Origin of the sequence: Halomonas sp. LES1 (genome assembly GCF_031846005.1) — a bacterium.
GTDB lineage: Bacteria > Pseudomonadota > Gammaproteobacteria > Pseudomonadales > Halomonadaceae > Halomonas.
Map to the genome: position 1 here is coordinate 227,960 of NZ_JAVRGC010000004.1, position 55,576 is coordinate 283,535.

A 55,576-nucleotide genomic window follows, 5' to 3' on the forward strand; every position below is an offset into this window, starting at 1 on the left:
GCCCGAGCCCAGCTCTCCAAGGAACGCCCCAGGCGCATCAGGCCGTAGACCAGCACCGGCGCCAGCAGTATCAGGCCGACACCCCAGTCGCGGTTATTGATCAGCCACACCAGCGGCAGCACCAGCGCCACGGCGACCAGACACCAGGCCGCCACGGCGAGGATCAGTCGGGTTCGAGAGGTCATGGGCGCATCTCCTCGGCGATGGTTCGGATGACAGCGGCTCAGGTGGCGATGATCTGGCGATAGATGCTCGGCAACGCCAGGGCGAGGTGCTCGGGACGCTGTACGATGGCGTAGCCACCGCGACCGAACAGATGAGGGATATACTGCCCCGCCTCGCGATCGATGGTCACCCCGAACACCTTCACCTCCTGGCGCCGCGCCTCGAGCACCGCCTTGCGGGTATCCTCGATACCGTAGCGGCCCTCATAGTAGTCGTTATCGTTGGGCTTGCCGTCGGTCAGCATCAGCAGCAGGCGATGACGGTTGGGACGCTCGCTCAGCTGCCTGGAGAGGTGACGAATCGCCGGTCCCATGCGCGTGTAGCTACCCGGCTTCAGCGCCGAGATACGCCGCGTCACCCGCTCCCCCATGGGCTCGTCGAACGACTTTAGCGTATTGACCCACACCTTGTGGCGACGCTGGGAGGTGAAGCTGTGGATCGAGTAGTCGTCGCCGCAGCCCGCCAGACCGTGCCCCAGCACCAGCAGGGCCTCCTTGGCCACATCGAGCACGCGGCGATCCTGCAGCCACGCCTCGGTGGAGAGCGACACATCCACCAGGATCGAGACCGCCAGGTCCCGAGCCTGGGTGCGGCTGGCCAGATAGAGGCGGTCACTCGCCTCGCCGGTGGCGGCCAGGTCGCAGCGCGAACGAATCACCGCGTCCATGTCGAGCTCGCTGCCATCCAGCTGACCGCGCAGGATCTCGCGCCGCGGGCGCAGCGCCTCGAATTCGCGCCGCACGCGACGGATACGCCGACGGGTCGCCTCATCCGGTTCCCAGTTCTCCCCCTCCTCGCTCTGCACATCGCTGAGCACCAGGCAGTGATCGGGCAGATAGGCCTGCTTGCGGTGGTTCCACTCCGGGTAGGGGTGCTTGCCCTTGAGGCGGCCACCGGCGGCCTCCTCAGGCGCCAGGTCGAGGTCGAGCTTGAGGCGGGAGGCGGCCTTCTTGCGATTGGCGCTGAGCACGATCTCGTCCATCTGGTCCGCCGCCTGCCTCGCCTCCTCCTCCTCGTCCTCCACATGACGATTGAGGTTCACCATCTCGGCCCAGGAGAGCATCTTCTCCATATTGTTGAGCATCAGTGGATCATCTCGATCGGCCTGCTCCTGCTCGCGGCGATCGGCCTGGCGCTTGCCATGGTCGTCGTCGGCCGAGGCGGCGGCATCGGGCAGCTCCTCGTCATCCGCCCTCTCCTCGCGGGCGCCGCTGCTGGTCCCAAGGGTTACCGCCTGACCCCAGAGCGGCACCGGCAGCGGCGGACGATAGCCGCGGGGGGCACGAAACTCCTCGAGGGGGAAGTCATCCTCACGGATGGCGCGCTGCATGGCCACCGCCCAGGCGTCCTCGGGGTCAAGCGCCCCCAGCTCGGCACAGAGTGCGGCCTCCAGGGCCCGCTCCATGGCGGGCAGGCGCTTGCGCTGGGGACGGATGGCGAGCAGCTCGCCACACAGCCGCATATAGCGCTCGGTCAGCCCGGGGAAGCGCGCCAGGGCGGCCCGGGTGGTACGGCGCGCCTCGCGCAGCCGCGTCAGGTCGGCCTGCAGGGGATCCTCGGGAAGACTCCGCGGCCGCGCCTCGGCCAGATAGGCGGTCAGCCATAGATAGAGGTCGCGGTTGAGGGCGGCCTCGGGAAACAGCGCCAGGCGCGGTGGCAGCAGCAGATGCTCCTCATCGCGGCGGGCCTGGTCGAGGGACTCCTCGTCGAGACCCAGGCGCTGGCGCAGGCTCAGCCGGTGGGCCGAGGCGCGCCGGGCGATGGCGGCCACCTCGATGCCCTGCTCTCCTCCGCCGGCACGAAAGAAGACGCCGAGCATGGGGCGCAGGCTCTCGAGGCTGATCGCCGCCTCGGGATGGTCGGGGTAGCTCGCCGCCCCGGAAGCCCAGCGGTGCCAGTAGCGGCCGACGGTCTCCTCGACCTCAAGAAAGTCCAGCATCCATAGCCTCCTGATATACGTGTCGAGCCGGTGTGACGCAGCACGGATGGACCGCCGGGGCTTTCCCCGGTGGCAGGCCCTACGAGGAGGCGCTGTGAACCCGTCCCTGGGCGCTACATTTGCCATCCCTGGCAAATGACCTCCTCTTCGACCTGCCCCCGGCGCCCCTGTCCGGCGAGCCGTATCTGCCAGATTCCTCGGCACCCTATCGGTATCGTCTCAGCCGAAGGTCGCCCGAATGGCTTCCATCAACCCTTCCTGGACGTCCGCGTCGTCGGTAAGCGGCTCCACCAGGGTGGCGCGGGCGGCGTCTCGGATCGGCATGCCGGCCTGGATCAGGGTCGCGCAGTAGACCAGCAGGCGAGTGGAGATGCCCTCCTCCAGATCCTGGCCCTTCATGGCCCGCAGGCTGGCCGCCAGATTGACCAGTGCCGCACAGCGATCCGGTTCCAGGCCGCTCTCGCGGGCCACGATGTCGCGCTCGACCTTCGGCGGGGGGAAGTCGAAGGTCATCGCCACGAAGCGCTGGCGGGTGCTGGGCTTGAGTGACTTGAGGATATGCTGGTAACCGGGGTTGTAGGAGACCACCAGCATGAAGTCGTCCGGCGCCTCGAGCAGCTCGCCGGTACGCTCCAGCGGCAGCAGTCGGCGGTCGTCGGTCAGCGGGTGCAGCACCACGGTGACATCCTTACGCGCCTCGACCACTTCGTCGAGGTAGCAGATGCCGCCCTCGCGCACGGCGCGGGTGAGAGGCCCATCGACCCAGCGTGTCTCGCCGCCCTGCAGCAGGTAGCGTCCGGTAAGGTCGGCGGCGGTAAGGTCGTCGTGACAGGAGACGGTGAACAGCGGCTTGCCCAGTCTGGCAGCCATATGACTGACGAAGCGGGTCTTCCCGCAGCCGGTGGGGCCCTTGAGCAGCAGCGGCAGGCGCTGGGCATAGGCGTGCTCGAACATCGCACACTCGTTGCCCACGCTGTCGTAGTAGGGAATCTCCCGGTCGGCGGGCTGCGCCGCCGCGGTGGAGAGGGTCATGGCATAACTCCATCAGGGACAGTCATCAAAAACCATCAGCAAAGACAATCAGCAAAGACAATCGAAGGGGGCCCCTTGCGGGGCCCTCGGGTGATCAGGCGCGACCCGGGCCTGCGGTCAACTGGGTGCCACCAGCGGGGACCTGCTCACGGACAGGGCCGAAGAAGGCATAGAGCAGCAGGCAGGCACCGATGGCCACGGCGATGCCGGCGCCCAGCCGCATGCCATAGAACAGCACCAGCTGGTCCTGCACCTCCATGAAGTTCATGCCCAGCACACGCTGCAGGTGGGTCTGGACGACGCCTGCAAAGGTCAGCGTGAAGGTCATGAAGGCCATGGCGCCGGTCATGATCCAGAAGCCCCACATGTTGATCACCTGGTTGTAGGGCTGCACGCGGCGCAGCTGGGGCATGGCGAAGCTGATGATGCCCAGCAACAGCATCACATAGGCCCCGTAGAAGGCCAGGTGGCCGTGGGCCGCGGTGACCTGGGTGCCGTGGCTGTAGTAGTTGACCCAGTGCAGGGTGTGCATGAAGCCCCATACGCCGGCGCCGAAGAAGGCCATGGTCGGGCAGCCGAGTGCCCACAGCATGGCGGCCTTGTTGGGATGGTTACGGCTACCCTTCCAGAACATGGTGAAGGCGAACACCACCATGGCGAAGAAGGGGAGCACCTCCAGGGTGGAAAAGATGCTGCCGATGGGCTGCCAGTAGCTCGGCGCACCGATCCAGTAGTAGTGGTGACCGGTGCCCAGCAGGCCCGAGAACAGCGCCAGGCCGACGATGACGTAGAGCCACTTCTCGATCACCTCGCGGTCGACGCCGGTCATCTTGATCAACAGGTAGCCGAGCAGGGAGGCCATGATCAGCTCCCAGACGCCCTCGACCCAGAGGTGCACCACCCACCACCAGTAGAGCTTGTCCACGGCGAGGTTGCTGGGGTTATAGAAGGCGAACAGCCAGAACACCGCGGCCAGCCACAGGCCCAGCATCAGCACCATGTTGATGGCGGTTCTGCGCCCCTTGGCGAGCGTCATGCTGGTGTTGAACAGGAACATCAGGAAGGAGATGGTGATCAGCACCTTGACCCAGAACGGCTGCTCCAGGAACTCGCGCCCCTCGTGGATCCCGAACTGGTAGCCGACCAGTGCCGCGGCACCGGCGAAGGCGAAGATCGCCAGCTGGATATAGGCGATGGTGGGGCTATGGATCTCGCGCTCCGCCTCTTCCGGCATCAAATAGTAGGTGGAGCCCATGAAGCCAAGCAGCAGCCACACGATCAGCAGGTTGGTATGGCTCACCCGCATGATATTGAAGGGCATGGCCTCGGCCATGAAGTTCGGCCAGACATAGACGGCGGCGGCCAGCAGCCCGAAGACGATCTGCAGGGCAAAGAGCGCCATGGCCACCATGAAGAATGGCAGTGCCACCTTCTGGGTTTCATATTTCATCGGTGTCGTTCTCCTTGATTCATCCGCGTTGCGGCGGTCCGGCGGTCAGACGACCCCGCGGTCAGGTGGCTTACCCGGCGGGATGTGGTGGCCAGTCCTGGTCGTCGATGCTGTCGGTCCACTCGAGGAAGTCGATCAGCGCGCTCATCTCCTCGTCGCTGAAGTCATAGGCCGGCATCTGGCGGCGGCCCTGGGTGCCCAGGGGCTGGGCACGAATCCACGCGGCCAGGCCGGCACGCGCCGCCTCGGGGTTCTGGTGGCCGCCGTAGCGCTCCCAGACGTTGCCCAGCTCCGGTGCGAAGTAGGCGCCCTCGCCCATGATGCTGTGGCAGTTGACACACATGTTCCTTTCCCAGATGTGCTTGCCTTCCACGACCGACTCGGTGAGCCCCTCCTTGTCGGTGGACTTGGTGACCATGTACCAGTGGCTGTGCGCCGTCAGGGCGGCAAACAGCAGAAAGAAGAACAGCGACCCGCCATAGAAGATATTGCGAGCCGCCGACTTGGTGAGACCGTCGGCCATGAGCCTTTCCCCCTTGCTCGTCTGGCAGGCGCGTCGCTGATCTGCGATTGGCGCCTGGCGATTTATTAACATGCATTATCGATACATGTTAAGACTAGCAGACGAGAAGGGCGTCAGACTTTGACGCCGGTCAATTAGTGCGGGAAGGAAGGGGCGACAGGGGTGAGAAATCTGTCGCCCGAGGATGGTGCTCAGCGCTCGTCGGTGATGTCCTCGATCCAGGTGAGGGCGGCGACACCACGCGGCAGCCCCAGGGTGGGGATAGACAGCATGGCCACCTGCTTGAGGGCTTCGCTGGTCTCGCCCTCCTCCAGGGCGCGGCGGGCATGGGAGTGCACGGCACCCTCGGAGCGCGCACCCACGGCCAGGGCCAGCTTTACCAGCCGACGCGTGCGGGCATCCAGCGGGCCGCTCTCGGCGCAGGCCTTGCCCAGCTCGGCGTAGGCGTCCCACACCTAGGGATACTGCTCGGCCACCTGGCCGGCACCGGAAGGTAGATCCTGTTTCGACATGCCATTTTCCTTGCTGCGGAGGAGTGTCACATCAGTATAGGCCTATCGACTCGCCCCACGTCACGGCGGATCGATGTCATGTGGCTCTCGAGTCAGGCCAGCCAGGAGAGCGCGCTATGACGGATGGCCGCCCCCAGCATATAGAGGAAGACGAGCACCGCGGCCACGGCGGCCATGTCGCGCGTCGCCGGGCTCCGCCCACGCTTGATCGCCACGGTTCCCAGGCCGATATAGGCCAGCAGGGCGATCAGCTTGGCGGCGAGCCAGGGGTGCTGATGGGGCCACAGGGAGAGCATCACCATCAGCACCACACCCAGCGTCAACAGCAGGGTGTCGATGATATGGGGGGCGATCCTGACCCAGCGCGCCTGCAGCAGCGACGCCTCGCGCACCGACCAGACGGCACGCAGCATGAAGAAGAGAATGCTCAGGGTGGCGGCGGTGATATGCAGATGCTTGATCACCAGGTAGTTCTCCATCACGAGGGGTTCCTTGTCTCGGGTTAGCCATCCTTGCCATCGGCACGCGGCGACAGCAGCGGGCCCGTATAGTGGAACAGGAAGACCCCGTAGGCCAGGCACCAGAAGATGATTCCCAGGTTATAGGTCCAGTGGGTGATCTGCGGGAACAGTACCAGTACCGGTGAACGCAGCAGTGCGGCGGCCACCAGCAGCCCCAGGGCCACACCGATGCCGGGCAGCGTACGGACGGGGCGCGCGGTATGGCCCAGCGAGACGCGTGCCATCATCGAGAGCATCATGGTGCCCATGCCACCGATGGTCAGGGCATGCAGCGCGGCATCGGCGCGGCTGTCGGCGAGCAGCGCCAGGGCCCACATGGCGAGGCCCAGCGGAATGCAGGCGTAACTCAGATGCAGTCCCCACAGCAGCGGCTCGCGCCAGCTGTGCAGGCCGCCCCAGCGCGACATGCGCACGGCATTGGCCAGTGCCGCAAGCCCCATCAGCCCTGCCAACAGCCACGCCGGTAGCGCCACCCCCAGGGCAACAAGCAGCTGGCTCACCACCACCGCCATCACGCTGCCCAGGCTCAGGGTCTCGAGGGCCGGAATCGGTGGCTTGCGCGTGAGGCCCAGCCGGTTGGCGGTGAACATGGCGATCACCCGACCGCCCACCACCACCATCAGCAGCGTGATCAGCAATACCGCCAGGTGCGCGGCGGGGCGGATCAGCTCCGCCTTGCCGCTCAAGACACCCAGGTGCATCAGCAGGTTGGCCAGGGTCAGAAGCCCCAGGGCCGGCAGGAAGATCAGGTTTCGCCAGCGCCGGGCGCGAATCACCAGACTCGCCATCACCGCCGCCACCAGCGGCAGGAAGGCGAGATCGACCGCCGCCACCAGCCAGCCCGGCAGCGCCATGGGAAAGGCCATCAGCACCCGCGCCAGCAACCAGAGTCCGACCAGGCCCAGCAGCGGGCCGCCCCGCAGGCTGGGCAGTCCGGTCCAGTTCTGCACCGCGGTGAGCAGGAAGCCCGCCACCACGGCGGTGGCGAAGCCGAACAGCATCTCGTGCTGGTGCCAGAACATCAGCCCCCCTTGGGGGCGCAGCAGGATATCGCCGTGCCAGAAGGCGAACCACACCACCAGGGAGAGGATGCTGAACAGCGCGGCGAGCAGGAAGAAGGGCCGAAAGGCCAGGCGCGCCACGGGTAGATGCGTCGGCGAGATGGCGGTCTGGCTGGTGCGGGAGGAGGACATGTCAGGATACCCCGTCAGGAGGCTTGGATGGGATCATTGTGCGCCGACGGGCGCATGACTTCCATGACAGGCATCAAAAATACTTCTTATTAGAAAGGCCGTTCCGCCGCCGGAGCGAAGCAACCGGAGTTGACTAGCTGCTCGACGAGGGGGCGCTGTAAACCCATTTCTGGCGCTACCCCGGCCCCCTCTTCGGTCTGCCCCGGCGCCTCTCGCTATCTGCTTTATGAGGGCTAAGGGAGAAGATAGTGAGGGATCAGCGACGCACGTGCAGCGGCACCTCGGAGTAGCCGCCGGCAGGATAGAGCGCGCGTACCGCGGGGCGACCCGGCAGCGGGGCGATGTCGACCGTGGCGTCGAGCAGCGCATCCATGAAGTCCTCGAGCTCCATGCGCGCCAGCGGCGCTCCGGGACAGACATGGATTCCCGCCCCGTAGAGCAGGTTGTCTGCAGGATCGCGATCCAGGCGGACCTCGTCGGGAGCCTCGAATACCGCCTCGTCGCGATTGGCCGAGCCCCACAGGATCGTCAGGCGTTCGCCGGCCTCGAGGCGACGGCCGCCGACCTCCACCGCACGGGTGGCGATGCGCCGATTGGACATCAACGGCGCATCGAGGCGCAGGATCTCGTCGATGGCCGTCGAGAGCTGGTGGCGATCGGCACGCAGCCGCCCCTGCAGCTCGGGGTCGGCGGCCAGGTAGCGCATCAGGATACCGATGCTCGCCGAGATGGTGCCGAGCTCCCCCACCGTCCAGTTGCGCAGGATGCTGACGATCTCCTCGTCGGTCAGCACACGGCCCTCGACGGTCTCGTTCATGATGCGGGTGGTGACATCATCCGGGGCATCATCGCCGGCCGTGCGACGGCTGGCCAGCTGCTCGCGGATCACCCCGTCGAACTCACAGGCCAGCTCCCCCAGCGCCTCACGATCCTGGGCCAGGGTGGCGGCCTGCTGGCGCTTCACCCAGGCCCGCAGCGGCTCGTGCAGCGTGGTCGGCCAGCCCATGAAGGCACACTGGATCTCCAGAGCGAAGTCCTGCCCCATCTCGGCCATCGCCTCCACCTCTCCGTCGGCGGGAAGCCGGGCCACCACCCCCTCGGCGATGGCACGGCACTGCGGGGCAAACTCGGCCATGGCCTCGGGCCCGAAATAGGGCTCGATGATGCGCCGAAAGTGCGTGTGTTCGGGCGGGTCCATGGCATTGGGCACCGAGAGGTGACGGCTGGCCGCATTGCTGAAGGTGTCGTGATCCTCGAGAACGCGCATCACGTCTGCATGGCGAAACAAGGACCACTGCAGGTAGTCGCTGAAGGCCACCGGGCAGCGGCCGCGCATCCTGTCATAGGCGGCAATCTGGTCGTCGAGGACATCCTCGGCGCGGGGGTCCCAGTCCTGCTGGCGTGTATCGCTCATGTCATCTCCTCGAATCGGGTGAGAAACGCAGCAAGGAGACCAAAAGACGGCCCGGTGCGCATTGATTCAGGTCAGCTTGCCCCTTCGCCACTCAGGTCAGCTCGGGCCATCCGGGAAGGTGGAACTCCTCATGCAGGTGACGCAGTTCCGGCTGGTGCAGCTCGGCAATCCGCCGGGCCAGCTCGGCGCCACGGTCCAGCAGGTGCACCTCGATACGCCGGCGGTCGCCACGACTCGTGCGGCGCTCCACCAGGCCCAGCTGTTCGCAGCGATCGACCAGCGCCACCGTGCCGTGGTGCTTGGCCTGGAGCCGCTCCGCCAGCTCGCCGATAGACGCCCACTCCCGCCTCTCGAACCCCAGCAGATGAAGCAGCAGCTGGTACTGCAGCGGCGTCAGGCCGTGCTCGCGACAGATATCCTCGCTCTGACGCAGAAAGCAGCGTAGCTGGTAGCGAAAGTGAGAAAGGCGCTGAAAGTCCTGCTTGGTAAGGGCGTCATCGCTCATAAGGGGCATCCAGCATGGGCATGGTCAACGTCTCAGCCGCTTGACAGCAGGAAGGTTGCTGCCTAAACGTTAAGCAATAATATCATATAATGATATTTTTCCACCGCCGAGGATACCGCAATGAACCCGCTGACCGTGATTCGACTGCCCTTTACCCACCAGGCGGGCTGGAAGTCGCTGCAGGGCCGCAAGCCGTCGATTCCTGCCCTGGGCTGGTGCCTGGTGCTGCCCATGTCGCTACTGCCGCCGGTGCTGCTCTACTACGCCGGTACCCACTACGGGGATGACTTCGTCATGGGCTTCGCCGACAGGGAGTGGCGCTTTATCACCACCATCCTGTTCCTGGCCGAGCTATTGACCTTCTTCGTGATGGGCTGGCTGATCCACGCCGTCGTCAATGGCACCCGTGAACTCTCGATCGACTATCACGACGCCTACCTGCTGGCGGCCCTCGCACCACTGCCGCTGTGGTCATCGGCGATCGTGCTGCTGATCCCCAGCCTGCTGCTCAATGCCCTGGCGGTGCTGGTGGCCCTGGGCATCTCCTGCAGCCTCGTCTATCACGGGCTTCAGGCGCTGTGCGAACGCCGCGACAACGACATCAACACCATGTCGGCCACCTACACCATCATGGCCGCCGGTGTGCTGGCCTGGGGACTGCTGATGGCCATCGTCTGGGCCTACTGAGCCAGGAGCGTTTGAGCCAGAAGCCTTGCCGCGGCGTAGTGTCACGGGGTGGTGTCGAGGATAATAAAGATGTATTTTGTACGCATCTTAAACACATCCCCCGCCACGGAGCCCCTCGATGCTGACCCAGGAGCAGGAACACCTGATCGCCGCCACCGCCCCGGTGGTCGCCGAACACCTCGACGCCATCACCCAACGCTTCTACCCGCTGCTGTTCCAGCGCTACCCACAAGTGAAGCCGCTGTTCAACCAGGCTCATCAGGCCGATGGCGGCCAGCCACGGGCGCTGGCGGCCGCCGTGCTCGCCTATGTGCAGCTGCGCCATGATCGTGAAAAGGTACGCGAGACCCTGGCCATCGTCGTCGGCAAGCACGTCTCCCTGGATATCCGACCCGAGCACTACCCGCTGGTCGGCGAATGCCTGATGGCCGCCATCGGTGAGGTGCTGGGCGATGCCGTGACGCCGGAGGTCGCGGCCGCCTGGCAGGGCGTCTACGAGGAGCTGGCCGGCCTGCTTATCGAGCTGGAGGAGTATCGCTATCGCGAGTTCGAACGGTGCCCCGGCGGCTGGCGCGGGCCGCGTGAGTTCCGCATCGCCGCCGTTCGCCAGGAGAGTGCGGTGATCCGCTCCTTCGTGCTCGAGCCGGTGGACGCTGGCCCCGTCGCCGACCATGTGCCAGGCCAGTACATCGGCGTACGCCTGACCCTCGACGGTGAGCCGGTCTATCGACACTACAGCCTGTCGGCCCTGCCCAACGGCCAGAGCTACCGGATCTCGGTCAAGCGCGAGCCAAAGGGCCGAGCCAGCCGCCATCTGCATGACGCCATGGGGGTGGGTGATACCCTGGCGCTGCTGCCACCGGCCGGCGACCTGACCCTGGCCGAGGGTGACGAGCCTCTTCTTCTGGCCAGCGGTGGGGTCGGCCAGACGCCGCTGCTGCCCATGGCACACCATGCCCTGCGCCAGGGACGACGCGTGGTCTATCTGCATGCCGCCCTGGATGCCGAGCACCATGCCTTCCGTGACGAGGTCGCAGCCCTGGCCGCGAAGCACCCCGAGCGGCTACACGCCATCAGCATCCACGAGTCCGGCAGTGCCGCCGACCATAGCGGGCGAATCGATCGCGACCTGCTGGCAAGCTACCTGCCGAAAGGCGGCCGCTGCTACTTCGTCGGCCCCCAGGGCTTCATGACCGCCGTGGACAGGGCGCTGGCCGAGCTGGGAGTGCCCGATGAGCGCCGCCATTACGAGCACTTCGGCCCCTCGCAGCCCCTCGGCGTCGCCTGAAGCCGCTCACACCTAGATACGCATAACAGCTATACGCATAGCAGCGCCGCCCCGGCCAGGGCGGCGTCGCTGTTATGCTGTTCAAGCGCTGTGTTATAGAAGGGATTGTAGTAATGGGAGTTGTACCAGCAGTGTCGCCAGCAGCAGGCCAACGACGGAGCGGATTCCTGAGCGTCGTGCGTGATGGAAAATAGGCATGCTGGCATCTCAAAAGATAGTAATTGATTACTACCTTCGGCGGTCACCTGTCGTCTCTGCCAGGCCTCGTTATCACATCTCTGACCACGATCAATTTATGCGGGAAAGTCACTGAATATCATGAACCATGCCTTACTCAATCACTCTAACTTATTGTAATAAAATGGATAACATGGGAAAACAGGGCTAGATTCAGGCACGACTCGTCGGAGAATCAGGATGCCACAGACTCGCTCGCCCCACCTCGGGCCCGCCACCCGGGCCATCCATGGCCAGCAACAGCGTGATGCCTTCGGCAGTCCGCATATGCCGATCTACGACACCACCACCTTCGCCTATCCCGACACCGCCGCGCTGCTGGAGGTAACCGAGGGACACCACCGCGGCCCTCTCTACTCCCGCTATGGCCTCAATCCCACTCTCTTTGCCCTGGAGGAGACACTGGCCTCGCTGGAGGGAGCCGAGGCGGCCTGGGCCTTCTCATCCGGCATGGCCGCCATCAGCACCCTGTTCCTGAGTCATGGTCGGCGCGGCATTGTCTGCCTGGGCGAGGTGTATGGCGGTACCCTGGGCCTGCTCGAGCAGCAGCTTCCCGAACTGGGCATCGAGACGCACTTCATGCCGGAAGGGCATGACCCCGATACGCTGGAGCGTCTGCTGGCGTCGGGTGCGGGGCTGGTCTACCTGGAAACACCGACCAATCCGACGCTGCAGCTGATCGATATCGCGGCGGTGGCCGAGCAGGCCCACCGCCACGGCGCCCTGGTGGCGGTGGATGCCACCTTCGCTACCCCCATCAATCAGCAGTCGCTGGCGCTGGGCGCCGATATCGTGGTACACAGCGCCACCAAGTACCTAGGCGGGCACAGCGACCTGACCGCCGGTGCCGTCATGGGGCCGGCCAGGCTGCTCGAGCCGATGTGGCGATGGCGTCAGAACCTGGGCAGCGCCCTTTCCCCCCAGATAGCCTCGCTGCTGTCGAGAAGCCTGCGTACCCTGCCGCTGCGCATGCAGCGACATGAGGCTTCCGCCCAGGCCATCGCGGAGGCACTGCTGGATCATCCCGCCATCGACCGGGTGCTCTATCCCGGCCTGCACTCACACCCCGGGCATTCGTTGGCAAGGCGTCAGATGCGTGGCTTCGGTGGCATGCTCACCCTGGAGATTGCCGGCGGGCGCGCTGCCGCCACCGCCGTGGCCGACCGGCTGGCACTCTTCGCCCTGGCCCCAAGCCTCGGGGGTGCCGAGAGCCTGGTGACCCAGCTCTGCACCACCTCCCATGCGGATCTCTCGGCCGAGGAGCGCACACGTCGCGGCATCAGCGACGGCATGCTGCGCCTCTCTGTCGGCCTGGAAGATGTCGAGGACCTGCTTGCCGACCTGCTCCAGGCGCTGGGCCCGGAGCCGGGGAGCTGATGCCGACCCTGCTCAGGCGCAGTGCCATGCGGCTCGATCGCGCCGCGGCCGGGCTCTTTCCGGGATACTTCGCCATCACGATGGCGACTGGCGACATCCTGCATCGGTCGCCCGTCATTCCATCCTGCCCACTTGTCGATACAGAAGCGCGAGAGCGTCATCGAGTCCCGCCGGCCTGCGCTCGCGCGGATGGAGCAGATAGACAGGATAGGAGAACTCCGGCATGCCAGGGACTCGCTCGAGTACTCCCTGGTCGAGGTAGGATTGAACGACGCCTAGCCGAAAGTAGCCCATCCCCGAATGGCTGAGGAGATAGTGCAGGGCCAGCGGCCCCAGGTTCACCTCGATTACCGGGCTGGCAAACTGGGGCAGCGCCGCATCATGCTCACGGCGGAAAAGCTCTCCCCAATCCACATAAAGATAGGGGCTGGTGGCATCGGCTCCCGGCGTGCGCACCATCACCAGCCTTTCCTCTTGCAGGAGCTCGACCTGCATGCTGGGCCAGTAATCCACCTGATGCACCAGGGCCGCATCCAGCATGCCCTGGGTCAACTTCTCCTGAAGCTCGTGACGGGCACCGACCTCGATGCGTACCGCCAGTTGAGGCTGTGACTCCCGGAGGGCATTTAGCCAACCTGTCAGCAGAGGGTCCCACAGGCTGGTCTCCCCTCCCAGCGAGAGCACTCGCCGAATGCCCTGGGGCAGGGGCAGCTCGCGCTGAGCGGCCTCCCACACCTGCACCAGTCGTGCTGCATGCTCGGCAAAGCGCTCGCCATCGGCAGTCATCGCCACCCCACCACGATTGCGCTCCAGTAACCGGCAACCGAGACGCTCTTCCAGCTTGCGCATCCGCATGGTGACCGTGGTCTGCGTGACATGCTGTGACTCCGCCGCCCCACTGAAGCTGCCGTAGCGCAGAATCTCCAGGAATGTCCTGGCCAGTTCGATATCCATCCGCCCTCATGAATCAACATTATTGATATCAAATCGCCCATATATTCATTATACATCAATATATCATCAAGTTAGATTGGGCGTTAATCACACCGTTCTACCTAACTCCCGACAAAGCGTTCCCTGTCCGGCCAACCTGCAACGACGGCGCAGGCAGACAGTACCGAAGGCACTCCATGACCCCCACCATTGCTATCCTGCTTATCATCACATTCGTGGTATCGGCAGTGGGCCTGCTGCTGTTAATCTGGTCCATCGCCACCAACCAGTTCAGTCACGGCCGACTCGCCGCCAGAACCATCTTTCTCGAGGGCGAGGAGGGGTACAGCGAGGACCCGGCCCGCGCCGTGACCCCCGAAACGACCGACGACAACGTCAGCGCCGACGAACTGAGAGCGCGGGGAGAGGCGGACCTCTCTTCCCGCCGCGCGACGATGGCCTGGCTCGGCTCGGCGGTGCTGTGGTTGCTGGTTGGCTCCGGCTACGGCCTGCTGACCTCCGCCAAGTTCCACTGGCCCGAGCTGCTGGCCGACAGCGAATGGCTCACCTTCGGCCGGGTTCGCCCCATGCACCTCAATGCCGTTGCCTACGGCTGGGCATCCATGGCCGGCGTCGGGGTCGCGATCTTTTTGATTCCGCGACTGTTCAAGACGGCACTGGTGGGCGGCAGATACGCCTTGTCGGGGGCCGGCCTCTGGAACCTCGGCATGATTCTGGGCCTGGTGGCGATCAACCTGGGGCTTTCCGACGGAGAGGAGTGGCTGGAATTCCCCTGGCAGGTCGACATCCTGTTCGTGATCGGCGGCGGCCTGTGTGCCATTCCTCTGGTGCTGACGGCCGCCAATCGGCGTGTCTCGCACCTCTATGTCACCAGCTGGTACCTGCTGGCCGCCCTGGTATGGTTTCCCATCCTCTTCCTGCTGGCCAACCTGCCCGGCCTCTTCCCCGGCGCCTCCGGTGCCACCGTCAACTGGTGGTTCGCCCATAACGTGCTGGGGCTCTGGGTGACTCCCATCGGGGTCGGCATCGCCTACTACATGATTCCCAAGATCCTGGGCCGGCCGATCATCTCCTATCAGCTGTCGCTGATCGGCTTCTGGTCGCTGGCGCTGTTCTACAGCCAGGTGGGTATCCATCACCTGGTGGGCGGGCCGGTGCCGACCTGGCTGGTCACGCTCTCCATCGTGCACAGCGTGATGATGTCGATACCGGTGATCACCGTCGCCATCAATCACCATGGCACCATGTGGGGCCACTTCGGCATGCTGCGGCGCTCGCCCACCCTGCGCTTCGTCTGGATCGGGGCGCTGATGTACACCGTGTCGTCGCTGCAGGGCTCCATGGAGGCGCTGCGTAGCGTCAATGTCATCACCCACTTCACCCACTACACCGTGGGTCACGCCCACCTGGGGATGTACGCCTTCCTCAGCATGATCCTGTTCGGCGCCATCTACTTCATCATGCCGCGCCTGCTGAACTGGGAGTGGCCCTGGCGGCCCCTCATCACCCTGCACTTCTGGCTGGTCTCGATCGGCATCCTGATCTACGTCGTGGCGCTCTCCGTAGGCGGCTGGCTACAGGGCCTGTCCCTGCTCGACGCCGACACGCCATTCATGGACATCGTGCGCCTCACCCTCCCCTACCTGGAGGCGCGCACCCTGGGCGGCGCCATGATGGCCCTGGGTCATCTGATATTCGCCGTGCACTTCGTGGCCATGCTGACCCGTCGCGGCAAGGACCGGCGCCAGCCGACGCTGTTCCGCGCCGGTGAGCGCCAGCACAAGCACAGCAGCGTGGAGGCCCAGCAATGAAGCGTGCCTTAGCGATCATGGTCGGGGCGGCACTCATCCTGCTGCTGGCCATGCTCACCCTGGTGGCCATGCCCTATGTGCAGCTCTCTTCCGAGGCCGTCCCAGAACAGCTCGAGCCCTACACCACGGCTCAGCAGCGCGGCCGGGACCTCTACATCGCCAACGGCTGCGTCTACTGCCACAGCCAGCAGCCCCGCGACCCCGGCTTCTCCAGCGCCGACGGCGAGCGCGGCTGGGGACGGCCCTCGGTGCCCGGCGACTACACCTTCGACCAGCCCCACCTGATGGGCACCATGCGCACCGGGCCCGACCTGTTCAATATCGGGGCGCGCCAGCCCAGCGTGGGCTGGCACCTGCTGCACCTCTACAACCCGCGCGCGGTGGTCGAAGGCAGCATCATGCCCGCCTATCGCTTCCTGTTCCGCGTGGTCGATACGCCCGCGGAGGGCGATCGCGTGGTCAAGATTCCCGAACCCTACGGTCCCGAGTCGGGCATCGTGGTGGCGACCCGCGAGGCGCTGGAGCTGACCTCCTACCTGCTGTCACTCGACCGCACCTACCCCGCCTCGACTCTGCCCCAGGCGGAGACGGCGCAGGCGCAAGGAGAAGGCCAATGAGTTCCCGCGATACCCGGCGCGCCCAGCGGCGCGAAAACCCCGAACCCAGCGAGGGGCAGCGGCCGGTACCGCGCCTGGTGATAATCTGGATCGGCATACTGCTGGTGTGGGGCGTCGGCTACTACGCCTGGAACATCGGTGCCCCGCTGACGGGCGGTGACAGCCGCACCGCCGTGGTGCAGGAGCCAGCCAGTAGTGGTGTGAACGGCGAGAAGCTCTTCGCCACCCACTGTGCCGCCTGCCATCAACCAACCGGCCAGGGCGTGGCCGGCACCTTTCCCCCGCTGGTCGGCAGCCGCTGGCTGCTGAATGATCCCGCCCTGCCGGTCGCGATCGTCAACGATGGCCTGAGCGGCCCCATCACGGTGGACGGCGAGGCGTACCAGGGCAACATGCCGGCCTTCGGTGACAAGCTCTCCGCCGAGGAGCTGGCCGCGGTGCTGAGCTATGTCCGCGGCGCCTGGGACAACGACGCCGCGGCGATCGAACCGGCGCTGGTAAAGGAGCACCGGGAGCGCTACGGCGATCACGACGCCTGGAGCGTGGAGGCACTCGGCGATAGCTTCACTCTTCCAGAGTGAACGTCACCATCACCAATGCCGCCGGCGGGGCTCACGCGGCGGCGCCCACCGAAGTCGAGCGGGTACTGGCGGTCGAGGGCATGCACTGCGCCGGCTGCGCCGCCGCGGTCGAGGCGCGCGCCGGCTCGACGCCATCGCGCGTTCGGTGCGCGCCCTGCTCAGTCGCAAGAGCGCCATGCAGCACCTCGCCGACCGCCTTGCCCGATGGTTGCTGCCGCTGATATTCGCGGCCGCGACCCTGGCCGTAGGGCTGGGCATCCCGCCGGGGCGCGTGCTGGCGGGCCACTCACCCGAGCAGAAGTCAGACTTCGTCACAGCGCTGGAGCGCCGTTCGGGCGTCGCCTTTATCGGTGACGGCGTCAACGACGGGCTGGCGCTGGCCGGCGCTCGCCTGGGCATCGCCGTGGGGGCGGCCACCACGACGGCCAGCCAGGCCGCCGCGGTGACTCTGCCGGATGGCCTGACGCGCATTCCCGATACCCTGCGCCTGGGGTACCCGCCCTGCGACGCCAGACCCGACTACGCCTCCTTATGACCCGAGTCAAAAGGCCGCGCGGGATAGTCGACTAGCATGGTCGGAGTTCCCACCACAGGAGGCTCACCATGGAGCTCGTCTGCCCCGCCGGCAACCTGCCCGCCCTCAAGCGCGCCGTGGATGAAGGGGCCGATGCCGTCTATTTCGGCTTTCAGAACACCACCAACGCCCGTCAGTTCGCCGGCCTCAACTTCACCGACAAGCGTGCCAGGGAGGGCATCGACTACGCTCACGCCCGGGGCAAGCGGGTCTTCTGCGCCATCAATACCTACCCGCAGCCGGACGGCTGGGCGATGTGGACCCGCGCCGTGGACCAGGCCGCGGATCTCGGCGTCGACGCCCTGATCATGGCCGACATGGGGCTGCTCGACTATGCCGCCCGCCGCCACCCGGATCTCGCCCGCCACCTCTCGGTGCAGGGCTCGGCGACCAGCTATGAGGCGCTGCGCTTCTACCACGACCAGTTCGGCATCAAGCGCGCCGTGCTGCCCCGGGTGCTCTCCATGACCCAGGTACGCGACCTGGCGAAGCAGAGCCCGGTGGAGCTCGAGGTATTCGCCTTCGGCAGCCTGTGCATCATGGCCGAGGGGCGCTGCTATCTCTCCTCCTACCTGACCGGCGAGTCCCCCAACACCCGCGGCGTCTGCTCCCCGGCGGCCCATGTGCGCTGGGAGGAGACCCCGGAGGGCCTCGAGTCGCGCCTGAACGGCGTGCTGATCGACCGCTACGGCGAGGGCGAGAACGCCGGCTACCCCACCCTGTGCAAGGGGCGCTTCGAGGTAGAGGGCGAGACCTATCACGCCATCGAGGAACCCACCAGCCTCAACACCCTGGAGCTGCTGCCGGAGCTTGCGGAGCTCGGTATCGCCGCAGTGAAGATCGAGGGGCGCCAGCGCAGCCCGGCCTATGTCTCGAAGGTGGCCGGCATCTGGCGTCAGGCCCTGGACCGCCTGGCACGAGCCCCGGGACGCTTCCACACCGAGCCCGCCTGGATGACCGGTCTGGGCGAGGTCTCGGAAGGCAGCACGACCACCCTGGGCGCCTACGAGCGCCGCTGGAAATAGGAGAGCCCCATGCCCGCTACCCCCACGCTTCAGCTGTCGCTCGGCCCGGTGCTCTTCTACTGGACCCGCGAACATTATGCCGACTTCTATCGCGAGGCCGCCGACTGGCCGGTGGAGATCGTTCATCTCGGTGAGTCGGTCTGCTCGCGGCGGCGCGACATGAAGCTCGATGACTGGCTGGGAATAGGCCGCGAACTCGCCCAGAGCGGCAAGCAGGTGGTGCTCTCGAGCCAGACCCTGATCGAGTCCGAGGCCGACCTGCGCGATCTGCGCAAGCTGTGCGACAACGGCGAATTCCTGGTCGAGGCCAACGACCAGAGCGCGCTGCAGCGCCTGTCGGCGGCGAACCGACCCTTCGTGGCCGGCGCCGCCCTCAACCTCTACAACCCCGCGACCCTGGCGGTCCTCTCCCGCGCCGGCATGCGGCGCTGGCAGGCCCCGGTGGAGATGTCCCGGGACGATCTGGCCCGCCTGCTCGACGACTGCCGCCAGCAGGGCCTCGACGCCCCCTGTGAGGTGTTCGCCTACGGCCACCTCCCGCTGGCCTGGTCGTCACGCTGCTTCACGGCGCGGCGCTACCAGAAACCCAAGGACCGCTGCCAGTTCGTCTGCCAGAAACATCCCGAGGGGCTGGCACTGCGCACTCAAGAGGCATCCCACCAGGTGTTTACCCTCAACGGCATCCAGACCCTCTCCGGTGCCTGCCAGGACCTGCGCCACGAGGTATCGGGCATGGCCGAGATGGGTGTCGGCGTGGCACGCCTGAGCCCACGCCCGGAGGGCATGGCGGATGTGGTCATGGCCTTCGATGCGGCGCGCCGGGGTGAGCTCCCCTCGCCCGACCCGCTCAGCCTGGTCGACGCCGAGGTCTGCGACGGCTACTGGCACGCCCGCCCTGGCATGGATCACAGCCGGACCGCCGGTCTCGGGTAGGCGCCGGGCGGCGGTGGTCTACCTGCTGGGGTGTCCCCTGCAGTGTGGCTACTGCGAGACGGCAAGCGGCATGGAGCCGGCACGGCGAGCCGCCGAAAGCCTGGCACACCGGCTGCGCCGTCATTTCGGGTGGGTCGAGCTACGCGGCTGACGCCCCCAAACGCACCACCCCGGGTCACTCTCGTGACCCGGGGTGGTGGAGGGTGCGAGGCTGGCGGTTAGCCTCGCACTGCTGTTATCCGCACTTGGACCAGCCGCAGCCGGAGTAGCAGGTGGGGCAGCCGTCCATCATGACCAGCTCGCCGTTGCACTCGGGGCAGTGGCCGACCACGGTGGGACCATCGCCCTTGGCCTTGCCGGCCTCCTGGCTCTTTGCGGCCTCCTGTGTCTTGCGCTCGGCCTGCTCGATCTCCTCCGCGGTAGGCGGCACCCAGAGGTGGCCGCTGGCCTGACGCTGGGCGTAGCGCGTCACCAGCTCCTCCACCGGAACCTGATTGCCGTCCTGGTCGAGGAAACCACGCCGATAGAGGATCTGCTGGATCGACCAGGCGATGGCCGCGACCTCGGAATCATGGAACATCGGCTTGCCCCAGCGGTTCATGCCGCAGCGCACCAGGCCCTTGTCCCAGGCCACCTTGCGCAGGTCGGCCACCGCCTGGGTGACATAACCGCCACGGGCCGCCAGCGAGAGGCTACGCATGGTGGCGGTGATCCACTGGTGCTCGCTGGAGAGCTGGCCGGAGGGGAAGAAGAACTCCACCGGACGCTCGATCACCACACGCTTGCCGTTGAGCACGCCCTCGACGGGCATGAACGACACCAGCAGGTAGACCTTCTTGCGGCCTTCGGCGCCGACATAGGAGATCTTCTCCGACACGGCCTCCAGGGTCCCCTCGGGACGCGAGGGAATGCGGACCGTGAGCGGGTTCTCCTCGGCCAGCGGCGGCTCTTCCACCGCCTTCTTGACGCTGTAGGAAACGATCTTGGAATTGATCTCGACGGCCATCAGGGGCTCCTCCGATAAATTGTCAGTTGGCACGCGGCAGCTGAAAGGCTTGGCTTACCACTTGCCATAGGTGCCTTCCTTCAACGCGTCATAGAGGTTGGCCGCATTGTGCTCCTCACCGTCATAGATGACCTTCTCGTCACCCGCCAGCTCGACGCTCTCGCCGTTCTCCAGCTCGAACACGTAGGTGGTGTTCTTGAGGTCGTCCTCGCGCACCAGTACCCCCTGGAAGGCCTCCGGGTTGAAGCGGAAGGTGGTACAGCCCTTCAGCTTGCTGGCGTAGGCGTCGAGGTAGAGATCCTTGAACTCCTCGAAGGGAAACTCGGTGGGCACGTTCACCGTCTTGGAGATCGCCGAATCGACCCACGTCTGGGCGGCGGCCTGCACCGCGACGTGCTGCTTCGGCGAGACGGCATCGGCGGTGATGAAGTAGTCCGGCAGGTCACTCTCCACGGCATCGGCGGCAATGAAGTGACGATAGGCCGCCAGCTCGAAGGAAACAACCTCGACCTGCTCCTTGGTCTTCTTGCCCGCCTGGATGACGTTGCGGAAGTAGCGGTGCGAGAACGACGGCTCGATGCCGTTGGAGGCATTGTTGCCCAGCGACAGCGAGATGGTGCCGGTCGGTGCGATGGAGCTGTGGTGGGTGAAGCGTGCACCGTGCTCGGCCAGCTGACCGACCAGCTCCGGCTCCACTTCGGCGACCTTCTGCATGTAGCGGCTGTAGCGCGCATGCAGGATGCGACCGGGGACCTTGTCGCCGACCTCGTAGCCGTCCTTCTTGAGCTCGGGGCGCTCACGCAGCATCTTCGGCGTGATCTCGTAATCCTCGGCGAGCGCGGGTGCCATGCCCTTCTCGCGGGAGAGCTCGAGCGCCTGCTTCCAGCCCTCGATGGCCAGGTTACGGCTCACCTCTTCGGTGAACGCGAGTGACTCCGGTGAACCATAGGGGATCTTGAGCATGGTCAGGGTGGAACCCAGGCCCAGAAAGCCCATGCCGTGACGGCGCTTGGCCTCGATCTCGCGGCGCTGCCCCTCGAGCGGCAGCCCGCTGATCTCCACCACGTTGTCCAGCATGCGGGTAAAGATCGCCACCACCTCACGGTAGCGCGCCCAGTCGAAGCGCGGCTTCTTGCCGAAGGGATCGATGACGAAGCGGGTCAGGTTGACCGAGCCCAGCAGGCAGGCGCCCTCCGGCGGCAGCGGCTGCTCGCCGCAGGGGTTGGTGGCACGGATCTCCTCGCAGAACCAGTTGTTGTTCATGCGATTGACCTGGTCGATCAGGATGAAGCCCGGCTCAGCGTAGTCGTAGGTGGAGCTCATGATGGTGTCCCACAGCTCGCGAGCCTTGATCACCTCGACGATACGGCAGGCCACACGCCCCTCGGCATCGACGGTATAGCCCTCTTCCACCACCGGCCAGTCCCGGTAGATCAGCTCGCTCTCGTCGACGTCATCCTTCTCGCCGGCATGCAGCGGGAAGGCCAACGGCCAGTCGCTGTCGTTCTTTACCGCCTCCATGAACTCATCGGTGATCAGCAGGCTGAGGTTGAACTGGCGCAGGCGGCCCGCCTCGCGCTTGGCCTCGATGAACTGGCGCACATCGGGATGGCCGACATCGAAGGTGCCCATCTGGGCGCCGCGGCGACCGCCGGCGGAGGCCACCGTGAAGCACATCTTGTCGTAGATATCCATGAACGCCAGGGGACCGTTGGTGCCCGCCCCGGCGCCGAACACGAAGGCACCCTTGTGACGCAGGGTGGAGAAGTCATAGCCGATACCGCAGCCCGCCTTGAGGGTCATGCCGGCATCCACTACCGAGCCGAGGATATCGTGCATGGAGTCGCGGATGGTGCGCGATACCGTGCAGTTGATCAGGCTTACCGCCGGTTTGTAGGCCTCGGCACCGGCGTTGGACATGATGCGGCCGGCAGGGATGGCGCCATTCTCCAGCGCCCAGCGAAACTTCGGCAGCCAGGCATCGGCCTGTTTGCCTTCCACCGCGGCGAGTGCCCGGGCCACGCGGTCCCAGGTGGCGGCCACGTCCTGGTCCACGGGCTTGCCGTGACGGTCCTTGAGGCGATACTTGGAGTCCCAGATATCACGGGACGGCCCCTGCAGGGGCACCTCGTTGGATGACTTCACTGCCTTGGTGGAAGTGCTCATTCGGATGGCTCCGGAAGAAATACGTTAATCGAAAAAAATGTCAGCTCGTGCGTCTTGCCAGTCGCTCCAGGCGGACCAGCAATTCGCCGAAGGGCCCCTGGGCCAAGCCCTCCTCGCGTCCGTCGAGCAGGTTCTTGACCATCAGGCCCAGTTCGGTGTCGCCCTCGATCAGCAGCCGGCGCTGGAAGAACAGCGCGTCGGGATCCTCTCGCCGGGTCGCCAGGCAGAGGAATTCTCGCCAGCCACCGCGAATGGTGGCCTCGCCGGGCTCATGGCACACCAGCAGACGCTCGCTCTCCTGGGTGAGCGTCAACGACATGCCGATGTCCTCGATGGCCAGGGTGATACGGCGCCCCTCCAGGGCGTCGAACTCCCCCTCGGCCAGAGGCTCGGCGAAGGTGCGATTGAGCAGCGGCTCCACCAGGCGGCGCTTGATACCGACCGGCACGCGCGGATCGATGGCGCGAATCAGTTGGGCGGGTGCGGGAGGATGCGGCAGGGCATGTAACGGTAAAGGCAACAACGGCAGGGACATGACAGCTCTCCTGAAGGGTAACCATGCGGCCGGAGGCCACCGAACCGTTTATCCTAGGCCGCTACTCCCGGGGCTGCACTGACATGCATCATGTCGGTGGCAGGCTTCATGCTCACCCGCGGCCCGACTACCATATATAGTCCATATCCGGTCAGCAAGCCCCATATCTGGTGAAAGCCGGGGTGCATCATGACCCATTTTCATTTGACAGCCTGGCCCCGCGAAACAGCGTCAGGTTCACCCGACTCGACGATAGATAAGATCCCAGACCCCGTGGCCCAGTTTCTCGCCGCGAGCCTCGAACTTGGTCAGCGGTCGAAACGCCGGACGTGGCACATAGGGTGAGGTCTCGGCGTCGGCGGTATTGGCGAAGCCATCGGCGGCATCCATCACCTCGGCCATCCACTCGGCATAGGCTTCCCAGTCGGTGGCGAGGTGGAAGGTACCACCGGCCTTCAGCCGCGTACGCACCAGCTCGACGAAGGCGGGCTGAACGATGCGCCGCTTGTGGTGCTTCTTCTTGGGCCAGGGATCCGGGAAGAACAGCTGCACGGTATCCAGGCTCGCCTCGGGAAGGCACTGCTCCAGCACCGCCAGGGCATCCTCACGGTAGACACGCAGGTTGGTGAGGCCACGCTTGTCGACCTCGTCGAGCAGCTTGCCGACACCCGGCGCATGCACCTCGATACCGATGAAGTCGGTATCGGGGTGAGTCTCGGCCTGCTCCACCAGCGAGGCCCCCATGCCGAAGCCGATCTCCACCACGCGAGGGGCTTCGCGGCCGAACAGGGCATCGAGGTCCTGGCGACCGTCGGCCAGGGTCAGGCCGAGTCGCGGCCATACTTCCTCGAGCCCGCGGGTCTGGGCCTGGGTCATGCGCCCGGCGCGCAGGACGTAGCTCTTGATGCCGCGGCGATGCAGCGGGGCATCCGCTCCCTCCGGGCCGGTCGTCTTGTCATCATGGTGGGGATCGGTCATGGCGCGGGGCTGCTCTCTGAACGGAATCTTCTGGGCGGATTTTCTGGGCTTGGATAGATCGGGGGCGCGTATTGTAGCGGCTAACTCTCGTCCGGGGTACGGTAGCGACCGATTCTATATGGATAACGAGGACTCCCCATGCAGGACAGGAGATGGTGGCTGGTCGCGGCGCTCTCCGGCGCTCTGGTGGTGATCGCCGGCGCCTTCGCCGCCCACGCCCTGGAGGGGCAGCTGACCCCACGACTGGCGGCTGCCTTCGAGACCGGGGTGCGCTACCAGGCGTGGCACACCCTGGCACTGATGGCGGTGCTTGCCTGGCGCAGCAGCGTTCGACTGCCCGGACAACGGCTGGCCATGGGGCTATGGGCGGCCGGCATCGCGCTCTTCTCCGGCTCGCTCTACGCCATGGCACTCAGCGGTGTGACACGGCTGGGGGTAATCACGCCGATCGGGGGCACCCTGATGATCGGTGGCTGGCTGGCATTGGCGAGCGCGATTCTGCGCGCATCGCCCCGTGGCTGAGGCCCGTCAATCACGATCCGGCAGGGCATAGGTGGCGGTGACCAGGGCCACCGGCTCCTCCTGGCCGGCGGAGAAGAGCTGAACTTCGCCCACCGCCAGGCGACGACCCAGCTTGAGCAGACGGGCGGTGGCGATGATATCGCGATCGCCCCGTGGGCGGCGCAGGAAACGGCAATGCAGATCGCTGGTCACCGCCATGGGCTCGGGGCCGATCTCGGCGAGGATCGCCACATAGAGGCAGACATCGGCCAGGCCCATCAGGGTAGGGCCGGAGACGCTGGCACCGGGACGCAGATGCTCGTCGTCGATGGCCAGGCTCATGGTGGCCTTCATATGATCGACGGCCTCGATGGTGCCGATTCGCTGGGGAAAAACCTCGTCGAGGAAGTCCTCGATGGCGGCGGCGGTCATCACGGGCATGGTGGGCCTCCCTGCGGTAGCGAGTGACGATGGTGAGTGCATCAGGCACCACCTTAGCCGACCGGCCGCGACGCCGACAGTGCCACCCCCTACCCTCATCAACGAAAGCGCCCCCGCGGCATGACCGCGGGGGCGCTCCCCGACGCCTTTCGTTGCTGCCTTATTTCGCCTTGTGCACGGCGCGCCAGTGGTGCAGCAGCGGCTCGGTGTAGCCGGAGGGCTGCACACGACCCTTGAAGACCAGATCGCTGGCGGTCTGGAAGGCGCTGGAGCCCTCGAAGTCCGCGCTCATCGGCGTGTAGTCCGCGTCACCGGCATTCTGCTCGTCGACCACCTTGGCCATGCGCTTGAGGGTCTCCTCGACGCGGGCCGCGTCGACCACACCATGGTGCAGCCAGTTGGCGATGTGCTGGCTGGAGATACGCAGCGTGGCACGGTCCTCCATCAGGCCCACATCGTGGATGTCCGGCACCTTGGAGCAGCCCACACCGTGCTCGACCCAGCGCACCACGTAACCGAGGATGCCCTGGCAGTTGTTGTCGAGCTCCTGCTGCAGCTCCTCATCGCTCCAGTCGGTGTTCTCGGCGACCGGCACGGTGAGCAGGTCATCGAGACAGTCGGCCTCGCCCTGCGCTTCCATCTCGCGCTGAATCGCGCTGACTTCCACCTGGTGGTAGTGCAGGGCATGCAGTGCCGCTGCGGTGGGCGACGGTACCCAGGCGGTGTTGGCACCCGCCTTCGGGTGACCGATCTTCTGCTCGAGCATGGCGGCCATCAGGTCAGGCATCGCCCACATGCCCTTGCCGATCTGGGCACGGCCACGCAGGCCACAGGCCAGACCCACCTGAACGTTGTTCTTCTCGTAGGCCTGGATCCAGGCGGCGCCCTTCATGTCACCCTTGCGGATCATCGGGCCCGCTTCCATGGCGGTGTGCATCTCGTCACCGGTGCGGTCGAGGAAGCCGGTATTGATGAACACGACGCGAGAAGACGCCTCGGCAATGCAGGCCTTGAGGTTGACCGATGTGCGGCGCTCCTCGTCCATGATGCCCATCTTGAGGGTATCGCGCTCCATGCCCAGCAGGTCCTCGATACGGCCGAACAGCTCGTTGGAGAACGCCACTTCCCTGGGGCCATGCATCTTGGGCTTGACGATATAGACCGAGCCCTCACGCGAGTTGCGCAGGTCGCCCTCGCCCTTCTTGAGATCGTGCAGGGCCGCCAGGCTGGTGACGATGCCATCGAGGATGCCTTCGGGCAGCTCGTTGCCCTCGGCGTCGAGTACCGCGGGGGTCGTCATCAGATGGCCGACGTTGCGCACGAACATCAGCGAGCGACCCGGCAGGGTGATGCTGTCACCGTCGGTGTTCTGCCAGGTGCGGTCGGCATTGAGGCGACGGGTAAAGGTCTTGCCGCCCTTCTCCATCTCCTGCTGCAGATCGCCCTTCATCAGGCCCAGCCAGCTGGAGTAGACGCTGACCTTGTCCTCGGCATCCACGGCCGCCACGGAGTCTTCACAGTCCATGATCGCGGTCAGGGCAGCCTCGACCATCACGTCCTTGACGCCGGCCGGGTCGGTCTTGCCGATCGGGTGGGTCGTGTCGATCTGGATCTCCAGATGCAGGCCGTGATTGCTCAGCAGGATCGCCTCCGGGCTCTCCGCCGGGCCGTTGAAGCCCACCAGCTTGCCGGCGTCCTTGAGCCCGGTCTCGCGGCCTCCCTCCAGGGTGACCACCAGATGACCATCACGCAGGGCATACTTGGTGGCGTCGCGATGGGAGCCGGTCGCCAGCGGTGCGGCACGGTCGAGCACGCCACGGGCGTAGGCGATGACCTTCTCGCCGCGCTTGGGGTTGAAGCTGCTTCCCTTCTCGGCACCCTCCTCCTCGGAGATGGCGTCGGTGCCATAGAGGGCGTCGTAGAGGCTGCCCCAGCGGGCGTTGGCGGCGTTCAGCGCGTAACGCGGATTGTCGACCGGCACCACCAGCTGCGGACCTGCCTGAACGGCGACTTCGCGGTCGACGCTGGCAGTGCTCACCTCAACCTGAGCCGGAGGTGTCACCAGGTAGCCGATCTCCTCGAGGAAGCCGCGATAGGCGGCCATATCACGCACCGGGCCCGGATTCTCGCGATGCCAGGCGTCCAGCTTCTCCTGGAGACGGTCGCGCTCGGCGAGCAGTTCACGGTTCTTCGGGGTCAGATCATGGAAGAGGGCGTCGACGCCGGCCCAGAAGGCCTCGGCATCGACGCCGGTGCCCGGAAGCGCCTGCTCGTTGATAAAGCGGTCCAGTTCGGCGGCCACCTGGAGACGGTGGCGTGTGACACGCTGGGTCATGGTGAATCTCCTCACACGGGGCAGACGGCGGGTGCACACCGCGCTGCCATCAACAGGGTTGGGTGACTGCGTAGCTACCAGTTTGTGGAAAACACTTCCACGTGTAAAGCGAAGAGGGCTTCCTCACCGGCGAGACTCGACCAAAAGATAATGCCGCAGGACCAACCCATCCGGCACGCATGGTGACACCTCGCGCTTGGCGCTAGCATGGTGGAACACCGTGGAGAATCAGATGAGTGACTTTACCCCCCTGCAGGCGCTAGGCCCATTCCGCAAGGTCGACCCCTCGGCCGAGCTGCCTGGTGGCGATCACCTGGAGCGTTATCTGGGCCACTACGGTCTGGCACCGCTGCTCGCCAGACACGTGGGGCTGCACCTCGGCTTCCTGGACGCCGGTGACTTCCGCCTGTGGGCCTCGCTATGGAGCCCCGCCGAGCCCATCGGCACGGTCTTCGTGGTTCACGGCTACTTCGACCACCTGGGACTCTATCGTCACCTTCTGGAGAGACTGCTCGATCGAGGCTGGCGGGTGGTGCTGTGGGATCTGCCCGGCCACGGACTCTCCAGCGGCCGGCGCGCCTCCATCGAGGACTTCGACGACTATGGCGCCTGCCTGCGCGCCCTCCAGGAGCATCTGCAGCGTGAAGGGCTGGCGCCCCACCCCTGGCTGGGCATCGGCCAGAGCACCGGGGCGGCAATACTCGCCACCGACGCCCTGACCCGCGGCACGGACAGCCACTGGGCCGGTCTGGCCCTGCTGGCCCCCCTGGTGCGGCCCTGGGGCTGGCGGCAGTCGAGCTGGCTTCACCTGCTGGTGGGACCCTTCGTGCGCTCCATCCCGCGCAAGTTCCGCGACAACTCCACCGATGCCGAATTCGCGACCTTCCTTCGCGAGCAGGATCCGCTGCAGGCCGATCGCCTGGCGGTGGACTGGGTCAGCGCCATGCGCCGCTGGATGCCTCGCCTGCTGGCACTGCCCCCCACCCCGGTGCCGACCCTGATCCTGCAAGGAGAGCAGGACCTGACCGTGGACTGGGTATGGAACCTGGGGGTGCTCAAGGAGAAATTCCCCAATGCCGAGGTCCATTTACATCCCGAGGCACGCCACCACCTGGTCAACGAGGCGGAGCCCATCCGCCAGGCACTCTTCGATAACCTGGATCGTTTCATCGACGCCCTGGCCCCCAGCCCCGCAGCGGAGAATGCACCACCATGAACACCTTCTCACGCCTGACCCTGCTGGCACTGCTGGCGCTGCTCACCGGCTGCGCCGGCGCCCCGGAGAGCCCCGACAGCGGCATACGTCAGGCGCTGTTCAACCTTGGCGAGCGCGCCGCGGCGCGGGTAATGGCCGCGCCGGAACTCCCCCGCCCTCCGAGCGACCAGGTGCTGCTGCTCTCCCCCTCCGAGGTCGACGCCAGCCTCGGCATCGCGGACGAGCGCTTTCAGGAGAGCCTGGTTCGCGCGCTGCTGGCGGTCAGCGATGGTCCCCAGGTGCTCGACTGGGGCGGCGGCCTGGGCGAGGGCGGCGATAACCAGTGGCAGCTGGAGAGCCACCTCGAGGCGGACGGCCCACGCCTCGCCCTCTCCGACCGTGAGCTTCTCCCCTACCGCCTGAAGCTGACACTGCGCCGCCCCGGCGAGGAAGCGGCTCGCTGGCAAGCCAGCCTTCAGGGTGCCCTGGACGCCACGGCGCTATAACGATAGCGAAAACCTCCGGGGATAGGCCGTAAAGGGGGTCCGAGGACCAGGGGTGGCCGAGGTAGCGTACAGGGACGTATTCACAGCGCCCCCTTTCAGGCCTGTCGCCGGAAAAAGCCTTGAGCGATACCGGTTGCGATGACCATGAGCTCACCCCTTCAGCAATCGGTCGAGCTGGCGATACCCCACCGCCTCGATCAGCTGCTCGCGCTCCGGCGCTGGCGCCCCCGCCAGGTCGGCCAGGGTCAGGGCCACCCGCAACACACGATGGTAGGCCCGCGCCGAGAGGCGTAGCCGTTCCAGCACCTCGGCCAGCCAGGCGCGATCGGCCGCCGAGAGGCCGCAGGCCGCCTCCAGTTCACGCCCGGCCAGATGCGCATTGAGCGCACCCCGCGCCAGCTGACGTTCGCGCGCGGCCAGCACCCGCCGGCGTACCGTCGCGGAGTCCTCGCCGGCCTGGTTGGCGGTCAACTGCTCCGGCGGCAGCGCCGGCACCTCCACCTGCAGGTCGATACGGTCGAGCAGTGGACCCGAAAGGCGCGCCTGATAACGCTGGATCTGGGCCGCCGTGCAGTGACAGGCCTGGCGCGGGTCGCCCAGATGACCACAGGGGCAGGGATTCATCGCCGCCACCAGCTGGAAGCGCGCCGGATAGCGGCGTTCGTGGCTGGCACGGGCGATATGGATACGCCCCGACTCCATGGGTTCGCGCATCACCTCCAGCACAAGGCGCGGAAACTCCGGCAACTCATCGAGGAACAGCACGCCGTGATGGGCCAGGGAGATCTCGCCGGGGCGCGGTTTCGCACCACCGCCCACCAGCGCCACGGCACTGGCGGTATGATGCGGCGAGCGAAAGGGCCGCCGGCCCCACTCGGCACGCAGCGGCAGCCCGCTGACCGAGCGTACCGCCGCCACCTCCAGCGCCTCCTCGTCGGTCAACGGCGGCAGGATGCCCGGCAGGCGACTGGCCAGCATGGTCTTGCCGGTGCCGGGCGGCCCGGCGAAAAGCAGGTTGTGTCTTTCAAGACCTATGCCTATGCTAGCGGCATACTAGAGGTGCAAGGAAAGGGAGAGCTACAGGCATGACGGAACAGAAGAAAGTTAAGGCTTACAGCTACTTACGATTCTCTACCCCTGAGCAGATGCAAGGCGATAGCTTCAGGAGGCAGACACAGCTAGCCAAGGAGTACGCAGAGCGGCACGGGCTAGAGCTGGATGAACACAGCTTCGATGACTTCGGGCTGTCTGCGTACCAAGGCCGGAATCAAGAGGCAGGCGAGCTACGCATGTTCCTTCGGGCTGTAGAAGACGGGAACATCGCACCGGGCTCGTACCTGTTGGTTGAGTCCCTAGACAGGATTTCCCGACAGTCTGCAAGGAAGGCATCTAGCCTGCTGGGCGACATCTGCGACATGGGCATAACGGTCGTGACCCTGTTCGATGGCAAGACTTACGATGCCGAGAGCCTGGATAAAGACCCGGTAGCCTTCATCATGGCAGTGCTGATCTTCCAGCGTGCGCATGAAGAGTCGGCAACCAAGGCGTACCGGCTTCGCTCAGTCTGGCAGGAGAAGCGGAAGAAAATCGCATCTGGCCAGCCTGTCCGCCTTACGTCCCGTGCCCCTCAATGGCTCCGGCCTGCTAGCGATGGAATCGCCTTTGAGATCATCCCAGAACGTGGCGAGGTAGTCCGCCGTATCTTCGAGATGGCACTAGATGGGATAGGCAAGAAATCTATCTGTGAGCACCTGAACTCTGAGGGAGTCCCTGTCTTCGGTCGTGGCAAGCATTGGCACCCTAGCTACGTGAACAAGATACTGAATAACCCTGCCACCTATGGCACCTTGACGCCCTTCACCAGCAGGCCAGAGAGGAAGACTGACAGGGAAGCCTGTGATCCTATTGAGGGCTATTATCCTGCTGTCATCGACAAGGATACCTTCGAGCATTTCCAAGCCTTGCAAGCCAGCAAGGCACCGAGAAGAGGCAGGCACTCCAAGAGCCAAGTACAGAACATACTAGGTGGTCTATCTACCTGCCCGCTGTGCGGTAGCACGATGGCTAGGGTATCCAAGAACGTAGCGAAGGGCTGGGTATACCTTGCCTGCCAGAGAGCCAGGCAGGGCGCTGGATGCAAGTACAACGCTGTTCGATATGACCGCGTAGAGCCCGTGATTCACAGCAAGATAAACAGGCTTGTCGATGCCTGCCCTTCTGGTGACGACTCGCTAGACATGCAGATAGAAGACACAAAGCTAGAGCTAAAGCTAAAGGAGAAAAGCATTGATAGGATGCTAGAGACAATCGAGCAAGGGCAGTTGCCACCGAACGCCAAAGGCATTCCCTTTTTGCAGGAGAGACTTTCTCAAAGAAGGATCGAGCTAGATGAAATAAAGGATAGGCTTTCCGAGCTGTACCAGCAGCGAAACATGCTAGGCACTGAGCTGGCTAGGCGACGTGCAGAGAGCCTTAGAGCTGCTGTGCTTGAACATCCAGAAGACAAGACATTGGTTAACACCAAAATGCGGGAATGCTTCTCCAAGGTAGTCGTAGACTTTCGATCCGAGAGCCTAGTATTCCACTGGAAGCAAGGCGGAGAAACTGCCATTAGGTACAAGGCCAGTAAGTGATACCAGGGTTGGGCTGGCTAGGACAGATGCCAGAGAGAAAAACCCAGCCTATACCCTCCCCTTTGCTTTCTTCGAGACTAGGCAACGGGGAAATACGGGGCCGCCCAAAAGCGAAGATAGCTTCACAGGATTTCTTACAGGATTTTGCATCTTGCATCTGCTGGCCTGCATCTGTCCCCTGCACCTGCTATGCCCTGCATCGTCTGATAGAGCCAGACAGGGCCATCTGAGAGGCACAGGACTGCAAGGGAGTTGTTGGGAATCATTATCATCTATACACCAGCACAGCCCAGGACAGCGCCAGCAAGCCCGCCTGTGCTTGAAATCCACAGGGCTATGCCCCTGCGACTCCTGTACTTTTCAAGGAGAGCCGCGCTCCTGAGGCACCAGACAGGGCACCTGATCCCTGATAGGGCTAGAGCAGGCTTTACAGGCTCACTGCTGGGCGATCTGGACTTGACCTGACGTACCGTACTGCTGGCGCTCAGAACGTCAGATACGCACGCATAGCGCCGGGACAGGGCATTTCCACATGATGGGAATTATTATCATCTAGACGAAAAATAGCCCCACCGATGCAGAGCCAAGGGCTCGACTGCAAAGGCAGGGCTGAGAAATTCTGTAGGGCTGTCAGGCCGGAGTGACATCGCCTGTACCGTCACCGCCAGCAAGTACCCAAGTATCTGTACTTGCAGAGCCAGTAGCGATGTACAGGGAGTAGTCGTCACCGACGACACCGGCACCATCTTGCTTGCCAGACAGGTAAGTCTGGTTGACCGGGTGACTGGCATTACCTAGGTCGGCTACAGCTACCTTGGTATACGGGAATGCTGTAGCTTTGGTCTGGTAAGAATTGTTCTGGGTAAGGTCGCCTGTTACGGGCATACTGAATCTCCTTCTGTTCTGGAACTTTCTTCAATGACTGACACGACTAGGATCAACCAGAAGGAGAGGACTACCTTCGACACTCTAGCCCCTTTCTTATCTTTGGTTCTACCAAAGCAGCAATACTAGGAATACTAGGACGTTACAGGACATCCCTTTTCCAAGGAAGGAAAAGGAGAAAGGTACTAGGCTCGACAGGAATGTTAAGTAATAACTAATAAAACAAAAGCCCCCCTACCCCCCATGACGTTACGCTGCGCGTGGCTTCCTGGCACTCCTGTGACGCCCTAGAAATCCTAGGACTTCACGTACTGTCTACCGGAGGTAGGAAATACGGCTGGTATACCTCCTCCTGAATCTAGGGCAAGCCCTGAGTTCAGTTATCGGCATTCCTTCTATAGTGGGCGGAAAGTCCGCATCGTCCAAAACGCCCGCACAGACTCCCTGAGGGCTTGCACAGGCATGGATGCCCCGCAGGCCATGCCGAGCAGGAACGCGGCTCAGAGAGGTGCACAGGGCGACCTGAGAGGATGGAGGGTTATCCCTTCCCCTCACGGCGATCCCTCCTAGCTAGCCTGCTTGACTAAATTACGAGCCATCAAGATGTCACGACTCTATTAGGCCCATACAAAAAGCATAAGAGTTCAATGCGACCTCCCTAGACAGCCAGTCACTGGAAGCCGTGTTGGGTTGGATATCAGCCAAATTAACGTATGCTGTATTTACCAAATTTTCCAGACCCTTACTATCCATTACTGAGCCATCCACATAGTTCTCACTCAAGAACAGCTCTCTTGCCTCTTCCTCTGTCCCTTCAACATCAAACCTAAAATTAAATACATACCATGTTTGATGATAAATTGAGCGGCATTCTTCTTCGTATGCCTTTAGCGCCTGCTCTCGGTGCTCAAGGGATTTTTCCGCATCTTCCAAGTAGTCTTGTGCCATTGCTGGCGCTGTTGCCAGTGCAGCTATAACGAATGCTCCCAGACTCTTACAGTTCACTATGCCACTCCTGATATTGGTTCCTTGGACGAGCAGCCACTGTAGCCATGCCCACAACTTGCTTACCTTCCTTCCTCATCTAATCCAGCGCCAGCATGACCCATCCTCACCAGCCAGCCAATAGGAAAGGAAGAGACTAGGCCAGACAGGGCAACCAATGCGCAGGTATGGAATACAAACTACTGATTTTACTATGGGCCTCCAAGAACATGACGTTAGCAGGTTGTGGCCGCCGGCGGCGGCCACCTCCAGGGCTCGGCGGGCCTGGAACTGTCCGCGCACCTCGGCCAGGTCGGGCAGCGGCCGAGTCGCCTGGGGCGGGCGCGTCAGGCGATGGGGGGTGATCGGAGTCTGGCCCAGCAGATGGGCCACCACCTCGAGCAGATGATCGGCGGGCAGTACCTCGAACTCACCGGCCAACGCCGCCTCATCGGCATTGGATCGCGGCACGATCAGCCGCCGCCCCGCGCGGCGAGCCGCCAGGGCCAGCGGCAGCACCCCCTCCACACGGCGGATTGCGCCGTCCAACGCCAGCTCGCCGACGCTCTCGGTGTTCTCCAGACAGTCGGGAGGCAGCTGACCCGACGCGAGCAGCAGCCCCAGGGCGATGGGCAGATCGAAGCGACCACCCTCCTTGGGCAGGTCGGCGGGAGCCAGGTTGAGGGTGATCCGCCGCAACGGATATTCGAAGCCGGCATTGACCAGGGCGCTGCGCACCCGCTCCCGACTCTCCTTCACCGCCGTCTCCGGCAGGCCGACCAGCGTCATGCTGGGCAGGCCGTTGGAGAGGTGCACCTCCACCTGCACCTCGGGTGCCTCCAGGCCGAGGCCGGCCCGGGTGTGCACGATCGCCAGCGTCATGGGCGCTCCCTCGCGAATGGACTGCCTTCAGGCTAGTCCAGCCAGCGAGGGAGCGCGCGTCTCAGCGTCCCGCTTCGCCGGCGCCTTCTTCCGGAGGGGGCGACGCCTTGTCCGTAGCGGAGGTCTGGGGCTTGTCGGCGGAGCCGGCATCACTGGAGACGGCGCCATCGCCGGCCTGGGCCTCCACCAGGGCCTCCAGAGCCGCCACCTGCTGCTCCAGCGACTCGACCCTGGCTCGGGTGCGCTGCAGCACGTCCATCAGGATGTCGAAGTCCTCGCGTGAGACCAGCTCCAGACGATCGAAGGCGCCCCTCACCACCTGCTGGACACCTTTCTGCACCTCTTCGGGCGCCTGTGAGGCTCCCTGCAGACGCTCGCCGATCTGCTGGGCCAGCCGGCCGATTCTGTCGTGGGTCACCATGGCGATTCTCCTGATTGGGAATGATGGCCTACAGGATACGCGTGGCGTCTCCGGGACGCATACCCTCTAGCAGGGCATACGGCATGAGCCTCGGCACCATCACGGGGCATGGGTCAGTCAGAGGCACTGACAAGGTACCGCTCGCGGCCGAGAGCGGTCACGTAACATGCTGATATTGGATGGACTTCCTGCTCGCTGGCATGCCGTGCGCATGGTGCTGGTCAGCCGCCCCATCGGGTCGCCTCTCATCGCCAACGAGGAGACAGGTCATGAAGCTGATCAGCGCGATCATCAAGCCCTTCAAGCTGGACGACGTCCGCGAAGCCCTCGCCGACAACGGCGTGCAGGGCATTACCGTTACCGAGGTCAAGGGCTTCGGGCGCCAGAAGGGCCATACCGAGCTCTATCGCGGCGCCGAATATGTCGTCGACTTCCTGCCCAAGGTGAAGCTCGAGATCGCCGTGGAAGACGAGCGTCTGGAGGACGTGCTCGACGCCATCTGTAGCGCCGCCGGCAGCGGCAAGATCGGCGACGGCAAGGTGTTCGTCACGCCCCTCGAGGAGGTGATCCGTATTCGCACCGGCGAACGCGGCGCCGATGCGGTCTGATCGCCGCGACCCACCTGGAGTCGCCTGCCACTTATCTGCCGGGAGGCGCCTGCGGCTTAACTGTCTGGAGAAAACCCCATGAGTGACCTGGTCGAACTGAGCTATGCGCTCGATACCTTCTACTTCCTGATCTGCGGCGTGCTGGTGATGTGGATGGCCGCCGGTTTCGCCATGCTCGAGGCGGGTCTTGTGCGCGCCAAGAACACCGCCGAGATCCTTACCAAGAACATCGCCCTGTTTGCCATCGCCTGCACCCTGTACCTGCTGGTGGGCTACCACATCATGTACGCAAGCCCCGATGGCGGCATTCTTCCCAGCCTCGGTGGGCTGCTGGGCAGTGAGAACGGCATGGATGCCGTGCTGGCCGGCGGCGATGACGCCCCCTACTACGCCATGCGCGCCGACTACTTCTTCCAGGTGGTGTTCGTGGCCACCGCCATGTCGATCGTCTCCGGCGCCGTGGCCGAGCGCATGAAGCTGTGGGCCTTCCTGGCCTTCGCCGTGGTGATGACCGGCCTGATCTATCCGGTCTCGGGCTACTGGACCTGGGGCGGTGGCTGGCTCTCCCCCGCCGGTTTCTCCGACTACGCCGGCTCCGGCATCGTGCATATGGCCGGTGCGGCGGCGGCCCTGGCCGGTGTACTGGTGCTCGGCCCGCGCAGGGGCAAGTACGGCAGGGACGGCAGCGTCTACGCCATCCCCGGCGCCAACCTGCCGCTGGCTACCCTGGGCACCTTCATCCTGTGGATGGGCTGGTTCGGCTTCAACGGTGGCTCGGAGCTGAAGATCTCCGACGTGGCCTCCGCCAACAACGTCGCCCAGGTACTGGTCAACACCAACGCCGCCGCCGCCGGCGGGGTCATCGCTGCCCTGATCGTGGCCAAGCTATGGTTCCGCAAGGCCGACCTGACCATGACCCTCAATGGTGCCCTGGCGGGCCTGGTGGCCATCACCGCCGAACCGCTGGCTCCCTCCGCACCGGGCGCCGCCCTGATCGGCGCCGTGGGTGGGGCCATCGTGATCGCCGCCATCGTGGCCCTCGACAAGCTGAGGATCGATGACCCGGTCGGTGCCATCTCGGTGCACGGGGTGGTCGGCATCTGGGGCCTGCTGGCGGTTCCGCTCAGCAATGGCGAGGCCAGCCTCGGCGCACAGCTGCTCGGCATCGTGGGGATCTTCGCCTGGGTCTTCCTGGCCAGCCTGGGGGTCTGGAGCCTCCTCAAGGCGCTGATCGGCATCCGGGTCAGCGAGGAGGAGGAGTATGCGGGTGTCGACCTGGCCGAATGCGGCATGGAGGCCTACCCGGAGTTCAGCGTGGCCAAGCAGTGAAGCCATGCACGTCAGTGAGCAGGCGTGCTCCACCTGCCCCCGAAAGGGGGCTTTTTTTCTTCCCTGCCGACGGCGTGTATCCTAGAAGCAACCCGCCTATCGACGGCGGCACGTCCGCCCAGGAACCGACGAGGAACCAACCATGAAACTGGTGACCGCCATCATCAAACCCTTCAAGCTCGACGACGTCAGGGAATCCCTCTCGGAGATCGGCGTGCAGGGCATCACCGTCACCGAGGTGAAGGGCTTCGGCCGTCAGAAGGGGCACACCGAGCTCTACCGTGGCGCCGAGTACGTGGTGGACTTCCTGCCCAAGGTCAAGCTCGAGGTCGCCGTGGATGACGAGATGGCCGAGAAGGTGATCGACGCCATCACCAGCGTCGCGAATACCGGCAAGATCGGTGACGGCAAGATCTTCGTGACACCGCTGGAGCAGGTGATCCGAATCCGCACCGGCGAAACCGGCAAGGATGCCGTCTGAGCCGTAAGCCGTAAGCCGTAAGCCGTAAGCCGTAAGCCGTAAGCCGTAAGCCGTAAGCCGTAAGCCGTAAACATGATGTTGACCTTGGGGCAGATATAAAGAACCCCATCTGGCGCCTGCCAGATGGGGTTCTCTTATAGCTTAAGCGTAAGGTTTACGGCTTGGAGCTTATGGCTCCCGGCGAACCGGGTCATTTTTCGACAAACGCCCGCTCGATCACGTAGTCGCCGGGTTCCCCCATGCGCGGCGAGATCTTGAAGCCCAGCTCGTCGAGCATTTCGCTGGTGCTGTCCAGCATCGAGGGGCTGCCGCAGATCATGGCGCGATCCTGCTTGGGATCCAGTGCCGGCAGTCCGGTGTCCTCGGCGAGCTTGCCACTGCGGATATGGTCGGTCAGCCGGCCCATGGTATGGAAGGTTTCACGGGTCACCGTCGGATAGTAGACAAGCTTTTCGCTGATCTCCTCGCCCAGGTATTCATGAGCCGGCAGCTCCTGCTGGATAAAGTCGGCATAGGCCAGCTCGCTGACGTTGCGCACGCCATGCACAAGCACCACCTTCTCGAAGCGTTCGTAGACCTCGGGGTCCTGGATCAGGCTCATGAACGGAGCCAGGCCGGTGCCGGTAGAGAGTAGGTAGAGGTTGCGCCCGGGCAGCAGGTCATCGGTGACCAGGGTGCCGGTGGGCTTGCGGCTTACCATGATCTGGTCACCCACGGCGAGGTGCTGGAGTCGCGAGGTCAGGGGGCCATCAGGCACCTTGATGCTGAAGAACTCCAGGTGATCCTCGTAGTTGGGGCTGGCGATGGAGTAGGCGCGCATGAGGGGTTTGCCGCTCACTTCCAGCCCGATCATCACGAACTGACCATTCTTGAAACGCAGGCTGCGCTCGCGAGTGGTGCGAAAGCTGAACAGGGTATCGTTCCAGTGATGGACGCTGAGAACCTCTTCGAGGGCAAACTTGCTCATACCGGCTCCTTTAATATTCCAAAAAAGAATAGAAATCAGGGAAATATTTGGTTTGAATTCTAAGACAGGAGGCGTTATCTGTTAAATGGATTGTATGGATAACCTTTATTTACAGCCTTGATATAGGCCATCGGAGCTTGCCCATGCGTTTTACCCTGCGCCAGCTGGAGGTCTTCGTCGCGGTGGCCCAACACGAGAGCGTGTCCCGAGCGGCTCGTGCCCTGGCGCTCTCCCAGTCTGCCGCCAGCAGTGCCCTCGCCGAGCTGGAGAAGCAGTTCAACTGCCAGTTGCTGGATCGCCACGGTAAGCGCCTGCGCCTCAACGCCCTGGGCTTTCAGCTGCTGCCCAAGGCGGTGGCGCTGCTCGATCGCGCCGAGGAGGTCGAGGAGCTCCTCCACGGCCAGCAGGGCATCGGCGTGCTCGATGTGGGTGCCACCCTGACCATCGGCAACTACCTGGCCACCCTGCTGATCAGCGACTTCATGCAGCGCTACCCCGGCAGCCGGGTCCGCCTGGCGGTGCGCAACACCCGCACCATCGTCGATAGCGTGCGCCACCACCGGCTGGACCTGGGCCTGATCGAGGGCCAGTGTGAGGAGGAGGACGTGATCTCCCAGCCCTGGGTGGAGGATGAGCTGGTGGTGTTCTGCTCACCTCATCACCCACTGGCCACGGCCGGCACGGTGGAGCTGGATCGGCTGCTGCGCGAGGCCTGGATCATGCGTGAGGAGGGGTCGAGCACGCGCCTGACCCTGGAGCAGGCCGCTCGCCATCGGCGCAGGCGCTTCAATGTGCTGCTGGAGCTTGAACACACCGAGGGAATCAAGCGCGCGGTGGAGTCTGGCCTGGGCATCGGCTGTGTCTCCCGGCTCGCGCTGCGGGACGCCTTCCGGCGCGGCAGCCTCGTTCCCATTGCCACGCCGGAGCTGGACCTTAGCCGCCAGTTCACCTTTATCTGGCACCGCCACAAGTATCTGGCCTCCGGCATGCGTGAGTTTCTCAGGCTATGCCGACAGATGACCGAGGGCGCCACCCGTAGCGACCAGATTGACCTGCCGAAGGTGCCCTGAACGCTGCCTTTCAACGACATCGGGCCCGGCAGTGCCGGGCCCGATGGATAGACCTGAGGTCAGTCGAGTGATCAGCGCATATCGCTGACCGCTTCCTGAATATCCTCCGGGTTCGCCTTGGTGAGATCCTTGGTCAGGGAGTGGATCACCAACTTCGCGGTGGGAGCGTCGAGCTTGTCACGGAGCTGACCGAGAAAGCGGCCCGGAGCCACCAGGATCAGCTTTTCCAGGCTGTTGTCGACGCGCGCGCGATAGAGGCGCTCGGCGACCTGCTTGGCGAACACCTGCTCTTCATGGGTGCGCGCCGCACTCTCGCCGCCGGAAGAGCGCGAACTGGTCGACGTCGACTCATGCACGTCGGCGCCGCGATCCGTGACCAGGTCTCCTTCATGCAGTCGGTTCGCCGCATGCACCAGGCTCTCCTGCTCGACCAGCTTGAGCGCGTCACGGGTGAAGATTCGTGCCCGCGCCGCATCCGCCACCACGATATAAGTTGTCATGGTCACTCCTTGATACCGGTGGAACGACGGCCGGCGCCACGCCGGCCGCTCTGGATCAACAATGGCAAGCGCCTTGACGCGGGTCAACCCGCACCGACGGTAAATGGCGACAACTGCAGTGGCGTCTGTTCTGGGGTAGCATTTCCACTGACCGGCAGGGATGCCGGCACACCTATCGCCACGATGTGGCCCGGGAGGCCTCGATGCGTCAGCTACTGTTTCCCCGCCGCCCGCTATCCCGCGGCACCCTGCTCACCTGTCATCTGCTGCTGCAGGGCGGTCTCGCCATCGGTGCAGGGCTGTGGCTCGCCCCCCGCACCCCTTGGCTGGCCACCACCACCTGGCAGGAAAACTGGCCCGTCCTGGCAATGGGCGCCGGCCTGTGGCTGCTGGCCGCCATGCTGCTGCGCCTGGTGGCCGAGCTCTCGCTGCTGCCCCACCATCTGGCCGGCCAGCTCCGGGCCGGCCCGGTCATCACCCGCTCCTGGGAGCGCCGCCCGGCGGTGCATGATCCTCAGTCCGCCTGGACCAGCGAGGCGCGCCCACTGACCGCCACGGACGACGCGGTAGGCAGCCCCCGGGTAACCCGGCCCGCCGAGCCGCTACGCTCCCGCAGCGGCCGCAAGCCCACCCCGGACTCCGCCGACACCCCTTATGACGAGCCTTCATGACGCTCCCCCAGGCCCACCACCGCGCCGCTGAGCCTGCGACCCATCAACCTCGACCAACATCTCTTTGCTGTCTCATCAATCTGGCCGTGCGATGCTCAGCAGCCAGCGCAGGACGGCCAGAAGCAGCACGGCCGTTGCGGCACCGAGTCCATTGGCGAGAATATCGGCCCAGTCGCCACCGCTACGCCCCGGCACCAGAAGCTGGGCAAACTCGATGATGCCTCCGAAGCCGACGACGAGCAGCAGGGTGAGCGGCAGGCGCACGCCGGCCAGGCCGAGCAGCCCCGCCAGACCGGCATAGCCGATGAAGTGATTGAGCTTGTCCCAGGGCAATTGCCTCGGCATCTCGTTACCCGGGGTCAGACTACCGATGACGATAATCAGCGCCGCCACAACGGCCAGCGCCGCCCATAGGCGGCGCCGGTCGTGCAGTCGTCTCAGGCCAGCAAGCCCTGCCCATTCAGCCATGGGAGATATTGCGGTGATAGGCCGGACTCAGGTCGTGCAACGCCTCCATGAAGGCGGTGACGTTATCCGGGTTGGTGAACTGACTGATACCGTGCCCCAGGTTGAAGACATGCCCGGGACCTTCACCGTAGCTCTCCAGGATGCGGCCGACTTCGGCACGAATCGCCGACGGGCGAGCGAACAGCACGTTGGGGTCGAGATTGCCCTGCAGGGCCACCTTGTCGCCCACCCGAGCGCGGGCGCTGGAGAGTTCGGTGCTCCAGTCCAGACCCACCGCATCGGAGCCGGCCTGAACGATCTCCTCGAGCCAGTGGCCGCCGTTCTTGGTAAACAGGATCACCGGTACCCGACGCCCCTCATGCTCACGAATCAGACCGGCGACGATCTGCTCCATGTAGCGCAGCGAGAACTCCAGATAGGCCGGCGTGGTGAGGACACCCCCCCAGGTATCGAAGATCTGCACCGCCTGTGCACCCGCGCGGATCTGGGCGTTGAGGTAGTCGGTCACGGCCGTGGCCAGGGTGTCGAGCAGATCATGCATCACGCTGGGTGTGTCATAGAGCATGGTCTTGACGTGGCGGAAGTCCTTGCTGGAGCTGCCTTCGACCATATAGGTCGCCAGCGTCCAGGGGCTGCCGGAGAAGCCGATCAGCGGTACCCGCCCGTTCAGCTCGCGACGGATGGTGGAGACCGCCCGCATCACGTAGTCGAGATCGCGCTCGGCGTCGGGCGCGCTGAGTGCCGCCACTTCTTCGGCGGTGCGTACCGGCTTGCGGAACTTGGGCCCCTCGCCCGTCTCGAAGTAGAGCCCCAGCCCCATGGCATCGGGAATCGTGAGAATGTCCGAGAAGAGGATCGCGGCATCCAGCGGGAAGCGCTCCAGCGGCTGCAGGGTGACCTCACAGGCCAGATCCTGATTGCGACACAGATCCATGAAGCTGCCGGCGTCGGCGCGGGCGGCGCGGTACTCCGGCAGGTAGCGGCCTGCCTGACGCATCATCCAGACCGGAGTGCGGTCCACCGGCTGACGCGCCAGGGCGCGCAGAAAGCGATCGTTCTTGAGTTCCATGCAGAAGGTCATCCACGATGAAATGTATTCTGCATTGTACCCGATCCATGCGCTCCGGTCGTGAGCCTCGCTCGCCTTCCTGATAGAATGGCGTCCTACTCCAGCGGCGCCGCCCGCGGCCTGATAACGAGGTAACCCGTGACGATTCGCTTTATCGCCGCCTCCCGGCTGCCCACCCCCTGGGCGACCTTCACCATGCACGGTTTCGAAGACGAGGCCACCGGCAAGGATCATATTGCCCTGACACTGGGTGACGTGGCCGCTGGCGAGCCGGTGCTGGGCCGGGTGCACTCGGAGTGCCTGACCGGGGACGCGCTCTTCTCGATGCGCTGCGACTGCGGCTACCAGTTGCAGGAGGCGCTCAAGCGGATCGCCGAGGAGGGACGCGGGGTGCTGTTCTACCTGCGCCAGGAGGGGCGAGGCATCGGGCTGCTCAACAAGATTCGTGCCTACCACCTGCAGGACCAGGGGGCCGATACCGTGGAAGCCAACGAGCGGCTGGGCTTTGCCGCCGACCTGCGCCGCTACGACCTCTGCGTGCCGATGCTCGAACACCTGGGCATCGCCGCCCTGCGGTTGATGACCAACAACCCGCGCAAGGTAGACGCCCTGAGCCGTGCCGGCATCAACGTCGCGGAGCGGGTGCCGCTGACCACCGGCCTCAACCCCCACAACGAGCACTACCTCTCCACCAAGGCCGGCAAGCTGGGGCACATGATGGTGCTGGGCGACTTTACCCCGGTCGAGGAGACCAGCACCGAACGCAAGCCCCCCGAGTACTGACCCCGTCCCATCCTGTCTGCACGGCCAGCCAGTGACGTGTCCGTTCAGCCCCTGCCGTGCATCACCACCGCACCACGAGACATGAAGCCGGGGCCTGAATGGCAAGGCGCCCCCGGCCTGGTAAATGCCGGGGGCGCCTCGACGTTCGCTCGAGCCACCGGGGCTCGCTTCAGTTCACTTGGTCGCCACCCGCTTGCGGGGCGCCCCCCACAGCAGCCTGAGGGCGATGGCAATGGTCAGCAGCACGACCACGCCGCTGGCCCCACCCAGCAGGGCGCTCCCCGTCAGCCCGGCGACGAAGAAGGCCACGATACCCGCACTGCCTGCGGTGATCGCATAGGGAAGCTGGGTGCGTACGTGATCGATATGGTCACAGGATGCCCCGGCAGAGGTGAGGATGGTGGTATCCGAGATGGGCGAGCAGTGATCACCGAAGATGCCCCCACTCAGCACCGCCGCGATGGTCAGCGCCAGCGGCAGGTCCATGGCCGCGGCCACCGGCATGGCGATGGGAATCATGATCGCAAAGGTGCCGTAGGAGGTACCGGTGGTAAAGGCCACCAGTGCCGCGATCACGAACAGCAGCACCGGTACCAGGCTGGGTGACAGGCTCGCTTCGGCCAGTGTCACCAGATAGGCGGCGGTGCCAAGCTCGGAGGTCACGCTGCCGATCGACCAGGCCAGCGTCAGGATGATGTAGACCAGGGTCATGCTCTTGATGCCATCGACCACGATATCCATGGCTTCGCGGAAATCGAACAGCTTCTGCATCATGCCCATGGTCAGGCCAACCACCACGGCCACCAGCGTCGCCAGCAGGATCGACAGCCCGCCCTTGGCATTGCCCACCGCGGTGACCAGGTCATTCTCGGGGAAGTTGCCGGTCCAGAGAAACAGCGGCGGAATCATCACAAGCAGCACGCCGATCGGCACGAGCATATTGCGCTTGCGTGCCTGCTCCTCGTTCACGGCGCTGTCGCTGACGGTATGGCGCTCGGAGGGCGGCATGGCGCCGGCTGCCATTATCTCGCCGGTCGTGCGGGCACGGTGCTCGGCCGCGGCCATGGGGCCGAAGTCCCACTGGGTGATCAGCAGGAAGGCAATCAGCCCGAGCGCCAGCCAGGCATAGAAGTTCAGCGGTATGGTCGACAGGTAGATCAGATACTCGGAGCCACTGGCGCCCATATCGACCAGCTGCGTGCCGATCAACCCCATCACGAACACCACCCAGGTGGATACCGGGCCAAGCAGGCACATCGGCGCCGAGGTGGAGTCGACGATATAGGCCAGCTTTTCCCGGGAGACCTTCATCTTGTCGGTGATCGGGCGCATCACGCTGCCCACGGTCAGGGCGTTGAAGTAGTCCTCGAAGAAGATCAGGATCCCGAGCCCCATGGTGGCTCCCTGGGCGCCGCGCCGCGACGCCACCCGCGCCGAGATCCAGTGCGCAATGGCCTGGGCTCCTCCCGAGCGCTCCAGCACACCGATCAGGACGCCGAAGAGGCCACAGTAGATCAGCACCGTCACGCTCCACTCATCGCCCACGCTGGGGATGATGAAGGCATCGAAGGTGTCATAGAGCCCAGCCGCAGGGTTGCCCCCTGCCAGCATGGTGGCACCCAGCCAGACCCCGCAGAAGAGGGCCGGAATCACGTTGCGCGTCATCAGCGCGAGCGCTATCGCCAGCAACGGCGGCAGCAGGGAAAAGGCACCGAAAGACATGACGGATGCTCTCCTTGGAATCTTGATGGCGTGGTTGGTGGCGTAGTTGGCGCGGCTGGTGATCGATCAAGTCGCGGCCAGCTCACGCCAAAAGGGGGGGATCGGGAAGCCTTCGAAGGTTCAGGCGACGTCGCGCGCCTTGCGGATGCGCTCGTAGGCGTTGCTGATCTCGCTGGTGCGCTCCTTGGCCACCTCGCGCATGCTCTCGGGCAACCCCTTGGCGGCGAGCTTGTCGGGGTGATTCTGGCTCATCAGGCGCCGATAGGCCTTCTTGACCTCGGCGTCACTGGCATCCTCCTCGACCCCCAGCACCCGGTAGGCATCGGCCAGGGTCGGGCCGCTGGCCGCACCACCCCCGGCCTGCTGACCGGCGCCATGCAGCATCGCCTCCACCTGAGCGATCTCCGCCTCGGAGCAGCCGAGTCCGCGCACCACCCGCATCAGCATCTCGCGCTCGGCGGGATGCAGGCGACCGTCGGCGGCGATCGCCGCCAGCTGTACCTGCAGGAATACCTGACGCAACGCGGGCTGGCTTCCCAGCAGGCTGCGCACCTTCGCCAGCTCGGCATCCAGGTCGAAGTCGGCCGCCTTGCCGCGATTGAAGTCGGCCCGGGCCCTGGCACGCTGGGCCTCGTTCAGGCGCAGGCGCTCCCACAGCTGCCGCGAGGCATCCAGCTCATCTTCGGTGACCTGGCCATCGGCCTTGCACAGGCAGCCCATGACCGCGAAGGTCGAGGAGAGAAACTGCGCCTGGGAGGCGGCCAGCTTGCCCAGCATGCTGCGGCGCAGGCGGGCGACGAGCCAGTAGCCGAGCCCGCCACCGACAAGCGCGCCGACGAGCCCTCCGATCAGGTAGCCGAGGCCTGCGCCAATCAGAACGACAAACCACATCAGCGCATCTCCTCTTTCGCGGTGGCGTCGACGGCCACCAGGCGACGCCGAATGGTGGCCTCGATGCCATCGGCATCCAGGGCGCATTCGGCCAGCAGCTCGCCGGGTTTGCCGTGCTCGACGAAGGCGTCGGGCAGGCCGAGATTGAGCACCTCCCTGGAGATCCCCTCGGCGGCCAGCAGCTCGTTGACGGCGCTACCGGCCCCACCGGCCACCACATTCTCCTCCAGGGTCACCAGCAGGTCATGGTCGGCTGCCGCCGCCAGTACCGCCTCGCGATCCAGGGGCTTCACCGAGCGCATATTGAGGTGACTGGCATCGAGTCGCTCGGCCACTTCGGCCGCCGGCGTATTGAGGCTGCCGAAGGCCAACAGGGCCACCCGCCGACCACTCTCGGCGTCGCTCTCGCGGCGCAGCTGCGCCTGCCCGATGGGGGCCGGCTCGAGGTGGGCGGGAATCGCGGTGCCGGGGCCGGTACCCCGCGGGTAGCGAACCGCCGCGGGCCCGGGATGATGATAGGCCGCGCTGAGCATCGCCCGACACTCCGCCTCGTCGGCCGGCGCCAGCACCACCATGCCGGGCACGCAGCGCAGATAGGAGAGGTCGAGGCTGCCGTGGTGGGTAGGGCCATCCTCGCCCACCAGACCGGCACGGTCGATGGCGAAGGTGACATCCAGATCCTGCACCGCCACATCATGGATCAACTGGTCATAGCCACGCTGCAGGAAGGTCGAGTAGATCGCCACCACCGGCTTCATGGCCTCACAGGCCATGCCCGCCGCCAGGGTCACGGCATGCTGTTCGGCGATGGCCACATCGAAGTAGCGATCGGGGTAGGTCTGCGAGAAGCGCACCATATCCGATCCCTCGCGCATCGCCGGGGTGATACCGATCAAGCGCGGATCGGCGGCGGCCATATCGCACAGCCAGTCGCCGAACACGCTGCAATACTTGCGCGGCTTGGGGGGCGGCGTGGAAGCCGCGTCGCTGCGGCCCTGGACGACCGGCTTGAGCGTTGGCGGGGCGGCGTTGTTCTCGCCCTTCTCCAGCTTGGTGATCGCGTGATAGCCGATAGGGTCGGCCTCGGCAGGCAGAAACCCCTTCCCCTTGCAGGTCCTGACATGGAGAAACTGCGGCCCCTCCAGGTCACGCATATTGCGCAGGGTCTGCACCAGCAGCGGCAGGTCGTGACCGTCGATGGGCCCGATATAGTTGAAGCCCATCTCCTCGAACAGGGTGGCCGGGCTGACCATGCCCTTCATGTGCTCCTCGGTGCGGCGTGCCAGCTCCAGCGCTCCGGGCAGATGCGACAGCACCTTCTTGCCGCCCTCGCGCATGGTGGTATAGGGCTTGCTGGTCAGGATGCGCGCCAGATAGCTGGCCATGCCGCCGACGTTCTCGGAGATCGACATCTCATTGTCGTTGAGCACCACCAGCAGGTTGGCATCGACATGACCGGCATGGGCCAGGGCCTCGAAGGCCATCCCCGCGGTCAGGGCGCCGTCGCCAATGACCGCGCAGACCCGCCGCTGCTCGCCGCGGGTGCGGGCGGCCAGGGCCATGCCGAGCGCCGCCGAGATCGAGGTGCTGGAGTGGCCGACACCGAAGGTGTCGAACTCCGACTCGGCGCGCCGCGGGAAGGCGGCCAGCCCACCATGGTGGCGGATATTGGGCATCGCCTCACGGCGCCCGGTAAGGATCTTGTGGGGGTAGGCCTGATGGCCCACGTCCCATACCAGGCGGTCATGGGGCGTCTCCAGCGCCTGGTGCAGGGCCACGGTGAGCTCCACGACGCCGAGGCCGGCCCCGAAGTGCCCCCCGGAGACCCCCACGCTATAGAGCAGGTAGGCGCGCAGCTCATCGGCCACCTGCGCCAGCTGCGCGGTGGACATGGCGCGCAGCGCCGCCGGAGTGTCCAGAGTGTCGAGCAGCGGCGTGGCCGGACGCTCGACGGGAATGTCATCGAACAGCTTCATGTGGGCATCTGTCGTGTCAGTGGTCACGCTCGATCATGTATCGGGCCAGCGCCATCAGCGGGAGGGCGGACTCACCCAGCGGCGCCAGGGCGGCGGCGGCCTCCTCGACCAGCCCCGCCGCCCGGGCACGAGCCCCCTCGAGCCCCAGCAGGCTCGGATAGGTGGGCTTGTCGCGGACGGCATCGGCACCCGAGGCCTTGCCCAGGGTTGCCGTGTCCCCGATCACGTCGAGTACGTCGTCGTGGATCTGGAAGGCCAGGCCGATGGCCCGGGCGTAGGCGTCCAGGGCGTTCAGGCGCGCATCATCCTCGGCCACCGCCACCAGCCCGCCCAGACGCACCGCGGCACGAATCAGCGCCCCGGTCTTGTGGGCGTGCATGGTCGCCAGGGCCGCGACATCAGGGTGGCCGCCAACGGCCTCGAGGTCCAGGGCCTGGCCGGCCACCATGCCATCGCGCCCCGATGCCTCGGCGAGGATGGCGATCATCGCCGCCAACCGGGGATGCCAGGAGCGGGCAATCACCTCGAAGGCGAGCGATTGCAGCGCATCACCGGCGAGGATCGCCGCGGCCTCGTCATAGGCGCGGTGCACGGTCGGCTGGCCACGGCGCAGATCATCGTCGTCCATGGCCGGCAGGTCGTCGTGAACCAGCGAGTAGGCATGGATCAGCTCGATGGCCATGGCCGGGGCATCGAGGGCATCATCATCGGCGCCCAGGGCGCGGCCGGCGGCATACACCAGCACCGGGCGCAGCCGCTTGCCCCCCACCAGCACGCCGTGGCGCATGGCGGCCTCGAGCCGCGGGGCGGGAGCGGCACGCTCGGCGAACAGTGCCTCCAGGCACGCATCCACGCGCGCACGATCCGCGGCCAACGCGGTCGTCAGGGTCTCAGCGTTCACTGTCATCCTCCGACGGCGGTGTGAAGGGCTCGAGCTCGATACCGCCCTGGGCGCCCTCGGTCAGGGCACGCACCTTGAGTTCCGCCTCGTCGAGGCGACGCTGGGCATCGCGCGTCAATCGCACCCCCTCCTCGAAGGCGGCAAGCGACTCTTCCAGCGACAGCTCGCCGGACTCCAGACGCGCCACCAGCCCCTCGAGCCGCTCGACGGTGGCGGCGAAGTCCGTGGACGAGGCGTCATCGGCCTGTGGTTCCCGGGACCGCTCGTTGCGCTCAGCCATGGTGCTCCTTTACCGCCCCCGATAGTCAGAAAGAGTTCGTTCAAGGGGCGACAGTATACACGCTCTCCCCGGGGGGTCGTCTCCCCACCGCTTGCCGGCCCAAGGATCGCCATGAACTTGCGCCTGACTCATATGAGCAGCGCAGCATTTTCATCCTGGCTCATCCGAAGGCTGTGATACGATAGCCGCCTCACCAGTTTCTGACACAGCATGCGGCTCGCGCCGGAAGGGGTTGATTCGACCATGGCAAAGACGTCCCTGGACAAGAGCAAGATCAAGATCCTGCTTCTCGAGGGCATCCACCAGACCGCGGTGGACAATCTTCGCAACGCCGGGTACTCGAATATCGAGCACCTGCCCACCTCACTGGATGAAGCCGCGCTGATCGAGAAGATCCGTGACGTGCACTTCATCGGCATCCGTTCGCGCACCCAGCTCAACGAGCGGGTGTTTGCCGCCGCCGAGAAGCTGGTGGCCGTGGGCTGTTTCTGCATTGGCACCAATCAGGTCGACCTCGATGCCGCCCTGGCGCGCGGTATCCCGGTATTCAACGCGCCCTACTCCAATACCCGCTCGGTGGCCGAGCTGGTGCTGGCCGAGGCGATCATGCTGCTGCGCGGCATCCCCGAGAAGAGCGCCCGTGCCCACGAAGGCGGCTGGCTCAAGAGCGCCAAGAACTCCCACGAGGCCCGCGGCAAGACCCTGGGCATCGTCGGCTATGGCAGCATCGGCTCCCAGCTCTCGGTGCTCGCCGAGTCACTGGGCTTCGACGTCATCTACTACGATGTGGTCGCCAAGCTGGGCATGGGCAACGCCCGCCAGGTCGGCAGCCTCGAGGAGCTGCTGGCGAAGGCGGATGTGGTCAGCCTGCATGTCCCCGACCTGCCCTCCACTCGCTGGATGATCGGCGCCGAGCAGATCGCCTGCATGAAGCCGGGGGGCATCCTGATCAATGCCTCCCGCGGCAGCGTGGTGGTGATCGAGCCCCTGGCCGAGGCGATTCGCGAGGGGCGCCTCAACGGTGCCGCCGTGGATGTCTTCCCGGTCGAGCCCAAGGGCAATGACGAGGAGTTCGAGAGCCCGCTGCGCGGCCTGCCCAATGTCATCCTGACCCCGCATATCGGTGGCTCGACCCTGGAGGCACAGGAGAATATCGGCATCGAGGTCTCCGAGAAGCTGGCGACCTACTCCGATAACGGCACCACCGTCACCTCGGTCAACTTCCCCGAAGTGGCACTGCCGTCTCACCCGGGCAAGCACCGCCTGCTGCATATCCACGACAACGTGCCTGGCGTCATGTCGGAGATCAACCGCGTGCTCTCCGAGAACAGCATCAACATCGCCGGCCAGTACCTGCAGACCAACGAAAAGGTCGGCTACGTGGTCATCGATGTGGACAAGGCCTACGGCCCCCAGGCGCTGGACGCCCTGCGCCAGGTGGAGCACACCCTCAAGGTACGCGTGCTCTACTCCGAGGGTGGCCAGGACATCTGATCCCGTCACACCAGCCCGGTACCGCACTCCTCGCCGCCGCGTCTTCCCGACGCGGCGGCTTGCGTTTGGAGGCAGGACAGGCTCTCCCTTGGTCGATATGCGCAAGCACAGCCAGGTGCGTTAGGCTGTGGCACGGTTCTCACGGTACCCGAACAACAACAGGAGACTCCCATGAGCGAAACGACCCCACCGGTGCTGCGCCACGATGCCGAAGGCGTGACCACCCTGACCCTCAACCGCCCGGGAAGCTTCAACGCGCTCTCCGAGGAGATGCTCGAGGCGCTGGGCACCGAGCTCGAGCAGCTGGCCGACGACGGCGCCGTGCGTTGCGTGGTACTCGCCGCCGAGGGGCGCGCCTTCTGCGCCGGCCACGATCTCAAGCAGATGCGCGCCCACGGTGACGACCGCGACTACTTCCAGGCACTCTTCACCCGCTGCGCCAAGGTGATGCAGGCCATCGTCGAGTTGCCGGTACCGGTGATCGCCCGGGTTCAGGGCATCGCCACCGCGGCGGGCTGCCAGCTGGTGGCGAGCTGCGACCTGGCGGTGGCGGCACGCTCGGCACGCTTCGCCGTCTCCGGCATCAACGCCGGGCTGTTCTGCTCCACCCCGGCGGTGGCCCTGTCGCGCAACGTGGCCCGCAAGTACGCCATGGAGATGCTGCTTACCGGCGAGTTCATCGACGCCGACACCGCCCGCGACTGGGCGCTGATCAATCGCGTCGCCGATGACGAGCGGCTCGACGAGGCAGTCGCCGAGCTTGCCACCAGCATCTGCGCCAAGAGCGCGGTGGCGGTACGGACCGGCAAGGCGATGTTTCAGCGCCAGCTGCGCATGCCCCTGGACGAGGCCTACACCTTCGCCGGCGATGTGATGGCCGGCAACATGCTGGCGGAGGACGTCGCCGAAGGCATCGATGCCTTTATCGAGAAGCGCCGCCCCGTATGGCAGGACCGCTGACCCCTGCGCCAAGGGTTAATGGAAGCGATTTCCGAAGGCACGACAGACACCTGTCGACAAGGTATCCTGTGCCGGCGAAGCCAAGCCATAAGGAGCAGCAGGGTGAGTGAAGTGAAGCGCAGAACGGCGGGGCGTCCCGCGGGGTCGGGCAAGGCCAGCGGCGGCCATAGCCAGTCGCTGGTGCGCGGCCTCAACCTTCTGGAGCGCCTGGCCGGGCACCCCGGAGGCCTGGCACTCTCGGAGCTCGCCGAACAGGCCGAGCTGGCCCCCTCCACCACCCATCGCCTGCTGCAGGCGCTGCAGAGCCAGGGATTCATCACCCAGGATAGCGAGCTGGGCGTGTGGAAGATCGACGTCAAGACCTTTCGCATCGGCAACAGCTTCCTCGAAGCCCGAGACTTCGTCGGCACCAGCCGCCCCTTCCTGCGCCGGCTCACCGACCAGACCGGCGAAACGGCCAACCTCGGCATACGCGACGGCGGCACCGCGGTGTTCCTCGCCCAGAGCGAGTCGCCGCAGATGATGCGCATGATCACCCGTCTCGGCTCCCGTGCCCCGCTACACGCCTCCGGGGTGGGCAAGGCCCTGATGGCCTGGCTGCCCGAGGAGGAGCTCGAGCGGGTCCTCACCGAGCGCGGCCTGTCTCGAGTCACCGAGAACACCCTGCACACCCCCGAAAGCCTGCGCGACGGGCTGGCGGAGATTCGCCAGCTGGGTTTCGCCCGCGACCGCGAGGAGCACGCCATCGGCCTGCACTGCGTGGCCGCCTGCATCCACGATGAGCACGGCACCCCGCTGGCCGCCCTCTCGGTCTCCGGTCCGGTAGCGCGTATCCCGGAAGCACGCCTGCTGGAGCTGGGTGCCCTGGTGCGCGATACCGCCGCGGAGATTACCGCCCGGCTGGGCGGGCAAGTGCCGGAGGCTTGAGCCGAAAATCGATACCTCACGCTCGCTTAAGATCTAATAAGCGGTATCATGATAGAGAAAGCGTGCCGCGGTGATAAACCACACCACCTGGCCACTCACCGCGGAACTCATCAGGCAAGCCTCAGGATCCCGACATGCCCTCCGCTAGCGAATGCGTCCTTGCTCTCATCGATGACTTTCAGCAACGCCGCCCGATTCGTGCTGGCTCGCTGATCATCACTGTCTACGGTGATGCCATCGTTCCCCGCGGCGGCACCGTCTGGCTGGGAAGTCTATCGAAGCTGGTAGAGCCTATCGGGATCAACGAGCGTCTGGTACGCACCTCAGTCTATCGGCTGACACAAGAAACCTGGTTGCAGGGAGAAAAGGTTGGCCGGCGTAGCTACTACAGCCTGAGCGGGCCAGGCCAGCGCCGCTTCGACCAGGCCTTCAAGCGAGTCTATCATGGCACTCAAAGGCCATGGACAGGCCAGTGGACCCTGGTTCTATTGAGTCAGTTGAGCACGACACGCCGCCAAAAGGTGCGAGAAGAGCTGGAGTGGCTGGGGTTTGGTCACTTTGCTACAGGACTGCTAGCCCATCCGATCCTGTCCCCTAGCGAGGCACTCGGCGCCCTTCAGGAACTCGGCGATGCCGATGACGCCATCATCATGCAGACCGAAGCCCTAGAGCCGATAGCCAGCAGACCGCTACGTCTACAAGTGAGAGAGAGCTGGAACCTCGACGAACTGGCCGAGCACTATCAGCGCTTTCTGGCACTCTTCCGGCCGCTCTGGAAAGCGCTTAACGAGGAAAACCACCTCAGTGAAAGGGATTGCTTCATCGCTCGCACTCTGCTGATTCACGAGTATCGCCGGGTACAGTTGCGCGACCCTCAGCTCCCGGATGAGCTACTCCCTACTGCGTGGGAAGGCCGCAACGCCTACCAGCTTTGCCGAAATATCTACCGAATGATCTACCGCCGTGCCGAGAACTGGCTCGACCGCCACCTGGAGACCGCGGAAGGGCCACTGCCCGCCCCCGGCCCCAGCTTCTACCGACGCTTCGGCGGGCTGGAGTAGACTCGGCCAGCGCAGCCAGCCCTCTCGTTCCCATACCAATGCCCCCTGCTATAGCCTCATAGCAGGGGGCTGTACCGTTGCTGCTGCCAGTTCTCGGCGAGGGGCCGGGTCACACAACCCGACGACTGTTCGTCGGGCTCAGGTTCATGACTCCTTGCCCAAAGACTGCTGCTTGGGCTGAGTATCCCCCGCCTGCAGCCTTGGACGGTTAGCATCCAGCTCTGTCAGCGGTTCGCAAGGCTCCAGGCTGTCGCGACATCGCTCGGTCAGGCGCTGATACTCTCGGGTACCCTGCTGCTTCCAGGCCACTTCCTGATCGGAGAGTTCGCGTTTGACCTTGGCCGGCGCCCCCATCACCAGCGACTGGGGAGGGCACTCGAAGCCGGTCTTGACGAAGGCTGCCGCGGCGACGATGGAGCGAGTGCCGATCACGGCGTAGTCCATCACGACGGCATTCATGCCGACCATGGCGTCCTGCCCCACAATGCAGCCATGCAGCACGGCACCATGGCCAATATGGCCATTCTTCTCCACCCGCGTGACACAGCCAGGAAAACCATGCATCACGCAGGTATCCTGCAGATTGGCCCCCTCCTCCAGCACCAGTTGACCAAAGTCGCCGCGCATCACCGCACCGGGTCCCACATAGCAGCCGGGACCGACGATAACATCACCGATCAGCACCGCCGTGGGGTGAACATAGGCGGTGGGGTGTACCACCGGGGTCACCCCCTCGAGTCGATAGCAAGGCATATTTCTCTCCCCTCTCAGTTCAGCTGGATGAGTCCAGCTGGCCATGGCGGCGACTCTGAACCACCACGAAACGAGAAGCCACGAAGGCCTGGTCGCACAGCGAGGCGTTGGCCGCCGGATTGCCCCCGGTCGCATGGAAGTCGCTGAAGGCAGCGGACTGGTTGACCAGGATACCCCCGTCCAGATTGAGCGACAGCGGCACCGCCACCTCCATGGCCAGCTCCTCGAACCGGTCGGCGACCTCATCATCGGTAGTATAGGCACCGAAGGTGATGGCTCCTTTCTCGCCAATCACATCGCGGGCCAGCTCGATGCTATGCGCGGTGCTGTCAGTGGCGATCAAAAAGCCGATCGGGCCGAAGCGCTCCTCACTGAAAGCGTCGCGCTGGCTGGCATCCACCTTGAGCAGCAGCGGTGTATGGATACGCGCCTCGGGATACCGAGCATGCTGGCGCGGCTCGCTGTCCAGCAGCACCTCCCCCAGGCCACGACACTCCTCGATACGGGCGGCAGTGGCTGGCGTCTGGATAGCGCCCAGCACGGTACAGGCACGCTCATTATCGGCGAGGAATGCCTTGATGGCCTCGGACAGAGCACCGGCCACCTCATCGAAGGTGAGCCTGCCTTCAGGCGTCTGGATACCATCGCGGGGTAAATAGATGGCCTGGGGTGTGGTGCACATCTGGCCAGAGTAAAGGCTGAGGCTGAAAGCAAGGTTCTGGGCCACCGGCTCGATCCGCTCGAGGCTGTCGATGATGATGGTGTTGATGCCGGCCTTCTCAGTGAAGACTCGTGCCTGGGTGGCATTATGTTCCAACCACTCGCCGAAGGCACTGGAGCCGGTGAAGTCGATAAGTTTCACGGCTGGATCGAGGGCCAGCTCCTTGGCGACTGGAGCATCTGGACTGTCCGGCATCAGGCTCACCAGACAGGGGTCGAAGCCGGCCTCCTCGAGCACCTCCTGGGCGACGCGAGCGGTTATCGCCAACGGCAGGACGGCTCCTGGATGGGGCTTGAGGATCACCGGGTTACCGGTGGCCAGGCTGGCAAACAGGCCTGGATAGGTGTTCCAGGTGGGGAAGGTGGAGCAGGCCACCACCAGGGAGATGCCGCGGGGGACGATATGGTAGCGCTTGTCGAGTACCAGGGGGTCACGCTTGCCCTGGGGCTTGACCCACCTGGCCGTAGCCGGCACCTCTGACATCGCCTGCCAGGCGTAGGTCACGGCCTCGAGCCCCCGGTCCTGGGCGTGGGGCCCACCGGCCTGAAAGGCCATCAACGGTCCCTGCCCACTGGTATGGCTCACTGCCTGGGCGATCTCCGGACTCATGGCATTCAGACGCGCCAGGACCTCCAGACAGACGCCCACTCGTGCCTCGGCACCGGCGTCGCGCCAGGCCGGCATGGCGGCCTGCATGGACGCGATCAGCGCATCACGCTGGGGCTGATCGTAGGTCACCCCCAGCTCAAAACCGTAGGGAGAGACCTCACTTCCGACCCGGCCCGCCACGCTCGAGACCTTGAGAGAGAAATGCCGGTTGAGGAGCGCCTCAAAGTGCTGCGGTGCCGCCTTCACCGCCTCTTCTGGGTACTGCTTGATGCTCTCCGGATAAGGCGTCCAGAACTTCCGAGTGGCGACAGCCTCGAGGGACTGCTCTAGGGTCTCGCGATGGCGCTCGAACAACTGCTGGGCTTGCTGTGACATGCTGGCTCCTGCGCAGCGGGAGGCTGCATCCGATACGATTTAAAAGATGAAGCTACCCATAGCGTAACGAAACATCAAACCCAGGCTCACACCC

General features: G+C 65.0%; 54 protein-coding genes and 2 pseudogenes (1 of these 56 only partly in view). 23 read left to right on the forward strand and 33 right to left on the reverse strand.

Annotated elements, in window-relative coordinates; translation table 11 throughout:
- From RM463_RS11360 to RM463_RS11405, 10 genes are all read right to left on the reverse strand, one after another.
- Positions 1–185: the 5' portion of a hypothetical protein gene (locus tag RM463_RS11360; protein ID WP_311430102.1), read on the reverse strand. It extends 34 nt beyond the left edge of the window; 185 of the gene's 219 nt are visible here — the first part of the coding sequence; the start codon lies at positions 183–185; its stop codon lies off the left edge, out of view.
- Between the two features lie 38 nt (positions 186–223).
- Positions 224–2,164 carry a VWA domain-containing protein gene (locus RM463_RS11365; protein ID WP_311430103.1) on the reverse strand — a complete coding sequence of 647 codons (1,941 nt, stop codon included), beginning with the start codon at positions 2,162–2,164 and terminating at the stop codon, positions 224–226.
- A 219-nt stretch (positions 2,165–2,383) separates the two neighbouring features.
- A complete protein-coding gene (locus RM463_RS11370) occupies positions 2,384–3,196 on the reverse strand; it encodes a CbbQ/NirQ/NorQ/GpvN family protein (RefSeq protein WP_311430104.1) in 813 nt (270 codons plus the stop codon).
- Between the two features lie 94 nt (positions 3,197–3,290).
- Positions 3,291–4,646, reverse strand: coding sequence for a cbb3-type cytochrome c oxidase subunit I (locus RM463_RS11375; RefSeq protein ID WP_161422889.1), 1,356 nt, complete (start codon positions 4,644–4,646; stop codon positions 3,291–3,293).
- Positions 4,647–4,716: 70 nt separating this feature from the next.
- Positions 4,717–5,169 carry a cytochrome c gene (locus RM463_RS11380; protein WP_311430105.1) on the reverse strand — a complete coding sequence of 151 codons (453 nt, stop codon included), beginning with the start codon at positions 5,167–5,169 and terminating at the stop codon, positions 4,717–4,719.
- 191 nt (positions 5,170–5,360) lie between these two features.
- Positions 5,361–5,624, reverse strand: a complete 264-nt coding sequence (locus tag RM463_RS11385; RefSeq protein ID WP_311430106.1) for a carboxymuconolactone decarboxylase family protein — start codon at positions 5,622–5,624, stop codon at positions 5,361–5,363.
- A 149-nt stretch (positions 5,625–5,773) separates the two neighbouring features.
- Entirely contained in the window at positions 5,774–6,160 is a 387-nt protein-coding gene (locus RM463_RS11390) for a SirB2 family protein (protein WP_311430144.1), read from the reverse strand.
- A 23-nt stretch (positions 6,161–6,183) separates the two neighbouring features.
- On the reverse strand, positions 6,184–7,395 hold the full coding sequence (locus tag RM463_RS11395) for an NnrS family protein (protein WP_311430107.1): 1,212 nt from the start codon (positions 7,393–7,395) through the stop codon (positions 6,184–6,186).
- A gap of 256 nt (positions 7,396–7,651) precedes the next feature.
- Entirely contained in the window at positions 7,652–8,809 is a 1,158-nt protein-coding gene (locus RM463_RS11400) for a cytochrome P450 (protein WP_311430108.1), read from the reverse strand.
- Between the two features lie 91 nt (positions 8,810–8,900).
- A complete protein-coding gene (locus tag RM463_RS11405) occupies positions 8,901–9,314 on the reverse strand; it encodes a MarR family winged helix-turn-helix transcriptional regulator (RefSeq protein ID WP_311430109.1) in 414 nt (137 codons plus the stop codon).
- A gap of 120 nt (positions 9,315–9,434) precedes the next feature.
- Here RM463_RS11405 and RM463_RS11410 point away from each other — a divergent pair, with 120 nt between their 5' ends.
- From RM463_RS11410 to RM463_RS11420, 3 genes are all read left to right on the forward strand, one after another.
- Positions 9,435–10,001: a YIP1 family protein gene (locus RM463_RS11410; protein WP_195689638.1), complete on the forward strand. Its 567-nt coding sequence runs from the start codon at positions 9,435–9,437 to the stop codon at positions 9,999–10,001.
- Positions 10,002–10,119: 118 nt separating this feature from the next.
- The gene (gene hmpA, locus RM463_RS11415; protein WP_311430110.1) at positions 10,120–11,289 is read left to right on the forward strand and encodes an NO-inducible flavohemoprotein; all 1,170 of its coding nucleotides are present in this window, start codon (positions 10,120–10,122) and stop codon (positions 11,287–11,289) included.
- Between the two features lie 417 nt (positions 11,290–11,706).
- Complete coding sequence (locus RM463_RS11420; RefSeq protein WP_311430111.1) at positions 11,707–12,903, forward strand: aminotransferase class I/II-fold pyridoxal phosphate-dependent enzyme; 1,197 nt, start codon at positions 11,707–11,709, stop codon at positions 12,901–12,903.
- Positions 12,904–13,017: 114 nt separating this feature from the next.
- Here RM463_RS11420 and RM463_RS11425 read toward each other — a convergent pair whose 3' ends face one another.
- The gene (locus RM463_RS11425; protein ID WP_311430112.1) at positions 13,018–13,857 is read right to left on the reverse strand and encodes a LysR family transcriptional regulator; all 840 of its coding nucleotides are present in this window, start codon (positions 13,855–13,857) and stop codon (positions 13,018–13,020) included.
- A 176-nt stretch (positions 13,858–14,033) separates the two neighbouring features.
- On the opposite strand from RM463_RS11425, the gene RM463_RS11430 reads away from it, so the two are divergent.
- The 6 genes from RM463_RS11430 (at position 14,034) to RM463_RS11455 (ending at position 19,398) form a co-directional block, all read left to right on the forward strand.
- Entirely contained in the window at positions 14,034–15,668 is a 1,635-nt protein-coding gene (locus tag RM463_RS11430) for a cbb3-type cytochrome c oxidase subunit I (protein WP_311430113.1), read from the forward strand.
- Complete coding sequence (locus RM463_RS11435) at positions 15,665–16,285, forward strand: cbb3-type cytochrome c oxidase subunit II (RefSeq protein ID WP_311430114.1); 621 nt, start codon at positions 15,665–15,667, stop codon at positions 16,283–16,285. Before RM463_RS11430 ends, RM463_RS11435 begins: the two co-directional genes overlap by 4 nt.
- On the forward strand, positions 16,282–16,866 hold the full coding sequence (locus RM463_RS11440; protein WP_311430115.1) for a cytochrome c: 585 nt from the start codon (positions 16,282–16,284) through the stop codon (positions 16,864–16,866). The genes RM463_RS11435 and RM463_RS11440 overlap by 4 nt, the downstream gene beginning before the upstream one ends.
- 175 nt (positions 16,867–17,041) lie before the next feature.
- The gene (locus tag RM463_RS11445; protein ID WP_311430116.1) at positions 17,042–17,401 is read left to right on the forward strand and encodes a hypothetical protein; all 360 of its coding nucleotides are present in this window, start codon (positions 17,042–17,044) and stop codon (positions 17,399–17,401) included.
- A gap of 68 nt (positions 17,402–17,469) precedes the next feature.
- The gene (locus RM463_RS11450; RefSeq protein WP_311430117.1) at positions 17,470–18,465 is read left to right on the forward strand and encodes a peptidase U32 family protein; all 996 of its coding nucleotides are present in this window, start codon (positions 17,470–17,472) and stop codon (positions 18,463–18,465) included.
- Positions 18,466–18,474: 9 nt separating this feature from the next.
- Entirely contained in the window at positions 18,475–19,398 is a 924-nt protein-coding gene (locus RM463_RS11455) for a U32 family peptidase (RefSeq protein WP_311430118.1), read from the forward strand.
- Positions 19,399–19,633: 235 nt separating this feature from the next.
- Here the strand turns inward: RM463_RS11455 and RM463_RS11460 are convergent, their stop codons facing one another.
- The 4 genes from RM463_RS11460 to trmB form a co-directional block, all read right to left on the reverse strand.
- A complete protein-coding gene (locus RM463_RS11460; protein WP_311430119.1) occupies positions 19,634–20,404 on the reverse strand; it encodes a ribonucleoside-diphosphate reductase in 771 nt (256 codons plus the stop codon).
- A gap of 54 nt (positions 20,405–20,458) precedes the next feature.
- The gene (locus RM463_RS11465) at positions 20,459–22,570 is read right to left on the reverse strand and encodes an adenosylcobalamin-dependent ribonucleoside-diphosphate reductase (RefSeq protein ID WP_132041767.1); all 2,112 of its coding nucleotides are present in this window, start codon (positions 22,568–22,570) and stop codon (positions 20,459–20,461) included.
- A gap of 40 nt (positions 22,571–22,610) precedes the next feature.
- Positions 22,611–23,105: an SCP2 sterol-binding domain-containing protein gene (locus RM463_RS11470; RefSeq protein ID WP_311430120.1), complete on the reverse strand. Its 495-nt coding sequence runs from the start codon at positions 23,103–23,105 to the stop codon at positions 22,611–22,613.
- Between the two features lie 237 nt (positions 23,106–23,342).
- The gene (gene trmB / locus RM463_RS11475; protein ID WP_195689652.1) at positions 23,343–24,083 is read right to left on the reverse strand and encodes a tRNA (guanosine(46)-N7)-methyltransferase TrmB; all 741 of its coding nucleotides are present in this window, start codon (positions 24,081–24,083) and stop codon (positions 23,343–23,345) included.
- Positions 24,084–24,221: 138 nt separating this feature from the next.
- On the opposite strand from trmB, the gene RM463_RS11480 reads away from it, so the two are divergent.
- Complete coding sequence (locus RM463_RS11480; RefSeq protein WP_311430121.1) at positions 24,222–24,605, forward strand: DUF423 domain-containing protein; 384 nt, start codon at positions 24,222–24,224, stop codon at positions 24,603–24,605.
- A gap of 6 nt (positions 24,606–24,611) precedes the next feature.
- Here the strand turns inward: RM463_RS11480 and RM463_RS11485 are convergent, their stop codons facing one another.
- Positions 24,612–25,025, reverse strand: coding sequence for a PaaI family thioesterase (locus RM463_RS11485; protein ID WP_132041771.1), 414 nt, complete (start codon positions 25,023–25,025; stop codon positions 24,612–24,614).
- Between the two features lie 160 nt (positions 25,026–25,185).
- Complete coding sequence (locus RM463_RS11490; protein WP_311430122.1) at positions 25,186–27,360, reverse strand: malate synthase G; 2,175 nt, start codon at positions 27,358–27,360, stop codon at positions 25,186–25,188.
- 232 nt (positions 27,361–27,592) lie between these two features.
- Between RM463_RS11490 and RM463_RS11495 the strand changes: the two genes are divergently transcribed.
- Positions 27,593–28,576 (forward strand): alpha/beta hydrolase, encoded by a 984-nt coding sequence (locus RM463_RS11495; protein ID WP_311430123.1) that lies wholly within the window; start codon positions 27,593–27,595, stop codon positions 28,574–28,576.
- Complete coding sequence (locus RM463_RS11500) at positions 28,573–29,061, forward strand: hypothetical protein (RefSeq protein ID WP_311430124.1); 489 nt, start codon at positions 28,573–28,575, stop codon at positions 29,059–29,061. The genes RM463_RS11495 and RM463_RS11500 overlap by 4 nt, the downstream gene beginning before the upstream one ends.
- 150 nt (positions 29,062–29,211) lie before the next feature.
- Here RM463_RS11500 and RM463_RS11505 read toward each other — a convergent pair.
- A pseudogene (locus RM463_RS11505) lies at positions 29,212–30,081 on the reverse strand (YifB family Mg chelatase-like AAA ATPase); the annotation flags it as partial.
- 65 nt (positions 30,082–30,146) lie between these two features.
- Here RM463_RS11505 and RM463_RS11510 point away from each other — a divergent pair.
- Positions 30,147–31,694, forward strand: a complete 1,548-nt coding sequence (locus RM463_RS11510; protein ID WP_311430125.1) for a recombinase family protein — start codon at positions 30,147–30,149, stop codon at positions 31,692–31,694.
- A gap of 630 nt (positions 31,695–32,324) precedes the next feature.
- Here RM463_RS11510 and RM463_RS11515 read toward each other — a convergent pair.
- From RM463_RS11515 to RM463_RS11530, 4 genes and pseudogenes are all read right to left on the reverse strand, one after another.
- Entirely contained in the window at positions 32,325–32,579 is a 255-nt protein-coding gene (locus RM463_RS11515; protein WP_311430126.1) for a hypothetical protein, read from the reverse strand.
- A gap of 606 nt (positions 32,580–33,185) precedes the next feature.
- Positions 33,186–33,584, reverse strand: a complete 399-nt coding sequence (locus tag RM463_RS11520; protein ID WP_311430127.1) for a hypothetical protein — start codon at positions 33,582–33,584, stop codon at positions 33,186–33,188.
- 216 nt (positions 33,585–33,800) lie between these two features.
- Positions 33,801–34,445 (reverse strand): annotated as a pseudogene (locus RM463_RS11525) (magnesium chelatase domain-containing protein); the annotation flags it as partial.
- 61 nt (positions 34,446–34,506) lie between these two features.
- Positions 34,507–34,866, reverse strand: a complete 360-nt coding sequence (locus RM463_RS11530; protein WP_195689658.1) for an accessory factor UbiK family protein — start codon at positions 34,864–34,866, stop codon at positions 34,507–34,509.
- A gap of 269 nt (positions 34,867–35,135) precedes the next feature.
- Here RM463_RS11530 and RM463_RS11535 point away from each other — a divergent pair, with 269 nt between their 5' ends.
- The 3 genes from RM463_RS11535 to glnK all read left to right on the forward strand — a co-directional run bounded on the left by RM463_RS11535 (position 35,136) and on the right by glnK (position 37,284).
- Positions 35,136–35,474: a P-II family nitrogen regulator gene (locus RM463_RS11535; protein ID WP_195689659.1), complete on the forward strand. Its 339-nt coding sequence runs from the start codon at positions 35,136–35,138 to the stop codon at positions 35,472–35,474.
- Between the two features lie 78 nt (positions 35,475–35,552).
- On the forward strand, positions 35,553–36,803 hold the full coding sequence (locus RM463_RS11540) for an ammonium transporter (RefSeq protein WP_195689660.1): 1,251 nt from the start codon (positions 35,553–35,555) through the stop codon (positions 36,801–36,803).
- 142 nt (positions 36,804–36,945) lie between these two features.
- Entirely contained in the window at positions 36,946–37,284 is a 339-nt protein-coding gene (gene glnK, locus RM463_RS11545; RefSeq protein WP_023004277.1) for a P-II family nitrogen regulator, read from the forward strand.
- 190 nt (positions 37,285–37,474) lie between these two features.
- Here the strand turns inward: glnK and RM463_RS11550 are convergent, their stop codons facing one another.
- The gene (locus tag RM463_RS11550; protein ID WP_195689661.1) at positions 37,475–38,251 is read right to left on the reverse strand and encodes a ferredoxin--NADP reductase; all 777 of its coding nucleotides are present in this window, start codon (positions 38,249–38,251) and stop codon (positions 37,475–37,477) included.
- Between the two features lie 143 nt (positions 38,252–38,394).
- On the opposite strand from RM463_RS11550, the gene RM463_RS11555 reads away from it, so the two are divergent.
- Positions 38,395–39,321: a LysR family transcriptional regulator gene (locus RM463_RS11555; RefSeq protein ID WP_195689662.1), complete on the forward strand. Its 927-nt coding sequence runs from the start codon at positions 38,395–38,397 to the stop codon at positions 39,319–39,321.
- A 71-nt stretch (positions 39,322–39,392) separates the two neighbouring features.
- Here the strand turns inward: RM463_RS11555 and RM463_RS11560 are convergent, their stop codons facing one another.
- Positions 39,393–39,821 carry a host attachment protein gene (locus RM463_RS11560; protein ID WP_195689663.1) on the reverse strand — a complete coding sequence of 143 codons (429 nt, stop codon included), beginning with the start codon at positions 39,819–39,821 and terminating at the stop codon, positions 39,393–39,395.
- A 203-nt stretch (positions 39,822–40,024) separates the two neighbouring features.
- Between RM463_RS11560 and RM463_RS11565 the strand changes: the two genes are divergently transcribed.
- Entirely contained in the window at positions 40,025–40,492 is a 468-nt protein-coding gene (locus RM463_RS11565) for a hypothetical protein (RefSeq protein WP_195689664.1), read from the forward strand.
- A gap of 75 nt (positions 40,493–40,567) precedes the next feature.
- On the opposite strand, the gene RM463_RS11570 is transcribed toward RM463_RS11565, so the two are convergent.
- Both RM463_RS11570 and hemE read right to left on the reverse strand, forming a co-directional pair.
- Positions 40,568–40,960, reverse strand: coding sequence for a VanZ family protein (locus tag RM463_RS11570; protein ID WP_195689665.1), 393 nt, complete (start codon positions 40,958–40,960; stop codon positions 40,568–40,570).
- Positions 40,953–42,029, reverse strand: coding sequence for a uroporphyrinogen decarboxylase (hemE, locus tag RM463_RS11575; RefSeq protein ID WP_195689666.1), 1,077 nt, complete (start codon positions 42,027–42,029; stop codon positions 40,953–40,955). Before hemE ends, RM463_RS11570 begins: the two co-directional genes overlap by 8 nt.
- A gap of 138 nt (positions 42,030–42,167) precedes the next feature.
- Here hemE and ribA point away from each other — a divergent pair, with 138 nt between their 5' ends.
- Positions 42,168–42,812, forward strand: a complete 645-nt coding sequence (gene ribA, locus RM463_RS11580) for a GTP cyclohydrolase II (protein ID WP_195689667.1) — start codon at positions 42,168–42,170, stop codon at positions 42,810–42,812.
- Between the two features lie 174 nt (positions 42,813–42,986).
- Here the strand turns inward: ribA and RM463_RS11585 are convergent, their stop codons facing one another.
- The 5 genes from RM463_RS11585 to RM463_RS11605 all read right to left on the reverse strand — a co-directional run bounded on the left by RM463_RS11585 (position 42,987) and on the right by RM463_RS11605 (position 48,582).
- Entirely contained in the window at positions 42,987–44,534 is a 1,548-nt protein-coding gene (locus RM463_RS11585) for a Na+/H+ antiporter NhaC family protein (protein ID WP_195689668.1), read from the reverse strand.
- 120 nt (positions 44,535–44,654) lie between these two features.
- Positions 44,655–45,425, reverse strand: coding sequence for a co-chaperone DjlA (gene djlA / locus RM463_RS11590; RefSeq protein ID WP_195689669.1), 771 nt, complete (start codon positions 45,423–45,425; stop codon positions 44,655–44,657).
- The gene (gene dxs / locus RM463_RS11595) at positions 45,425–47,401 is read right to left on the reverse strand and encodes a 1-deoxy-D-xylulose-5-phosphate synthase (RefSeq protein WP_195689670.1); all 1,977 of its coding nucleotides are present in this window, start codon (positions 47,399–47,401) and stop codon (positions 45,425–45,427) included. The genes djlA and dxs overlap by 1 nt, the downstream gene beginning before the upstream one ends.
- A 16-nt stretch (positions 47,402–47,417) precedes the next feature.
- Entirely contained in the window at positions 47,418–48,308 is an 891-nt protein-coding gene (gene ispA, locus RM463_RS11600) for a (2E,6E)-farnesyl diphosphate synthase (protein WP_409228637.1), read from the reverse strand.
- A complete protein-coding gene (locus tag RM463_RS11605) occupies positions 48,292–48,582 on the reverse strand; it encodes an exodeoxyribonuclease VII small subunit (RefSeq protein ID WP_195689672.1) in 291 nt (96 codons plus the stop codon). Before RM463_RS11605 ends, ispA begins: the two co-directional genes overlap by 17 nt.
- A 243-nt stretch (positions 48,583–48,825) precedes the next feature.
- On the opposite strand from RM463_RS11605, the gene serA reads away from it, so the two are divergent.
- The 4 genes from serA (at position 48,826) to paaX (ending at position 53,024) form a co-directional block, all read left to right on the forward strand.
- Positions 48,826–50,076: a phosphoglycerate dehydrogenase gene (gene serA, locus RM463_RS11610; protein WP_195689673.1), complete on the forward strand. Its 1,251-nt coding sequence runs from the start codon at positions 48,826–48,828 to the stop codon at positions 50,074–50,076.
- A gap of 171 nt (positions 50,077–50,247) precedes the next feature.
- A complete protein-coding gene (locus RM463_RS11615) occupies positions 50,248–51,036 on the forward strand; it encodes an enoyl-CoA hydratase (RefSeq protein ID WP_195689674.1) in 789 nt (262 codons plus the stop codon).
- A gap of 102 nt (positions 51,037–51,138) precedes the next feature.
- Positions 51,139–51,963: an IclR family transcriptional regulator C-terminal domain-containing protein gene (locus tag RM463_RS11620; protein ID WP_311430129.1), complete on the forward strand. Its 825-nt coding sequence runs from the start codon at positions 51,139–51,141 to the stop codon at positions 51,961–51,963.
- A 134-nt stretch (positions 51,964–52,097) separates the two neighbouring features.
- Positions 52,098–53,024, forward strand: a complete 927-nt coding sequence (gene paaX / locus RM463_RS11625) for a phenylacetic acid degradation operon negative regulatory protein PaaX (RefSeq protein ID WP_195689676.1) — start codon at positions 52,098–52,100, stop codon at positions 53,022–53,024.
- Between the two features lie 144 nt (positions 53,025–53,168).
- Here the strand turns inward: paaX and paaY are convergent, their stop codons facing one another.
- Positions 53,169–53,777: a phenylacetic acid degradation protein PaaY gene (paaY, locus tag RM463_RS11630; protein WP_195689677.1), complete on the reverse strand. Its 609-nt coding sequence runs from the start codon at positions 53,775–53,777 to the stop codon at positions 53,169–53,171.
- Positions 53,778–53,796: 19 nt separating this feature from the next.
- Positions 53,797–55,482 (reverse strand): phenylacetic acid degradation protein PaaN, encoded by a 1,686-nt coding sequence (gene paaN, locus RM463_RS11635; protein ID WP_311430130.1) that lies wholly within the window; start codon positions 55,480–55,482, stop codon positions 53,797–53,799.
- Positions 55,483–55,576 lie beyond the last annotated feature (94 nt).

Bases quoted from the DNA above. Each gene is read 5' to 3' on its own strand.
- glnK (WP_023004277.1), top strand. From the start codon at position 36,946: ATGAAACTGGTGACCGCCATCATCAAACCCTTCAAGCTCGACGACGTC.
- RM463_RS11535 (WP_195689659.1), top strand. From the start codon at position 35,136: ATGAAGCTGATCAGCGCGATCATCAAGCCCTTCAAGCTGGACGACGTC.
- hmpA (WP_311430110.1), top strand. From the start codon at position 10,120: ATGCTGACCCAGGAGCAGGAACACCTGATCGCCGCCACCGCCCCGGTG.
- RM463_RS11560 (WP_195689663.1), bottom strand. From the start codon at position 39,821: ATGACAACTTATATCGTGGTGGCGGATGCGGCGCGGGCACGAATCTTC.
- RM463_RS11540 (WP_195689660.1), top strand. From the start codon at position 35,553: ATGAGTGACCTGGTCGAACTGAGCTATGCGCTCGATACCTTCTACTTC.
- RM463_RS11420 (WP_311430111.1), top strand. From the start codon at position 11,707: ATGCCACAGACTCGCTCGCCCCACCTCGGGCCCGCCACCCGGGCCATC.
- RM463_RS11365 (WP_311430103.1), bottom strand. From the start codon at position 2,164: ATGCTGGACTTTCTTGAGGTCGAGGAGACCGTCGGCCGCTACTGGCAC.
- RM463_RS11485 (WP_132041771.1), bottom strand. From the start codon at position 25,025: ATGCCCGTGATGACCGCCGCCGCCATCGAGGACTTCCTCGACGAGGTT.
- RM463_RS11585 (WP_195689668.1), bottom strand. From the start codon at position 44,534: ATGTCTTTCGGTGCCTTTTCCCTGCTGCCGCCGTTGCTGGCGATAGCG.
- RM463_RS11490 (WP_311430122.1), bottom strand. From the start codon at position 27,360: ATGACCCAGCGTGTCACACGCCACCGTCTCCAGGTGGCCGCCGAACTG.
- RM463_RS11460 (WP_311430119.1), bottom strand. From the start codon at position 20,404: ATGGCCGTCGAGATCAATTCCAAGATCGTTTCCTACAGCGTCAAGAAG.
- RM463_RS11435 (WP_311430114.1), top strand. From the start codon at position 15,665: ATGAAGCGTGCCTTAGCGATCATGGTCGGGGCGGCACTCATCCTGCTG.
- paaN (WP_311430130.1), bottom strand. From the start codon at position 55,482: ATGTCACAGCAAGCCCAGCAGTTGTTCGAGCGCCATCGCGAGACCCTA.
- djlA (WP_195689669.1), bottom strand. From the start codon at position 45,425: ATGTGGTTTGTCGTTCTGATTGGCGCAGGCCTCGGCTACCTGATCGGA.
- dxs (WP_195689670.1), bottom strand. From the start codon at position 47,401: ATGAAGCTGTTCGATGACATTCCCGTCGAGCGTCCGGCCACGCCGCTG.
- RM463_RS11510 (WP_311430125.1), top strand. From the start codon at position 30,147: ATGACGGAACAGAAGAAAGTTAAGGCTTACAGCTACTTACGATTCTCT.
- serA (WP_195689673.1), top strand. From the start codon at position 48,826: ATGGCAAAGACGTCCCTGGACAAGAGCAAGATCAAGATCCTGCTTCTC.
- RM463_RS11480 (WP_311430121.1), top strand. From the start codon at position 24,222: ATGCAGGACAGGAGATGGTGGCTGGTCGCGGCGCTCTCCGGCGCTCTG.
- RM463_RS11570 (WP_195689665.1), bottom strand. From the start codon at position 40,960: ATGGCTGAATGGGCAGGGCTTGCTGGCCTGAGACGACTGCACGACCGG.
- RM463_RS11445 (WP_311430116.1), top strand. From the start codon at position 17,042: ATGCAGCACCTCGCCGACCGCCTTGCCCGATGGTTGCTGCCGCTGATA.
- RM463_RS11615 (WP_195689674.1), top strand. From the start codon at position 50,248: ATGAGCGAAACGACCCCACCGGTGCTGCGCCACGATGCCGAAGGCGTG.
- RM463_RS11375 (WP_161422889.1), bottom strand. From the start codon at position 4,646: ATGAAATATGAAACCCAGAAGGTGGCACTGCCATTCTTCATGGTGGCC.
- RM463_RS11440 (WP_311430115.1), top strand. From the start codon at position 16,282: ATGAGTTCCCGCGATACCCGGCGCGCCCAGCGGCGCGAAAACCCCGAA.
- RM463_RS11410 (WP_195689638.1), top strand. From the start codon at position 9,435: ATGAACCCGCTGACCGTGATTCGACTGCCCTTTACCCACCAGGCGGGC.
- RM463_RS11395 (WP_311430107.1), bottom strand. From the start codon at position 7,395: ATGTCCTCCTCCCGCACCAGCCAGACCGCCATCTCGCCGACGCATCTA.
- RM463_RS11550 (WP_195689661.1), bottom strand. From the start codon at position 38,251: ATGAGCAAGTTTGCCCTCGAAGAGGTTCTCAGCGTCCATCACTGGAAC.
- RM463_RS11425 (WP_311430112.1), bottom strand. From the start codon at position 13,857: ATGGATATCGAACTGGCCAGGACATTCCTGGAGATTCTGCGCTACGGC.
- RM463_RS11465 (WP_132041767.1), bottom strand. From the start codon at position 22,570: ATGAGCACTTCCACCAAGGCAGTGAAGTCATCCAACGAGGTGCCCCTG.
- RM463_RS11450 (WP_311430117.1), top strand. From the start codon at position 17,470: ATGGAGCTCGTCTGCCCCGCCGGCAACCTGCCCGCCCTCAAGCGCGCC.
- RM463_RS11370 (WP_311430104.1), bottom strand. From the start codon at position 3,196: ATGACCCTCTCCACCGCGGCGGCGCAGCCCGCCGACCGGGAGATTCCC.
- RM463_RS11405 (WP_311430109.1), bottom strand. From the start codon at position 9,314: ATGAGCGATGACGCCCTTACCAAGCAGGACTTTCAGCGCCTTTCTCAC.
- RM463_RS11380 (WP_311430105.1), bottom strand. From the start codon at position 5,169: ATGGCCGACGGTCTCACCAAGTCGGCGGCTCGCAATATCTTCTATGGC.
- RM463_RS11495 (WP_311430123.1), top strand. From the start codon at position 27,593: ATGAGTGACTTTACCCCCCTGCAGGCGCTAGGCCCATTCCGCAAGGTC.
- RM463_RS11555 (WP_195689662.1), top strand. From the start codon at position 38,395: ATGCGTTTTACCCTGCGCCAGCTGGAGGTCTTCGTCGCGGTGGCCCAA.
- RM463_RS11455 (WP_311430118.1), top strand. From the start codon at position 18,475: ATGCCCGCTACCCCCACGCTTCAGCTGTCGCTCGGCCCGGTGCTCTTC.
- RM463_RS11565 (WP_195689664.1), top strand. From the start codon at position 40,025: ATGCGTCAGCTACTGTTTCCCCGCCGCCCGCTATCCCGCGGCACCCTG.
- RM463_RS11470 (WP_311430120.1), bottom strand. From the start codon at position 23,105: ATGTCCCTGCCGTTGTTGCCTTTACCGTTACATGCCCTGCCGCATCCT.
- RM463_RS11390 (WP_311430144.1), bottom strand. From the start codon at position 6,160: ATGGAGAACTACCTGGTGATCAAGCATCTGCATATCACCGCCGCCACC.
- ispA (WP_409228637.1), bottom strand. From the start codon at position 48,308: ATGACAGTGAACGCTGAGACCCTGACGACCGCGTTGGCCGCGGATCGT.
- paaY (WP_195689677.1), bottom strand. From the start codon at position 53,777: ATGCCTTGCTATCGACTCGAGGGGGTGACCCCGGTGGTACACCCCACC.
- RM463_RS11605 (WP_195689672.1), bottom strand. From the start codon at position 48,582: ATGGCTGAGCGCAACGAGCGGTCCCGGGAACCACAGGCCGATGACGCC.
- RM463_RS11530 (WP_195689658.1), bottom strand. From the start codon at position 34,866: ATGGTGACCCACGACAGAATCGGCCGGCTGGCCCAGCAGATCGGCGAG.
- paaX (WP_195689676.1), top strand. From the start codon at position 52,098: ATGCCCTCCGCTAGCGAATGCGTCCTTGCTCTCATCGATGACTTTCAG.
- RM463_RS11500 (WP_311430124.1), top strand. From the start codon at position 28,573: ATGAACACCTTCTCACGCCTGACCCTGCTGGCACTGCTGGCGCTGCTC.
- trmB (WP_195689652.1), bottom strand. From the start codon at position 24,083: ATGACCGATCCCCACCATGATGACAAGACGACCGGCCCGGAGGGAGCG.
- hemE (WP_195689666.1), bottom strand. From the start codon at position 42,029: ATGGAACTCAAGAACGATCGCTTTCTGCGCGCCCTGGCGCGTCAGCCG.
- RM463_RS11400 (WP_311430108.1), bottom strand. From the start codon at position 8,809: ATGAGCGATACACGCCAGCAGGACTGGGACCCCCGCGCCGAGGATGTC.
- RM463_RS11515 (WP_311430126.1), bottom strand. From the start codon at position 32,579: ATGCCCGTAACAGGCGACCTTACCCAGAACAATTCTTACCAGACCAAA.
- RM463_RS11430 (WP_311430113.1), top strand. From the start codon at position 14,034: ATGACCCCCACCATTGCTATCCTGCTTATCATCACATTCGTGGTATCG.